Raw genomic sequence first — 44674 nt, 5'->3', positions numbered from 1 at the left:
ATCAAACTCTTCAGTTCAATACCTGTGTGGTGCCGAAGCACCTCGCTCTTTCGAGCGGTCGCTCACTCTCAGAAAACTGACTGACCAGATCCGAAAATCCAGTCACGTTTTGCTGTGCGAGCACTGTATAACTTTTGAGCTAAAAGACCGAAGCCTTTCGCATCCGCTATCAAGCGCCCACACTTATCGGTTGTTTGGTTGTTAAAGAACTTCGCAATCGGCTTTGCCGTTTTGCGTCGCTGCTTTTGCGTCAGCAGCGAAGAAGCGAGACTATAAAGAGTTTTCAGCGATTATGCAACCATTTCTGAGAAATTCTTTATCCGGAAAGCGCACTCGTTGGAGTTACTGCCGGAAAGTCTTTCCCCGCTGTGCGGTGTTTTGCGAGCGGGGAGCGAATACTAATGCCGCTGCGGCTAACTTGCAAGTCTTTTTCAAGAGAATCCCGGCGAGACTCTTATGTCACTTGACCGCTCGAGCTCGCCATCCGGGCGAGCTCGGCCCGTGCATGCAGCGACGCGAAGAGCAAATGCCCAGCTAAGAGCTTTCGGACCCGGCGTTGGCCGTGCGTGACATGTATGTGCAGCTTGAGTGCCAGACATTCCACTTTGTGACAGCAGTATGTCGGGAGGCTCACTATCAGGTAGTCGCATAGCATCAACCGTAATTGAATGTATCGGACGTTGATGCCCGCTACCTGCAGGTCGAGAGTTGTGTCTTCGCCGTTGGCTATGCGGCCCTCATGCACCCCCTAATCCCCTTTGCAGGAGACGAAGATGCTGAGCCCACATGAACTCGCCGCCCTGTTGATCCTGAATAGCGCAAGCGTCCCCTGTCAACTGGATCCCGCCGATCTGGGAGCGCTCATCGACAACCAGCTGGTCCGGCAAGTCCATATCCACAACCGGGAACACCTGCAGTTGACCGGTCGCGGCCGCCAGGTTCTCGAGTCCATCACCCGCGCGGACTGAAGACGAACGAAGTGAAGGCCCTGCTCCACCAGAGGGGCCTCTCGTGTCGCCGATTACCACTCAGGGCCGTGAATCAAACGCATCAACAGGGCTGTCGCCCGCGGGAATATCGCACGCTCACCCAGCCGCGCCCGACCGAAAAGGGCTGACCGCGACAAATGCCGGGCGTCGCGCTCACCTGCCTAACTGACCGCGACGGCCTCGGCTGGCCAGTCGCCGATATAGGACTTGAGCATCTGATTCTCGAACGCCTGCTCCTCGTGCATGGCTTTGGCAACATCGTGGAACGAGATGATGCCGAGGAAGCTCCCGTTGCGGATCACTGGCACGTACCGCAGATAGCGTTCGACCATCAGCCCGCGCAATTCCGCAATGCCCATTTCCGGATCGACGACGATGGGCGCCGGGTTCATGACGTTGCGCGCCCGGATATCGAGCACCTCCGCCGCATGCCCCGTCCGGCGCTGCCGTTGATGCTGCGCCATCGCCGAGAAGATCTCGCGAAACGTCAGCAGTCCCACCAGCGTCCGCCGCTCGATGACTGCCAGCGACCCGAGATCGTTGTCAGCCATCAGGCCCAGGCAATCCGAAAGGCACGTATCTGGCGAGATGGAATAGATCGGGCCCGCCTTGATCTGCAGAATATCGGTCACGCGCATGGTCGCCTCCAGTCATTTTCGGTGGATCGAGCCGAGGGTTGCCCTCGTATGGACAGCACTGAATGGCCACCTTCCATTCATACCATCTTACTATTTATAGTACCTTAAGATATGAAAAGATCAAGAGGCGGGGGTGTCCGCTCCTGCAGGTCGCGGCTCCCCGCCCTATCCGCGAACCTATGCCGCAGCCTTGAGCATGTCCTCGACCACCTTCTTGGCGTCGCCGAACACCATCATGGTCTTGTCCATGTAGAACAGCTCGTTGTCCAGCCCGGCATAACCGGACGCCATCGAGCGCTTGTTGACGATGATGGACTTGGCCTTGTACGCCTCCAGGATCGGCATGCCGGCGATGGGCGAGTTTGGATCGGTCTTGGCCGCCGGGTTCACCACGTCGTTGGCGCCGAGCACCAGCACCACATCGGCCTGGCCGAACTCGCTGTTGATGTCCTCCATCTCGAAGACCTGGTCGTAGGGCACCTCGGCCTCGGCCAGCAGCACGTTCATGTGGCCCGGCATGCGGCCCGCCACCGGGTGGATCGCATACTTCACGGTCACGCCCTTTTCGTGCAGCTTTTCGGTCAGTTCCTTCAGGGCATGCTGGGCGCGCGCCACCGCGAGGCCATAGCCTGGCACGATGATGACCGTCTCCGCATTACCCATCAGGAAGGAAGCATCATCCGCCGACCCCGACTTCACGTTGCGCTGGATCTGCGTGCTACCGGCACTAGCGGCGGCAGCGTCGCCGCCGAAGCCGCCCAGGATCACGTTGAAGAACGAGCGGTTCATCGCCTTGCACATGATGTACGAGAGGATGGCACCGGACGAACCCACCAGCGAGCCGGCGATGATCAGCATGGGGTTGTTCAGCGAGAAGCCGATGCCGGCCGCCGCCCAGCCCGAGTACGAGTTCAGCATCGACACCACCACCGGCATGTCGGCGCCGCCGATCGGGATGATGATCAGCACGCCGAGCACGAAGGCGATGGCCAGCATCACCAGGAACGGCAGCCAGTCCTGCGTCATGAAAAACGCGATGCCGAAGCCGAGCATGGCGACTGCCAGCGCCAGGTTCAGCATGTGCTGGCCGGGGAACACCACCGGCGCCCCCTGGAACAGCCGGAACTTGAAGCGCCCAGCGAGCTTGCCGAAGGCAATCACCGAACCGGAGAAGGTGATGGCGCCGACGAAGCAGCCGATGAACAACTCGATGCGGTTGCCCGTCGGGATCTCATGCGAACCCGCCGGCGCGATGCCAAAGGCCGACGGCTCGGCCACGGCCGCCACCGCGATGCAGACCGCCGCCAGACCGATCAGCGAATGCATCGCCGCCACCAGTTCCGGCATCTTGGTCATCTCGACCTTCTTCGCCACGTAGGCGCCGATGCCGCCGCCTACCACCAGCGCGCCGAAGATCAGCGCCAGGCCCGAAGCGACCGAGGACTGCGCCGTGCCGGCCGCGAGGAACTCGTTCCTGAGCTTGACGATCAGCACCAGCGTGGTGACCACCGCAATGGCCATGCCGATCATGCCGAAGGCATTGCCCTTGCGGGCCGAAGCCGGGTGCGAGAGCCCCTTGAGCGCCTGGATGAAGCAGACCGAGGCACTCAGGTAGAGCAGCGTGACGGCATTCATCGAGAGCGCAATCATCGCGTGGCTCCCGTCAGCGTCCCGCCGATCGCGGCATCGGTCGTGGCCTTGGCGGATCCCTTGTCCGCCTTGGCCCCCTTCTTCCTGAACATCTCGAGCATGCGTTGCGTGACGAGGAAGCCGCCGAACACGTTCACGGCGGCCAGTGCCACGGCTACCGTGCCCATGATGCGGCCGGTCGCGCCTTCGGTCAGACCCGCCGCCAGCATGGCGCCGACGATGATGATGGCCGAGATCGCGTTGGTCACGGCCATCAGCGGGGTATGCAGTGCCGGCGTGACGGTCCAGACCACGTGGTAGCCCACGTAGATCGCCAGCACGAAGATGATCAGGTTGATCACCGTGTGATTGATCATTTCCATCAGGGTCTCCTTAACTTGCCAGTGCGCCTTCGCGGCGGCCGGTGATGCGGCAGGCCGCGACGATGTCGTCCTGCAGGTCGATGGCGACCTTGCCATCCTTGCCGACGATGAGCTTGAGGAAGTCGAGCACGTTGCGGGCGTACAGGGCCGAGGCGTCGGCGGCGACCATCGAGGCCAGGTTGGTGTGACCCACGAGCGTGACGCCGTGGCGCTCGACCACCTCGTCGGCCACCGTCAGCGGGCAGTTGCCGCCCTGTGCGGCGGCCAGGTCGACCACCACCGAGCCGGGCTTCATCTGCTGCACGGTCGCTTCCTGCAGCAGCGTCGGGGCCTTGCGGCCCGGGATCAGCGCGGTGGTGATGACGATATCGGCCTGAATGGCGCGCTGGTGCACCAGTTCGGCCTGGCGCTTGATCCAGTCGGGCGGCATCGGACGGGCATAGCCGCCCACGCCCTGGGCGATTTCGCGCTCCTCGTCGGTGAGCAAGGGCACGTCCAGGAACCTCGCGCCGAGGGACTCGATCTGTTCCTTTACTGCGGGACGCACGTCCGAGGCCTCGATCACCGCGCCCAGGCGCTTGGCGGTGGCAATGGCCTGCAGCCCCGCCACACCGGCGCCGAGGATCAGCACGCGGGCGGCTTTCACGGTGCCCGCGGCGGTCATCAGCATCGGCATGAAGCGCTGGTAGTGGTGCGCGGCCACCAGCACCGCCTTGTAGCCGGCGATGTTGGCCTGGGAGGAGAGCACGTCCATGCTCTGCGCACGCGTAGTGCGCGGCGCGGCTTCGAGCGCGAAGGCGGTGATGCCGGAGGCCGCCATGCGGGCGTTGTTCTCGGCATCGAAGGGATTGAGCATGCCCACCAGCACGGCGCCCGGCTTCATCTGGGCCAGCTCTGCGGCTTCCGGCGCGCGCACCTTCAGCACCAGTTGCGCGCCGAGCGCCTCGACGGCGCTGGCGATGCGTGCACCCGCGGCCTCATAGGCGGCATCCGGCTGGCTGGCCCGTACCCCAGCGCCGGCCTGCACGATGACCTGATGGCCTTGCGCGACATACTTCTTTACCGTCTCCGGGGTGGCGGCCACACGGCTCTCCCCCGGCCGGCTTTCTCTCGGTACTCCAATATGCATGGTTGCTTATCCTGATTCCGTTAATCCGTTCGACACGCCGATGCCCGCGACGCAAGAAGGTCCGCCCAAGAGAGGCGCAACGCGCCTCAGGCCAATTCCATGATGACTGCGTCCGCGGCAAGGGAGTCGCCTTTGGCCACATGGATCTTTGCCACGATCCCCGGGCGCTCCGCTCGCAATGCGATCTCCATCTTCATGGCTTCGATCACGCACAGCGGATCGCCGACAGCGATCGCCTGCCCAGCTTGCACCGCAATCGCAAGCACCACGCCCGGCATCGGGCTGCGCAGGTGTGCGGCACTATTTCCCTCCTGCCTGACAGGCATCCACGCCAGCAAGTCGGCCACGCGTGGTGGCACGACCCGGGCCTCGACTGCCACGCCGGCGTGGCTCAGAAGTACGCCATTCAACGTTGGACGGACCTGTACGGCCACGGCCTTGCCGTCGATCAGGCCTCGCCACACCGGCTGACCCGGCTTCCAATCTGAACGGACATCGGCCTGGGTGCCTCCATCGGATCCGACACCTACCGTCCAGCCGGGATGCGACCCGGCAATCGAGACATCAAAGCGTTCCGCCCCAAGCAGGACTGCGCAGTGCCGGCATGAGGCTCCCAAGTCGCCACCCAAGTCGCCCGCGCCACGCCGCGCAGCAAGCAGTCCTTCGATGACGGCGGCGACCGCCACCAGGGTTCGTGCGGTGTCTGCAGCGGGCTGCGCCAGTGTGAAGCCGCCCGGGAACTCCTCCGCGATGAATCCCGTGGAGAGCCTTCCCTCGCGCCAGCGGGGGTGGTGCATCAGAGCACTGAGAAACGGGATGTTGTGGCGTATGCCGTCGATGGCGAATGCGTCCAGCGCCCGCGCCTGCGCCGCAATCGCCTGCGCACGCGTGGGGGCATGCGTGACGAGCTTGGCGATCATGGGGTCATAGTGAATCGACACCTCGCCGCCTTCGGACACGCCGGTGTCGTTGCGCACCGTCACGCCATCCCAGGTCCCTTCATCGGGAGGACGATAGGTCAGCAGGCGCCCGGTCGACGGCATGAAGTTTCGCAGGGGGTCCTCCGCGTAGACCCGGCTTTCCACCGCCCAACCATTCAGGACGATATCTTCCTGCCGCAATGAGAGCCGTTCACCGGCGGCAACACGGATCATCTGCTCCACCAGGTCGATGCCGGTGACCAGTTCGGTGACCGGGTGCTCGACCTGCAAGCGCGTATTCATTTCCAGGAAGTAGAAGGAGCGGTCCTGCCCCGCCACAAACTCGACGGTACCCGCAGAGTCGTATCCCACCGCCCGCGCCAGGGCAACGGCCTGCTCGCCCATCGCCCGTCGCGTGGCCGCATCGAGCAAGGGCGACGGCGCTTCTTCCAGCACCTTCTGGTTGCGCCGCTGAATCGAGCATTCGCGCTCGCCCAGATAGATCAGGTTGCCGTGCTTGTCGCCCAGCACCTGGATTTCGATATGGCGCGGATTGACGATGAACTTCTCGACAAAGACACGATCGTCTCCGAATGACGAGGCCGCCTCCGATTTCGCCCGCGCGAATCCGTCCTCCACCTCGGCAGCGCTGTGCGCGATGCGCATGCCCTTGCCGCCGCCTCCGGCCGATGCCTTGATCATGACAGGGTAGCCGATCTCCCCGGCAATCCGAACCGCATGCGCCGGATCATCAATAACGCCGAGATACCCAGGCACGGTCGAAACCCCGGCCGCGCTCGCGCACTTCTTTGACTCGATCTTGTCGCCCATCGCCTCCATCGCGTGGGGATTCGGACCGATGAAGACGATGCCGGCGGCGTCCAGCGCACGCGCGAAGGCGGCGCGCTCGGAAAGGAAGCCATAACCCGGGTGTACCGCTTGTGCACCCGTCCGGAGACAGGCGTCGATGATCTTCTCGATGACGAGGTAGGACTCTGTCGCCGGTGCCGGCCCGATGCAAACCGCCTCATCGGCGAGCTGCACATGCAAGGCCTGGCGGTCAGCCTCCGAGTAGACAGCGACTGTCCGGACGCCCATGCGGCGGGCAGTCCTGATGATCCGGCAGGCAATTTCGCCTCGATTGGCAATCAGTATCTTTGAGAACATCGCCGTGGTCCTGCCGCAATGGGCATGAGGTTAAGGGAGGCAACTGGCGTGCTTGCGCGATGGGGACTCGCCGGCCTTGCTCGCCAGGGTTTCCAGCGCCCGCACGATGAAGGCCCGCGTCTCTTCAGGGACAATCGCCGCGTCGACGTCGCCGCGAGCGAGGGCCGCGTCCACGGTCAGTTCCGAGGCATCGCCTGCCGCGGTCATGCCGAGGCTCGCCGCGGGCCAGGCGCCAACCATGTCCGCCCCGAGCGAGCGAGCGCCCATCAGGATGCCCGCCGCGCCATAGGCCTTGCGCAAGACGACTGTGACGCGCGGCACCGTCGCCTGCGCATAGGCAAGCATCAGCATCGCACCGTGCCTGATCGTCCCGCCATGCTCTTCCGCGGTACCAGGCAGGAAGCCGGCGGCATCGACCAGGCTGACGACGGGAATGCCGAAGGCATCGCAAAAGCGGATGAAGCGGACCGCCTTGCGCGCGGCGGCGCCATCCAGCACGCCGGCGAGCACGGTCGGCTGGTTGGCCACCACTCCCACCGTGGCACCGTCGAAGCGGCCGAAGCCGATGACGATGTTGCCGGCGAAGCTGGACTGCAGTTCGAGGAAGTCGCCTTCATCGACCACCCTGGCGACGAGTTCCCTGACGTCATAGGCCGCTGCCGGATCCGGCGGAATCAACGAATTGAGCGATACCTCGCTGCGATGCGCCTCGTCGAACGTGCGCCAGCGCCGCTGACCATCCCGGCTGCACGCCGGCAGGAAGTCGATCAGGCGCCTGACCTGCAGGATCGCGACAATATCGTTCTCGAACACGCCATCGGCAACCGAGGACTTCGATGCATGCACCGCAGCGCCCCCGAGGTCTTGCGCCGACACCACCTCGCCGGTGATGGCCTGAACCAGGTCCGGGTCCCCCAGGCAGGCCACGCTGTCATCGCCGGCCATGAACACGAAGTCGGCTGCAGCGGCCAGCAGCGCGTCAGCGCCAATACAGGTGCCGAGTACCAGCGATATCTGCGGGACCACACCCGAGGCGGTCGCCGCGTGCCGGAATTGCTCCCCGTACGCCGGCCAGGCGGCACTGGCCTCATCGGCGCGCGTCCCGTCAGAATCGAACACGCCGACAACCGGCGCGCGGCTCTTCAATGCAAGCGCCTGGAGTCGCGCGATCTTTCTGCCATGCATGGCGGACATGGTGCCGCGCAGCACCGTCATGTCCTTGGCAAAAGCGAAGACACGCCTGCCGTTGACGTCACCGTAACCGGTGACGACGCCGTCGCCACCGGCGGTGCCTGTGTCAGATCGAGTATCGGTCGACCCTAGCTCGCGCCCCAGCTCGACAAAGGAGCCGGCATCGAAAAGGATCTCCACGCGCTCGCGCGCGGTAAGCCTGCCACGCCTGTGCTGCGTCTCGGCGTTCGAGAGCGGGGCGCTGCCGGGAGAGTCGTCTGCTTGCCGCAAGATCTGCCTGTGCTTGGCTGTCATCCCTGGTCCTTCGACAGGAGAGGTGAAACATCCGGGGTGCGGGAAGGCGCATGCCCATCCGGCGCCCCGATCCAGCTCAATACGCGCTGCTCACTTCATGGCCTTGCGCAAGCGCGGAATGATCTCCCTGGCGATGATCTCGATCTGGCTCATCTCGTACTTGTACGGCACGAAGACGATCTTCTGCACGCCGACCTTGATATGCTCCAGCAGTTGCTCGACGCATTCGTCAACCGTCCCCATGATGGCGCTGTCCATGGTCGACTTGCTTCCCTGGGCGATATCGAAATCGACGTTGAGCCACTTCATCATCTTTTCCTCGACCGCGGCCCGCGACTCGCCCACCATGATGGGAAGCTGATTGCCGTTCATGAGGGTCGACGGGTCCTTGCCGGCTTCCTCCGCGTAGGCGCACACCTTGGCCCAGGATTCGGCGAAGCTTTCCGGCTTGTAGAAGTAGGTGAGCCAGCCGTCGCCGTCCACCGCGGCACGCTTGAGCACGCGGTCGGCGTAGCCGCCGATCAGGATCGGACACGGCTGCTGCACTGGCTTGGGATACATCACGCCGGCGGGAATCTTGTGATTCGGCCACTCGCCCTTGACCACGTCCTCGGTCCACAGACGCTTCATGATCTCCAGGTTGTCGTCCATGATCCTGCCGCGCTGCTCGTACGGCACGCCCACTGCGTCGAACTCGCGCTTGTACCAGCCCGCTGCCATGGCCATCAACAGGCGGCCGTCCGAGATGCGGTCCATGCTCGATAGCTGCTTGGCCAGCACCACCGGATTGCGCAGGGGCAGCACCAGGATGCCCGTCGACAGCTTGATCTTCTTCGTGCGCGCCGCAATCGCCGTCAGCAACGTCAGCGAATCGATGATCGGGAAGTTCGGATCAACGCCGAGGAGAATGTGATCCCACACCCAAAGCGAATCGAAGCCGAGTTCTTCCATGCGCACGCCGTAGTCCACCAACGCCTTCGCGTCGGGAATTTCCGGGTACGCGGTGAAATTGCGCGCGGCAATGCCAAAGGTTCCATGCAAGCCAGCCATCTGTGTTCTCCTGAGATATTTGATTGAGTCTTGTTTGTCGCGTTGCCGGTGGCAGCCGGCGTCAGGCGGTATAGAGCTTTTCCGGGTCCAGCTCCCGCACCACTCCCAGTTCACGGGCGGTCGGCGGTTCGGTCACCGAAATCTCGTGGTCGTGCGCCACATGGAAGCCGGTGCTGTCCTGCACCTGTTCGATCGTCACGCCGGGATGCAGCGCGATAACCTTCATGGCCTTGGTGTCGGGCGCGAAGCCGAACAGGCCGAGATCCGTCACCACGCGATACATGCCGCCGGCCAGCAGGCCGCTGTCATGGCGGCTCGTTGCGCCTTGCAGGAAGCCGGGGCTGGTAATGAAGTCCACCTTGTCGACAAAGCGGCGGCGTTCGTGCTTCATGGCGACGATCATCTGCGTGAGACTGGAGATATCATTGCCGCCCCCCGTTCCCGGCAGACGGGTCTTCGGCCGGGCCGGGTCGCCAATGAAGGAGGAGTTCAGGTTGCCGAAGCGGTCGATCTGGGCCCCGCCCATGAAGCCCACGTCGACATAGCCGCGCTGCAGCAGCAACAGGACATCGGTCGCACTGAGCACCATGTTGGCGCGCTTGGTGCAGCGCTGCTCGTTGGTCGATGGCGGCAGCGCGCCGGGCTCGATCATGGGGCCGATCACGCCGCCTTCGAACAGGATGGTCAGGCCCGGACAGCGCAGCCGCTGCGCAAGCGTGGCGGACAGCAGGGGAACGCCCACGCCGGCGAATACGATCTGACCGTTCCGCAGCAGACGGGAACTCATGACGGTCAGCAGCTCACCAGCGGTAAAGTTGGTGGTATCAGTCATTGGAGAGGCTCCTGCCGCGACGTGCGGCGTCAAGCAGTTCATCAAGCCCGAGCAGGCTCAGGTACTCATTCCAGCTGGCGGGAGCCATCACGTAGCGGTCGATGTACTGCCGCATGCCTTCGACCGGATCGCCGTTGACCAGGTCCGTGTAGCCGTCCATGTGTTTGAACAGTGGCTCGTAGACGCCGGTGCATTCGTGCGGCGCGCACCCGAAGGGCACTTCCACGACGGCATCCACCGTGAAGAAGGGAATCCGGGTCTGGTCGGGCGAACGACGGATCTGGTCGTTGGAAACGATCCGCTCGGTCGTCAGAATGACCTTGTCCGCGGCCATGGCGAGGTCCAGATCCATGAACTGCAGGCCGTCGAGCTGGGCATTGCCATAGGCATCGCAACGCTGCACATGGATGATGGCCACGCTCGGATTCAGCGCCGGCACGAGCAGCACCGGTTCGCCAGTGAACGGGCAATCGATCTTGCGCGTCTCCGGGCGATGGTGCGCGACATCCGAGCCGAGCATCGAGCGCATCGGCAGGAACGGCACGCCCATCGCTCCCGCGCGAAAGCGCATGCCCATGGCCATGTGGCTCCACTCTTCATAACGGGCCAGTCCGGTCTCGACATGGTGTCGCATGACCTTCGAGACGCCCCACACGATGCCCTGGCTGAACCAGCTCGTCATGATGTGGTCACAGATGCCGGAAGCGAACAGCAGGTCCCCCTCGCTGGACACGATGCTGCGCGATACGGAGAGCTTCTTCTTGCGGGCACGCACCAGTTCCCAGATCATGGCCATTGGCGTGCGCGACAGCGTGCTGCCACCGATGCCCACCGTGTCACCGTCCTTGACGAGCTTCGCCGCGTCTTCCAGTGACATGACCTTCTCGCGCAAGCTGCGGTCCCTTTCGGCGAGTCTCGTGCGCAGCTCCAGATAGGGTGTTCCTTCCATATTGCCTCCTAGTTGATTTGCCCGACACCTTCGATGGGCGTCTACCCGAGTACCACTCCGGTCCGTTCGTTGAATGCTTCGATAAGGCGGTCCCACGCGGGGATGGATGCCTGCAGGCCATGCCAGAACGCCTGGTCGCGGCGCTGGTCGAAGTCCTCGATCGAGATGCCCTGCTGCTCGACCCACGTGTAGTAGCCAAGATTGAAGAGGCGCGTGCGGTCCGCGTGGGAAAGCTCGATCAGGTGATCGTCGGCAATGCCCTGCAGATGACACCCGAAGACTTCCCCGGCATGGATTTCGTCGAAGCCTTGCGGGAAGCGGTGCCGTGCGCACCGCTCTCGCTCGCTGGCGTACATCGCGGCGCTGTCGGTCGCGACGGTAAGGACGACGTCATCGGCTCCCAGCCCGAAATGCCGCGCCAGCTTGATGGCGCCGATCACGTTCGCCCAGCCGGAGATCCCCAGCCCCGCCATTGCCGTCAGCAATCCGGTATCGAGCTTTTGTCGCCGGGCCAGGTAGTCCAGCCCGAGCGGCGAGTTGAAGAGCAGATTGAGCGCATCGCAGCTGCGGTCGGAGACACCTATCACGACATCGGTGTTCATGACGTTGTGGATCAGCGGCACATGCTTGTCGCCGATACCCTGGATGTTGTGCTCGCCGTAGCCATTGCGCAGCATGGTCGGGCATTCGACCGCTTCGACAGCGGCGATGCGCGAGCCGTGGCGCGCCTTCAGGTAGTCGCCTGCCGCAATGGTGCCGGCCGAGCCCGTGGCCGAGACAAACCCGGCAAGCCGCAGCCCGGGCGCGGCCGCCTGCAGGTCGGCGAAGATCCGGCTCATGGCCGTGCCGGTGCAGGAGAAGTGGGCGAGATAATTGCCGAACTCAGCGAACTGGTTCAGGACCACCGTATTGGGCTCGCCGGCCAGCACCGCACATTCGTCGTAGATTTCCTTGACGTTGCTCTCGGTGCCCGGCGTCCTGACGATATCCGTGCTGTCGGCAACCCATCGGTCCAGCCAGTCGAACCGTTCCCGGCTCATGCCTTCCGGCAGCACGGCAATGCCACGGCAACCAAGGATGCGGGAGATGGCCACGCCGCCCCGGCAGTAGTTCCCGGTGGAAGGCCACACCGCCCGCTGGCGGCGCGGGTCGAAACGCCCGGTCACCAGACGGGGCACCAGGCACCCGTAGGCGGCCAGCACCTTGTGTGCACCGATCATCGGGAAACGCAGGCCCAATGCCACCACGATCCGGGCCTTCACTCCGGTGATCGCTTCCGGCACTTCAATGTAGGCGGGCACAGCCGCCAGTCCGCGACGCGACGCATCGTTATGCCAGTGCACCCGCCAGAGGTTGGCGGCATCGGCGCGGTCAGGGTCGACGTCGGCGAGCGCGGCCAGCCGCGCCGCGGGAATGCTGGCCGGATTGGCCAGTTGGCTCAGCGTCGGCAAGCCGATGCTTCGCTCCCGCAGATGATCAATTGCGCTCTGCAGTACGGCGGGATTCGCCACCTCGGGCGCCATTGTCAGTTGGGTCATGGATCTCTCGCATCGTGTCGGCTGGTTCCACCTAACAGCCTGTTTGCTGGTCGTACTATTGTTAGTACCATAGCGTCTGTGAGCTTTTGACGCAAGCGGTTTGGCGAAAAATCCGTGATTACCATGAGACAGCGGGAAACATATTGAAAAGCAGTCGTTCTATGATTAGTCTCATAGACAAAGCACGCCGACATGTCGTCGGCTGACAGCGCCAAGGAGGAGACGATGAAACAGAAGTGGATGAAGGTGACGGTGGTGGCAGTCGCGGCACACTTTGCGGCCGCCGCCCACGCTCAGCCCGGCGGCACCGTCCGTATCGGGGTCAACCAGCCGCTGACGGGCGCGGTGGCGGCATCGGGGAATTTCGTCACGAACGGGGCAAAGATTGCCGCGGACGAGATCAACGCCAAGGGCGGCATCAAGGGCGCGAAGATTGAACTCTTCATCGAGGACAACAAGAGCAATCCGACGGAAGCCGCGTCGGCCGCCGAGAAACTGATCGTGCGCGACAAGGTGCCGGTGCTGCTCGGCGCGTGGAGTTCGACCTACACCCTGGCCGTGATGCCCAAGCTCATGGAATACAAGGTGCCGATGCTGGTCGAGACCTCCAGCGCCGACAAGATCACAACGGCCGGCAACCCCTATGTATTCCGCATCAGCCCGACCAATGGCATGGAGGCCGCCAACTTCGTCCGTCACGTGGCGCCACTGAAGATCCGCAAGGCCGATTTCCTGGTGGTCAACAACGACTGGGGCCGCGGTTCCGCCGATGCCTTCCAGGCCATGCTGAAGAAGAACGCCGTCGGGATCGGCATCACGCAGACCATCGATGCGTCGGCGCAGGACATGACGGCCCAGCTCGCCACGATCAAGGCCAGCGACAGCGATACGCTCTTTGTCACCACCGCCGTCGAGCAACTCACGCTGATTCTCAAGCAGGCGCAGGCGCTCGGCATCAAGCGGCAGATCATTACGCTAGGGGGCTCGCAAAGCCCCGATCAGCTGATCGCCCACGCCGGCACGGCCGCCAACGGCACGCTGCATGACGTGATGTTCATGCCCTGGTTCCCCGAAGCGGGGGCGGATCCGGACGCCGCGAAGGCGTTCATTGCCGAGTGGTCCAGGCGCGGGCTGGACCCGAACGGCCTCACCGAAGGCGCGCGCGGCTATGACGGCATCCGCGCCATCGCTGCGGCGGTCACTGCCGCGGGCGGCGCCGGGGCGGACTCGGAGAAGATCCGCGATGCGCTCTGGAAGGTGCAGCTGACCGGGCTGACCGGCAAGATCAACTTCAACAAGATCGGACCGGCCGGGCGGGAGAGCGGCCAGAGCACGCCTGCGACGTATGTCGTGAAGATCGACGGCGGCAAGGTCACGCTGCTGCAGAACTAGCGCGCGGACGGCCCCGGGGGCGACCCGCAGGTCCTGCGCGCCCCCACCGCACAGCACGCCACCGGCCCGCGCCGCCGGTGGCAGCCTCATCCACGGCGCATGCGAGAACTCAAGTGGACTACATACTTCAGCACATGGCCAATGCGCTGATACTGGGGGGGACCTATGCCCTCCTGGGTATCGGCCTGACCCTGATCCTCGGGATCATGAAGGTCGTCAACTTCACCCACGGCGAGCTGTACGCATTCGGCGGCTTCATGGCGTACTTCTTCGTTTCCGTGCTGCACTGGAATTTCTTCCTGGGCCTGGCGGCGGCAATCGTGCTCGGCATCGTCCTCGGCGGATGCATCGAGCGCGTGCTGCTGCGCCGGATGCGCGACGCGGATATCGATTCGACCATGATCGTGATGATCGGCTGCTGGATCGCGATCCAGAATCTGGAGCTTCTAATCTGGGGCGGCGTCGGCAAGGCGATCGACACGCCGTTCCCCGCCGAGCCATTGGTCATCGGCGGTGTCTCGGTGTCCTGGCTGCGTGTATTCGTACTGGGTGCGGCGACCCTGCTGATCCTGGCGACCTGGCTCCTGATTCACAAGAGCCGCCTCGGCAAGGCCATGCGGGCCACGTTCCAGGACCGCGATACCGCGGCGCTGATGGGCATCAGCACCAACAGCATCTATACCGCGACCTTCGCGCTTGGGTCCGGCCTCGCGGCCGCGGCCGGCGCGCTGCTCGGCCCGGTCTTCGTGGTGACGCCGACCATGGGCAACCTCGCCTCGCTGAAGGCTTTCGCCATCGTGATCCTGGGCGGGCTCGGCAGCATCCAGGGTGCCGCACTCGGCGGCTTCATCCTGGCCTGCGCCGAAGAGCTTGGCGCGGGCTATATCTCGTCCGGCTACCGGGATGCAATGGGCTTCGTGATCATTATCCTGGTCCTGATGTTCAAGCCGACCGGACTGTTCGTACGTGGGGAGCGAATCGGATGAAAAACCTCTGGACCTGTCTGCTGGTCGGCGCATTGCTGACCCTTCCGCTCTGGCTGCGTGATCAGTATTTCCTGCATATCGTGATCACCACCGGCATCTTCATCATCGGGGCAATGAGCCTGAACCTGCTGCTCGGCTTCACCGGGCAACTGAGCCTGGGCCATATTGCCTTCTTCGGCATCGGTGCCTATGCCAGTGCGCTGACCACGCTGGGCTTCGACCTTCCGCTCTTTGGCGATGTCCGGATCGTGCACGAGCCCTGGCATCCGGCAGCCGGCATTCTGGTCGGCACCGCGCTGGCGGGGCTGTGCGGTTACGTCGTGGGCAAGCTGTCCTTCAAGATCCGGGGCGCCTACTTCGTCATCGTAACGGTCAGCTTCGCCGAGGTGGTGCGCCTGGTGGCCCTGAACTGGGTCGATCTGACGCAGGGACCGCTGGCGCTGAGCAATATACCGCCGATGCGCATCGACATCCCGGGCCTGCGCGAGATCGTGATGTGGCAGAAAGAGCCCAACTACTACCTGGTGCTCGGCCTCGGCCTGCTTTCATGGCTGCTGATCCGCCGCATCGTTCAGTCACGCATGGGGCGGGCGATGATTGCCCTGCGCGAGAACGAGTCACTCGCCACCTCGGTCGGCATCGATGTGACGCGCTACCTCGTGTTCGCCGCCGTCGTCGCCGCCGCCCTGGCGGGCGCTGCAGGCGGCCTGTACGCGCATTACATCCGCATCATCGATCCCGATATCTTCCTGTTCATCTACACCGTCACGATGGTGATCATGGTTGTCACCGGGGGCAAGGGGACGCTGGCCGGGCCTGTCGTCGGCGGCGTGATCTTCGGGCTGCTGCCGGTCGGTCTGCGTGCCGTCGCCGGGCCGGAAGTGCAGTGGATCGTCTACGGCGTCTTCATCATCCTGATCGTGTTCTTCCTGCCACGCGGCATCGTACCCGCAGTGCACGGCTGGTGGCGCCGCAGGACCGGGACCCGGCCTCTCCACGTGCGCCCGGCCAGCGCCACCGGCATCCCCGGCGGCCACGGCGATTCGCAGCGCCGGAAACTGCAGACCCTGTCGGCGCGGGAAACGTTGCAGGCTGGCAAGGCAATCTCGAGGAAGTGACACCATGAACCAGGCAAAGCAAGGCAGCGCTCCGCTACTTTCCGTCGAGCACGTCGCCGTTCATTTCGGCGGCCTGGTCGCGATCTCCGACATGAGCTTCGGCGTGCACGAGGGCGAGGTGGTCAGCCTGATCGGGCCGAACGGCGCCGGCAAGACCACCGCCTTCAACATCATTACCGGCTTTCTGCGGCCGACCAAAGGGCAAGTGCATTTCCGCGGCGCGGCGCTGCATCAGTTGAAGCCGCACCAGGTCGCCAGCGTGGGACTGGTGCGCACCTTCCAGAAGACCAGTCTCTTCCTGACCAACACGGTGTTCGACAACGTGCTGACCGGCCTGCACCGCCATGGCTCGGCATCGGCCTGGGGAACGTTGCTCGGACTTGCCAGCGTGCGGCGGGAGGAGGAGCGGTTGCGCCAGACCGTCTGGGAGATTCTCGACTTTGTCGGCATCGCCCACCGTGCGAACGAACTCGGCGGGGCACTGGCCTACGGTGAGCAGCGCCTGCTCGGCGTGGCCACCGCGCTGGCTGCCGACCCGGTCCTGCTGCTGCTCGATGAACCCGCTTCCGGCATGAACCCGTCGGAAACCGCGGACTTCATGGACCTGCTCGGCAAGATCAAGGCGCGCGGCATCACCGTCCTGCTGGTCGAGCACGACATGCCGCTGGTGATGGGCGTCTCGGACCGCATCGTCGTGCTGAACTACGGCAAGATCATTGCAGACGGCCCGCCGCAGGCAATCCAGCAGAACCCCGACGTGATTCAGGCCTATCTGGGGCAGGGAGTCAAGCATGCTTGAGATCGAGAACATTGTCTGCCGCTACGGCAAGGTCGAGGCCATCAAGGGTATATCGCTGCAAGTCAGGAAATCGGAACTGGTCACGCTGATCGGTGCCAACGGTGCCGGCAAGACCTCCACCCTGAAGGCCATCTCGGGCCTGCTGCCCCCGGTCAGCGGGCGTATCCGTTTCAACGGCGAGGACATCACGCGGGCCACGCCGCAGCGCATCCTGTCGATGGGGCTCGCGCACTGCCCCGAGGGGCGCCGCGTGTTCGCACAGATGACCATCCAGGAGAACCTGGAGATGGGCTGCTACCGGCGGCGCGACAAGGCCGGCATTGCCGCGGACATGGGGAAGATGTTCGACAACTTCCCCAAACTGGCGGAGCGGCGGCATCAGATGGCCGGCACCCTGTCGGGCGGGGAACAGCAGATGCTGGCGATCGGACGCGCGCTGATGTCGCGGCCCAAACTGGTGCTGTTCGATGAGCCCTCGCTGGGACTGGCGCCCAATATCGTCGAACGGACCTTCGAGATCATCAAGCGGGTTCAGCACGACGGCACCACGGTGCTGATGGTCGAGCAAAACGCCTATGCGGCGCTGGACATGTGCGATCGGGCCTATCTGTTCGAATCGGGGTCGCTGGCGCTGGAGGGCAGCGGCAAGGACATGATCGACGACCCGCACGTGCGCAAGGCCTATCTCGGGGGATGAAGCCTTGCTTCCAGCGCTGCCTGGCGGCACGTGGTCCGGGACTCGCCGCACTGGCGGCGGGCGGCGAGTCCTGCGGCGAGTCCCGGGCGTGTTCCTGTCTCCACGGCGGCCTCAGCGGTTGACCACCCGCGCCGGCATCGACAGCGCGATCGCGCAGGCGAGCAACTGGAAGGCGCCGAACAGCACCAGGCCGGCGTTCGGGCTGTGGGTGAGGTCCTTGAGCCAACCCACCACGAAAGTCGCGGCAAACCCGCCAAGGTTGGCCACGGAGCATGCCAGCGCTATGCCGCCGGCCGCCGCCCTGCCCTGGAGAAATGTGGCGGGCAGGCACCAGAACACGGGGAAGCCGGCCGAGATCCCCGCGGCGGCGACGGTCATCAGCGCCACGGTGGCCGCGGTATCGTGCGTGAACCACGTACTGGCGACCATGCCAGCCGCGCCAAGCAGGACCGGCACGACGATATGCCAGCGGCGCTCGCGCTCCCGGTCGGAATGCGCACCGTTGAACAGCATCGCCACGACCGCCACCGCATTCGGAATGGCGGTGAGCAGGCCGATGTCGAGCGGGCTTTGCACGCCCGAATCGCGGATGATGGTTGGCAGCCAGAAACTGATGGTGTAGGTCCCCATCAGCAGGCACATGTCGATCAGGCCGAGCATCCAGATCCGGTGGTCGGTAAAGACCGCGCGCAGTGAATGCCGGGGTTCGGCGAGCGTGTCGGCTTCGAGGTTCCGGGTCAGTTGCTGCTTCTCGGCAGGCGTCAGCCAGGCGGCCTTCTGAATGCTGTTGGGCAGGCAGCACAGCACGATCACGCCGAGCACCACCGATGGCACCGCCTCGATCACGAACATCCACTGCCACCCAGCCCAGCCGTGCCAACCCGCGAACGCCGTCATGATCCAGCCCGACAGCGGCGCGCCGGTCATGCTGGCGAGCGGGATGCCCAGCATGAACCATGCAATCACCTTGCCCCGCCGGTAGGTGGGGAACCAGCAGGTCAGGTAGAGCAGGATGCCGGGCACGAAGCCCGCTTCGGCGGCGCCAAGCAGGAACCGCAGCACATAGAACTGCGTGGGCGTCCTGACGAAAGCAGTGGCGGCCGACAGCAGCCCCCAGGTGATCATGATGCGGGCGATCCAGAACCTTGCGCCAACGCGCTGCAGCACCAGGTTGCTCGGCACTTCAAAGATGATGTAGCCGACGAAGAACAGGCCGGCGCCAAGTCCGTAGACCGTTTCGGAGAAGCTCAGCGCATCGAGCATCTGCAGCCTGGCCAGGCCGACGTTGATGCGGTCCAGGTAGGCTGCGATGTAGCACAGGCAGAACAGGGGAATCAGTCGCCACGCGACCTTGCCGTAGACGTCGGACTGCGTGGCGAGGTCAGCGACGCCGGAGACGACTTGCCGCGGGAAGGAAGAAGACATCGGGGGCTCCTCGTGCCTGTGACCCGCCATCTGGGGCGTTGCCGTGTACAGGCAGTAATGTTCGCGTTGCACGCAGTGCTCACGAAGGATGCCGAGCTTACTTCAGGAATGCGGGCGCGACGAGAAGGGGTTTACCTGGCAAGAGAATCCGGCGAGGGACGTTGGGCGCGAGCGGCCCGGCTCCCTCTCCCGTGGTGGGAGACGGAACCGGGCCAGCGCGTACGAGGCGTCGGCGGCTTGCCTGCCCTACCCCCGCCGCCCACCGAACAAGGACCGGAACAACGCCGCAATCCGGTCCCGCAGCACCGAAAATACCAGGGCACCGGCGTTCAGCTCCGACACCTGCGGCACCGGCGCCGGTGTACCGTCCGACGGCGTGCCGGTGCGCGCCTGGCTCAGGCGGGCACGCAGGTTTTCCGCGAACGCATCGGTCATGCGCTTGGCAATGTCCTTGACGATGCTAGAGCGACTGAATTGCGCCAGCGACCCGGTCAGCGCAAAGCCCACCTGCACATCCACGCGGGTTGCGCCGCCACCCTTCTCCTCGACCAGGTCGTAGCGAATCTCGCCCCGCGTGGCCGAACTCGAGCGCGTATCGCGTGCACTGCCGAAGATCGTGCCGGTATAGTTGGCCGGATCCCGCTCCACGTCCGCCGCCCCCTCGAACTCCGCGACGATCGGCCCGACCTTGATGCGCAGCTTCGGCTCCACATGCGTCTCGGTGGCCGGGGCCAGCAGTGACGCCCCGGGAAGACAGGTCGTGACTTCGCCGAGCCGGCCGAAGAACTCCCATACCTCGTCACGCGGGAAATCCACCGTGAACGTCTGGTTCAGCGTCGTCATCGGCTTGCCCGCATCGGCGGGTGACTGCCGAACGGCCGGCGGCGCGGCAGGAGCCTGCGCGGCGCCGGCAGTGCCTGCCGCCTTCACGGTGCTCACGGCTTGCGGCCGCGAAGCGATGGACGCGCCTGCATGGCCTGCCGCACTGCATCGCGCATGCCCCGACCCGACCGGCCCCAGTTCCGTGCGCGGATTCTGCACCACGCCCAGGCCCGCTGCCTTGCGTTCGGCAATCACGCTCTGGATCGCCTTGATGATGCCCACATAGCCGGTGCAGCGGCACAGGTTCCCGCTCATCGCAAAGCGGATGTCCTGCTCGCTCGCATCGGGCATGCGCAACACCACGTCGCGCGCCGACGCCAGCATGCCCGGCGTGCAATAGCCGCATTGCAGCGCATGCTCGCGCGAAAACGCCGCACGCAATGCACGCATGCAGTCATCGTCGTCCATCCCTTCGATGGTCGTGACGCTGGCGCCATCGCAGGCCACGGCCAGCGTGATGCAGGAACGCGCGGGCACACCGTCGATCAGCAAGGTGCAGGCACCGCAGACGCCGTGCTCGCAACCAAGATGGGTACCCGTCAGATCGAGGGAGTCACGCAGGAAGTCGGCGAGTTGCGTGCGCGGTTCGACAGGCGCGCCGGCAAACTCGCGGCCGTTTACAGTGAGATTGATCGTTTTCATGGCTGTTCGGCGCGGGCAACGGCACGCTTGAGGGCGGTCACGTGGAGCTGGTTATCCAGGGGGTCGTCCAGACCGGCGGCAACGAGGCAATGCTTCGCCACCGATGGATCGAACTGGCTCGACAGGCCTGCGCGCGGCTCGCCGTGGAACAGCGGGCGCGCATCCGCAAGGACGATGGGCTTCGCTTCGGTCGCGCCGATCACGGCCCGGCACACCGAGCGCTCGGGGTCGTGCAGCACGGCGCCGATGGCATGGGCAAACTCGCCGGTCTTGCGGCAGAGCTTGTAGTAGCCCCAGCGCGCATGGCGCGACAACTTGGGAATCCACACGGCCTCCAGGATCTCGCCCGGTTCCAGCGCGGTCTCGAAGACACCGGTCATGAACGCGTCGACCGGCACGCGCCGCTGCCCCGATGGCCCGCGCAGGATGACCTGCGCACCGATCGCGGACAGGCTCGACACCCAGTCCGCCGACGGATCGGCATGCACCAGGCTGCCGCCGATGGTCCCGCGATTGCGCACCGCCCGGTAAGCGATCGCCCGCGCCACGCGTGCAAGCGCCCCGCCTGTCAGTTGCGGCACGCGGCCGTCCTCGAAGTCCGCATGGGTCACGCAGGCACCGACCACGATGGCGTCGTCGCTCTCCTCCACGCGCTTCAGCTCGGGGATGCCCGTGATATCCACCAGCAGGTCGGGCTGCACGAGGCGCAGGTTCAGCATCGGTCCGAGCGACTGCCCGCCGGCCAGCACCTTGACGACAATGTCGTCGCGCTGCACCAGCGCGATCGCGGCGGCCAGGTCGGCCGGCCGCTCGTAGTCAAACTTGGCCGGCTTCATACCAGTTCCCCTGCTGCAAGTTGCACCGCTTCCCGGGCTTCCGTCCGGCTTGCCGCGCCGGCGGCGATGGCCTCCAGCACGCGGCGCGGCGTGATCGGCGACACCAGCAATTCGGCGCCGAGCGAATGCAGCGCATCGTTGACCGCGTTGCAGATGGCCGCCGGCGGCGGAATCGCACCGCTCTCGCCAATCCCCTTGACGCCGAACTCGGTATAGGGCGACACGGTCTCCATATGGATGATGCGCGGCTCCGGCACTTCGGTCGGACCGGGCAGCAGGTAGTCGGCAAACGTCGATGCCAGGGGCTGGCCCGAGCCATCGAAGGCCATCTCCTCGTACAGCGCGGTGCCGATGCCCTGCGCCGTCCCGCCATAGATCTGGCCGTCGACCACCATCGGATTGACCAGCTTGCCGCCGTCCTCGACGATCACATAGTCGAGCAGCTCGACATCGCCGGTTTCCGGGTCCACCGCCACCGTGACCGCATGCGCGCCATAGCCGAAGGTGCCGGAATCGCGCAGCGGCTTGTAGCCCTCGGTCACCTCCAGCCCTCCGGGGTTGACGGTCGCCGGCAGATCCTGCGGGCGCAGATACCAGGTCTTCGCGACTTCGGCCAGCGTGAGGCTGCCCGACGGCGCCACGACACGGGCATCCTTCACGGTCACCGTGGCCGGGTCCGCCTTCAGCATCCACGCCCCGATCTGCGCCAGCCGCCCCGCCAGCGTCTCGCAGGCCCGCTTGACGGCGCCGCCCGACATGACCATGCAGCGCGAGCCCCAGGTGCCGGTGGAATACGGCGTGAAGGCGGTATCGCCATGCACGACTTTCACGCGGGCGATATCGATGCCGAGCACCTCGTTGGCGACCTGCGCCAATGTCGTCTCCAGGCTCTGCCCGTGGGAATGGGCACCGATGCGCAGTTCCAGCGCACCATCCGGCGTCAGCCTGGCGGTAGCCTGCTCGTAGCCGGGCACCATCGGAATGCCCCAGCCCGCATAGACCGAGGTGCCGTGCGCGGCCTGCTCGCAGTAGATCGACACGCCCAGGCCGATCAGCCGGCCATCGGCTTCGCCTCGGCGCTGGCGCTCGCGCACGGCCGGAATGTCGATGGCCTCGATTGCCAGGCGGAGCGCCTGCGGATAATCGCCGCTGTCGAAGTGCTTCTTCGTGATGTTGTCGAACGGCATCTGCTCGGGCCGCACGAGGCTCTTCAGCCTGACCTCGTAGGGTTCGACGCCGGCTTCGCGCGCGATCGCGTCGAGCATGAGTTCAAGGGCGAAGCAGACCCCGGTGCGTGCCACGCCGCGATAGGGCAGGATCGGGCTCTTGTTGGTGGCAACGGAAAAGGTCTTGCAGCGGTAGGACGGGAAATCGTAAGGGCCAGGCAGGATGCTGGCGACCTGCGCCGCCTCCAGGCAGGCGGAGAACGGATAGGCCGAGTAGGCGCCGGAGTCCACCGTGGCCTCGCAGTCGATGCCGAGCAGGCGGCCGTCGCGACTGGCATACCCGGTGATGCGGTAGTAGTGTTCGCGGCAGTTGGCGCCCGCGGTCAGATGCTCGCGGCGGTCCTCGATCCACCGCACCGGCGTGCCGGTGCGCATGGCCAGCCAGCCGAGCGCCACTTCCTCCGGCAGCAGGATGCCCTTGTAGCCGAAGCCCCCGCCCACATCCGGCGAGATCACGCGGATCTGGCCCTGGTCCAGCCCGAGGCATTCGGACAAGCCGGTACGCACGATGTGGGGCATCTGCGTCGCGGTGTAGACCGTCAGTTGTTCGAGGCGATGGTCCCAGTAGGCCACCACGCCACGCCCTTCCATCGGCGCCATCGACTGGCGCGCGGTGCGGATCTCGCGCGTGACCCGGATCGGCGCATCGCGCACGGCGTCGATATTGACCTCGACGTTGGTTTCGAGGAACACATTGTCCGGCCACGCCTCGTGCAAACGGGGGGCATCCGGGTGGCGCCCTGCCAGCATGTCCGAGACCGCCGGCAGTTCCTCGAACTCAAGCCGCACCATCGCGGCAATATCCTCGGCCTCGGCGCGGGTTGCTGCCACGCACATGGCGACCAGCTCGCCAACCTGCCGTACCTTGCCGGTCGCCAGCACCGGCTGGTCCGACACCTTGAAGCCCGCCAGCCCGGACACCGCGCGAATCGGCTTGACGTCCGTCAGGTCCCCTGCCATGAACACCGAGCCACGGCAGGATTGCGGCACTTCCGCACCCAGCACGCGCGCATGGGCCAGCGGACTGCGCACGAAGGCAACGTCCTGCATGCCCGGCAGGCGCACATCCGCCACGAACTGCCCGCGACCGCGCATCAGGCGGTCGTCCTCCTTGCGCTGCACGCGCGCACCAACTCCCTGCTCCGCCATCAACCGTCTCCTTGTCTGTCACTCTGGAGCGGAGGGCTCGCGCCCCGGCCCGCCGGTGATCGAATCATTTCCGCGCCGGTCGACGTGGAACCCACCGTCCCGGCGCGCGAATCAGGCGACCTGGAACCGCCCTCATGTCATCCTAACATACCATTTATAGGATGATATGAGGTTATGCGCAAGGGCAGATGGAACCTTGCAGCGCTCAGGCGGCTTTTTGCCGGGTCCGGCGCCCGTCCTTCTGCTGGCGCTTGAGGCCTTCGAGCAGGTCGATGGTCAGCTTCACGCAATCGCTGCGGTAAGTGATGTCGGCGACGTAGACGGCCACGCCGTCCGCGTCGATGACCACGCAGCGGCACTCCGCGGTCGGCGCGCTCAACGACACCTGGAGCAGTTCGGCAGTTTCGCGGTCAGCGGTGCCGATCACCATGGTCTGCGTTGCGTCCCGGATTTCCAGACCCTCCACCATGGCCAGCACTGGCAACACGGTGTGCTTCGTGAACTCCTCGCGCGCCTTCTCGAAGATATCGCGCGCCAGATGCACGTTGACCACACCAAATGGCGTGCCATCCTTCATCTGGACGCTGCGCAGGAACACGTAGCTGGAGGCGGGCTTGCCCTCGCCCTCCGCCAGGCGCGGAAACGCCGGCGGGTTCGGTACCCGGATATACCTCGGCACGTTGTCCCGAATGGATGCAAGCAGGCCGTCCCACGTGGTCGCAAGCTGAAGCCAGCGCTTGTCGTTGACGTGCTCGTTGACGAAGGTCCCGCGGCCCTGCTTGCGCGTGACTAGGCCTTCGTTCTCCAGCAGGTCCACCGCCTGGCGCACCGTCACGCGCGCGACCTGGAACTCCTGCTCCAGTTCCTCCAGTGTCGAGATCTGCTGCAGAGGCTGCCAGTCGCCCGATTCGATGCGGCGGCGCAATGCGGATGCCACCTGGATGTAAGCCGGGATCTTTCCGCGCCGCTCGGTCACGCGTCCTTTTGCCATGCCTATGCTCCTATCATTCCAATAATAGGATTCTATATCGACGGCGCTGTCCGTTTGGCCAGAATCGTGGATTTCCTTACTCTGTGCAATAGTCATCTGGAACTCCTTCAATCGAGCCAACGTGAAAGACGCGGCTTGCGTCGGACCTAGCGCACGCGCACCACCCCGGCGGTCAGGTTCGCGCGCGCCAGTGCGGCGACGTTGATGGCGGCGACCGCCGCGACTTCCCGGATGCCCTCCACCATGGCGGCGATCTCTGCCTCCTGGGTCCGCCGCAGCGCTTGCGCCTCTTCCAGCGACACGGCGGCGAAGCGCACCGTGCTGCCCGGCTTGCGCCGGGCGAGCAGCGGGATATCGGCGGAAATAACGGTCGCGATCTTGGGATAGCCGCCGGTCGTCTGCGCGTCGGCCATCAGCACGATGGGCTGCCCCACGCCAGGCACCTGGATGGCACCGGTGACGATCCCGTCCGAGACGATGTCATGGCCCCTGGCATGGGCGATCGCCGGACCCTCCAGCCGGAAGCCCATGCGGTCCGACTGCAGCGAGACGCAATATTCGCCTGCGAGGAATTCCTGGATGGCGATGTCATCGAAATAGTCGGCTTGCGGCCCGAGCACGACGCGAATGGCAGATGAAAGGCCGGCGTCACATGGGTGCGCCAGCATGCGCTCGGCCCGGTCCGGCACCGACGCCGCATGCAGCGCGATCTCGTCACCGGGTGCAAGCGCCCGCCCATGCCAGCCCCCGAAGGCGCCGCGAACATAGGTGGAGGCGCTGCCAAGCACGGCATCGACCGCTATCCCGCTCTCGATCGCGAGGTACGCACAAGCCGACTCGCCCAGACTCCCGATGCGGAACGTATCGCCACGCACCAGGCGCACGCTGCGCCCCGCAGCGACGATGCGCCGGCCACCACCGCTGGCGCCGTTGATCTCGATTTCGCCGTTGCAGCCGGCCAGTGCGATACGGACCGAATCCGCCCGCACTTCGCATGCCGGGCCCTGCATCATCAGTTCCAGGGCCGGCGTGCCGGCAGCATTGCCCACCAGTGCGTTGGCCACACGCAGGCCGATGCGGTCCAGCGGCCCCGATACCGGCACGCCGGCATCCTGGAAGCCGCGGCGGCCCGGGTCCTGCACCGTAGTGTGCAGGCCGGGGTGGATGACTTTGATATGGGATGTCATGCCTGTATCACCTCGCAGGGAACCTCATAGCCACCGGCCTGGCAGGCCGCACGGATCTTCTCGAACTCGCCGCCGCTGACCGGCTCGAAACACACCTTGTCGCCCGGACCGAGCAAGGCCGGGCGAGCACTGCCGGCGTCGAACAGCCGCACCGGGGTAGCCCCGATCAGGTGCCAGCCGCCAGGGCTCTCGAGCGGATAGATCGCCGTCATCGTGGCGGCGATCGCAATCGATCCCGCCGCTACACGAATGCGCGGGTTGGCGCGGCGCGGCAACACAAGCTGGTCCGGCAGGTCACCCATATAGGGATAACCCGGCACGAAGCCGATCATGTAGACATGGAAGCGCGTACCGGCATGCAACCGGACCACCTCGTCCGGCGTCAGGCCCGTCTGCCGCGCCACGTCCTCCAGATCGGGCGCATGCGTCGGCTCATAGCAGGCGGGAATCCGCCATAGCCTTGCCTCGCCGGTGGCGGCCGCCCCGCCGTCGAGCAAGTCTTTCAACTGCCCGGTCAGCGCCGCGCCGCCGGTGGCAAGCGGGTTGTAGTGAACCATCAGCGAGCGAAAGGTCGGCACCACCTCCACCACGCCAGGCAAGGCCTGCTCGCGCACCAGCGCGCCGAGGCGCAGCACCCGCTCGCTCAGCAAGCGGTCGATCCCGTCGCCGAACTCGACGACCAGGGCGGTATCGCCAGCGGAAAGAAACCGTACGTCCATGCGCTTTCTCCTTCATGTCCACGTCAATCTATCTGCTCATCTTATTGTCTTTCTATCTTTAGTATCTTACACTAAATCGGAAGGCTCGCAGAACGGATGCTTACCCCGGCGGGCACCAGGCAAACGACAAACACTCTGAGGAGGGACACCATGACGATTTCCGTCAACCTGAACGCCGATATGGGGGAAGGCTTCGGCGCCTATGACATTGGCGACGATGACGCGATCCTGAAGATCATTCGCTCGGCCAACATCGCCTGCGGGTTCCATGCGGGCGATCCGCTCACGATGCGGCGCGTGGTGCAGCGGGCCAGGGAAGAGGGCGTGAGCATCGGCGCCCATCCGGGCTTCAACGATCTCTGGGGCTTCGGCCGGCGTCGTATCGACATGCACCCCGACCACCTGGAAAACCTGATCGCCTACCAGATCGGCGCGCTGCAGGCGATGGCCGCCTGTGTCGGCGAGAAGGTCACGCACGTCAAGCCGCACGGTGCGCTCAACAACATGGCGGCGGAGAACGCCGAGTACGCCATGGCGATTGGCCGCGCGATCAAGGCCGTCGACCGGAACCTGATCTACGTGGCGCTCTCCGGCTCGGAGATGGAAGCCGCCGCCGTGCGGCTGGAACTGCCGCTCGCCCGCGAGGGATTCTGCGACCGCCTCTATGAGGACGATGGCAACCTGACTTCGCGCAAGGTGCCTGGCTCCGTGATCAAGGATGCCGATGCCGCGGCCCGCCAGGTCGTGCACATGGTGGTGGAAGGCGAAATCATCTCGCGGAACGGCAAGCGCATTCCCCGCCGCGTCGACAGTCTCTGCGTCCACGGCGACGAGCCGACCGCCATTGAGCTGGCCCGCACGGTGCGCCAGGCGCTGGAGGCAGCCGGCGTCAAGGTGGTTCCGCTTACCGAGATGTCGCTTGGGTAAGGGTCCGAGACGGACACCGTAGCCCTTGAGTCCCCCTCCTTCCACCGCTTGCGGGTTGAGGGGAAAACCTTTCGCTTCGTGCTGACAAGCATTCCAAAGGAGCAGTCCATGATCGACCGTCCCACTCTCGCCATCATCGGTGGCACCGGCGCCCTTGGCTCGGGCCTTGCCCGGCGCTGGGCCGCCGCCGGCTATCCCGTCATCATCGGGTCGCGCACGGCCGACAAGGCCAGGGCCGCCGCGCGCGAAATCCTTCCGGGCAACGGCGCGCCAGCCGTCCGCGGCGAAGACAATGTCGCCGCGGCCACGCTCGCGCACATTGTCATCCTCGCCGTTCCCTTCTCGCATCACGACATCACGCTGGACGAGATCCGGCCGGTGGTGCCTGGCAAGATCGTTGTCGATGCCGTCGTGCCGCTGGTGCCGCCCAAGGTGGCAAGCGTCCAGTTGCCGCCCCAGGGCTCGGCCGGCCAGATCGCGCAGGAGCGGCTCGGCCCCGCGACGCGGGTCGTCTCCGCATTTCACAACGTCGGGGCGGCCAAGCTCCACAGCGGCGGGGACATCGGCTGCGACGTGCTGGTCTGCGGCAATGACAAGGAGGCGCGCGATGCCGTGATCGGCCTGACCGCGGCGATCGGCATGCGCGGCATCGATGCGGGTCCCATTGCCAACTCCGCCGCCGCGGAGGCGATGACATCGATCCTGATCGGCATCAACCGCCGCTACAAGGTCGATTGCGCCGGCATTCGCATTACCGGTATTGCCGACGTTGCCGACGTTGCCGACGTTGCCGACAATGCCGGCACTGCAGGCATCGCTGCCACCGCAGCTTGCGCAAACGCGTAAGGACTGGACGATGACTGGCGCGAAACTTCAGCTCACCGCCCTGCCCGACATCCCCATGATCGAGCCCGGCGACGATTTGGCTGGCGTGCTGATCGACGGCCTGCGGCGCGCGGATATTGTGCCGCGCGACCGCGACGTGCTGGTCATCGCCCAGAAAGTCGTCTCCAAGGCCGAGGGGCGCTATGTCCCGCTTGCCGGAATCGTGCCATCAACGCGCGCGCAACAACTGGCCGCCGAGGTCGGCAAGGACGCACGGATGGTCGAACTGATCCTGTCCGAAAGCACCGAAGTCGTACGCTACCGGCCGGGCGTCCTGGTGGTCGAGCATCGCCTTGGCTTCGTGATGGCGAACGCGGGCATCGACCAGTCGAACATCACGCACCCGGATGGTCAGGAGCGTGCGTTGCTGCTTCCCCGCAACCCCGACGCGAGTTGCGCGCAGCTCAAGGCCCGACTGGACGACGCCTTCGGCGTCGACCTGGGTGTCGTCATCAACGACAGCTTCGGCCGGCCCTGGCGCAACGGCGTGGTCGGCGTGGCGCTTGGCGCCGCCGGGTTGCCATCGCTCGTCAATCTGATCGGCCAGCCAGACCTGTACGGGCGCGACATGCGCGTGACGGAAATCGCCCTTGCCGACGAAATTGCCGCCGCCGCCTCGCTGCTGATGGGGCAGACCGATGCGGGCAGGCCGGCCATCCATCTGCGCGGCCTGGCGTGGCAAGCCCCCGCATGCAGCGCCTCGGCGCTGCTGCGCCCCAGGCAGATCGACATGTTTCGCTGAACCCGGAGCCACCATGCATGCACCACAGCAATCCACGGCAGGCAGCCAGCGCAGGCCGAACATCGTCGCGCTGTCCGGCGGTGTGGGCGGGGCAAAGCTCGCCGCCGGCCTCGACGCCATCACCCGGGCCGATGGCGGCAAGCTGACTGTCGCCGTCAATACCGGTGACGATTTCGAGCACCTCGGCCTGAAGATCTGCCCCGACCTTGACTCGGTGCTCTATGCGCTCGCGCGCCTGAACGACCCGGCGCGCGGCTGGGGCCGGGCGAATGAGACCTGGCATTTCATGCGGGCCCTGCAGGAGATCGGCGGCGAAGACTGGTTCTCGCTCGGCGATCGCGACCTGGCCATGCATGTCGAGCGCACCCACCAGCTGCGCAAGGGCATCGCGCTCAGCCGGTTCACCGCGGACGTGGCCGCCCGGCTCGGCATTCACGCAACCATCCTGCCGGCGACCGACGACGTTGTCCGGACCCTGGTGCATACGGAAGAAGGCGCGCTGCCGTTCCAGGACTACTTCGTCAAGCGGCGCTGCGAACCCACCGTACGGCACATCGACTTTCCCGGCGCGGCCGAGGCCCGCCCGCATCCGGCACTACTGCAGACGCTCGCAGACCCTGCGCTCGACGCCATCGTCATCTGCCCGTCGAACCCGTATCTCAGCATCGATCCGATCCTCGCGCTGCCAGGCCTGCGGGCGGCGCTTCGGCACGCCAGTGCGCCGGTAATCGCCGTATCGCCGATCGTCGGTGGCGATGCGCTCAAGGGACCGGCTGCAAAGATCATGCGCGAACTGGGCGCCGAGATCACGCCAGCGGCGATTGCCAGCCACTACCAGGGCGTGATCGATGCCCTCGTGATCGACGAACGGGATTCTCCGCAAGCGGCCCGCCTCGACCTGCCCGTGTTGGCGACACGGACCCTGATGCATTGCCTGCAGGACAAGGAATTCCTGGCGCGCGAGGTGCTGGTGTTTGCCCGCGAGATCGCCCGGCGGCCGGCAACCCTGGAGGCCGTGCAATGAACGCGTCCGGACTCTGGGCGGTAGTCCCCGTCAAGCGCTTTGGCAACGCCAAGCAGCGACTCGATCCCGTGCTCTCGCCCGGCGAACGCGCGTCGCTCGCGTGCTGCATGTACGCCGATGTGCTGCAGGCGTTGGCCGACAGTCCATGCCTGGCCGGCATCCTGGTGGTGACCGATGACCCGCTCGCCGCAGATCTGGCGCGGCGTGCCGGCGCCGGCGTGCTGCGTGATGCCAGTCCCGGCCTGGTGCCGGCACTGGAGCATGCGGCATGCCGTCTTGCCAGTGCGGGCGCGGCTGGCATGCTCGTGGTGCCGGCCGACGTCCCCTGGATTACCCCGGCCGACATCGAGATCATCGCGCTGGCGCACCGCCATCGGCCCGCCGTCACGCTGGTGGCCGCGAGCGATGACGGCGGCACGAACGCCCTCGCCTGCTCGCCGCCGGGAGCAATCCCCTTGTCCTACGGGACCGACAGTTTCGCGCGGCACCGCCAGGCGGCGCTCGATGCAGGGCTGACGCCCAAGGTGCTGAACCTGCCGCGTTTCGGCCGGGACATCGATCGCCCCTCCGATCTGCTCGCCTTTCTCGCGCGCCCGTCTGCTACGCAGACTCACGCCTGGCTGCTCGCCAGCGGTGTCTCGCGCCGGCTGCTGGAGAGCCAGACGCCTGCTCCCCTGCCGGAACCTGCCGACGCCCTTTCCCTGCTTCCCAAGGACTGACCGAAATGAGCACCTCATACTCGCGCCTGGCTGACCAGGCACGGCTGTCGAACGACGAGGCATACGCGCTGGCCGGCGCAGATTTGTCCACGCTTATGCTGGCCGCGGCGCAGCGCCGCGACGCCGCGCACGGGCATGTGGTCTCCTACTCGCGCAAGGTATTCATTCCGCTGACCCAGCTATGCCGCGACGTCTGCCACTATTGCACCTTCGCGCACCCGCCGCGCAAGGGGCAGAGCCCATACCTTTCCCTTGAGCAGGTCCTGAAGATCGCCACCGACGGCGTAGCCGCCGGCTGCAAGGAAGCGCTCTTCACGCTGGGCGACAAGCCGGAGTTGCGCTATGCCGCCGCGCGCGACGCGCTGGCGGCACTCGGGCACGAGACCACACTGTCGTACCTGGCGCAGGCCGCCGACCTTGTCTTTCGCGAAACCGGACTGCTTCCGCACGTCAATCCCGGCTTGCTCGAACCCGGCGATATCGCTGCGCTGCGCAGCGTGTCGATCTCGCAGGGCATCATGCTCGAAAGCGCCTCGGACCGCCTGTGCGAACGCGGCGGCCCGCATTTCGGCTCGCCAGACAAGCAGCCGGCCGCGCGACTGCGCACCATCGCGCTCGCGGGGGAAGCGGGGGTACCTTTCACCACCGGCATTCTGATCGGCATCGGGGAAACGCGCGCGGAGCGCATTGACGCGCTGCTGGCGCTGCGTGACCTGCACGAGAAGCATGGGCATATCCAGGAGATCATCGTGCAGAACTTCCGGCCGAAGCCGGGCACGCTGATGTCCCGCGCGAGTGCCCCCGCGCTTGACGACCACCTGTGGACCATCGCGGCAGCGCGCCTGATCTTCGGGCCGGAGATGAATCTCCAGGCGCCGCCAAACCTGAGCCCGGGCGCGCTGAAGCCCCTGATCGACGCCGGTATCAACGACTGGGGCGGCGTGTCGCCGGTAACGCCCGACCACGTCAACCCCGAAGCGCCCTGGCCGCATCTCGAGAAGCTGGCTCAGGCCACCCGGGCCGCCGGCAAGGAGTTGACCGAACGGCTGGCGATCTATCCCTCCCACGTGCGCGACGTGGCGCGCTGGACGGATCCCGTCTTTCACACCCCGCTGCTGCAACTGATCGACAGCGACGGTTATCCGCGCGTGGACCCATGGTCGCCGGGCTCGCAGGAAGCTCCGCCGGCCCGGGACCTGGCATGGATCAGCGCGAGCCAGGACAGCCTCGGCGCGGGCGAGATCGGGGAGATCCTTGCGCGGGCCAGGGCTGGCGAGACGCTGACCGAGGCGCAGATCGTGCGCCTGTTCCGAGCCCGCGGCGCCGAGTTTTCCGCCGTCTGCGCCGCGGCCGACGACCTGCGGCGCCAGGTGAACGGCGACGTGGTGAGCTATGTGGTCAACCGGAACATCAACTACACCAACATCTGTTCGTACCGCTGCCAGTTCTGCGCGTTTGCCAAGGGCAAGGGCAGCGAGGACCTGCGCGGCAAGCCCTACGACCTGCCGATCGACGAGATCCAGCGGCGCGTGCGCGAAGCGTGGGACCGCGGCGCAACCGAGGTCTGCATGCAGGGCGGCATCCATCCCGCCTATACCGGCGACACCTATCTCGAAATCTGCCGCGCCGTGAAGTCCGTCGCGCCGGACATGCACGTGCACGCCTTCTCGCCCCTCGAGGTATGGCAGGGGGCGCGCACGAAGGGCATATCGCTGCCTGCGTTCCTTGCCGAACTGCAGGCAGCCGGCCTCGGCACGCTGCCTGGCACCGCCGCAGAAATCCTGGACGACGAGGTCCGTCAGGTCATCTGCCATGACAAGGTCACGACCGGGGAATGGCTGGAAGTCATGCGCACGGCACACGGCCTGGGCCTGCGCAGCACCTCCACGATCATGTTCGGCCATGTCGAGCGGCTTGAACATTGGGCACGGCACCTCTTGCGGCTGCGCGCGCTGCAGCAGGAGACCGGCGGCTTTACCGAGTTCGTGCCGCTGCCCTTCGTCCACATGGAGTCGCCGATCTATCGCAAGGGCAAGGCCCGTCCCGGACCAACCTTCCGCGAAGCGGTGCTGATGCATGCCATTGCGCGGCTGGCCCTGCATCCGCTGATCCCGAATATCCAGGCGTCGTGGGTAAAGATGGGTCCGCTGGGCGTCAAGGCCTGCCTCGAAGCCGGCGCCAACGATCTGGGAGGCACGCTGATGAACGAAACCATCTCGCGCGCCGCCGGGGCCTCGCATGGCCAGGAAATGACAGCCACGACCATGGAAGAGATGCTGCGCGCAATGGGCCGCACGCCCCGCTTGCGCAATACGCTGTACGGCACGCCGCCGGAAAGCAGGGGAGCGTTGGCGCGTTCGGTCACGACACCGCCCGAGCCGGTGCGTATCGCGCTGGTGTCACGCAAGCCGGCTCCCGCCCCGTCGACCGTTCCCGCCTGTGCGGCGTAACGCGCGCCGCGCAAAAGAGAGAGGATTGGGATGGACCAGCCGAACGAGCTTTTGCAGAACAACCGCGCATGGGCGGCCGAGGTCCGCTCGCGCGATCCCGCCTTTTTCCAGAGACTGGCCCGGCAACAGACGCCGGAGTATTTCTGGATTGGCTGTTCGGACAGCCGGGTGCCCGCCAATACCATTGTCGACCTGCCTCCGGGCGAGGTGTTCGTGCATCGCAACGTCGCCAATATGGTCAAGCACGCGGACATGAATTGCCTGTCGGCCATGCAGTTCGCGGTCGACATTCTGCAGGTCAGGCACATCATTGTCTGCGGGCATTACGGCTGCGGTGGCGTGCGTGCGGCGCTGTCGCGTCAGCGGCTCGGCCTGACCGACAACTGGCTGCGCCAGATGCGCGACATCTGCGACAAGTACCACGACGAGTTGCAGGACTGCGCGGACCCGCTCACGCGCCAGCATCGACTGTGCGAACTCAACGTGATCGAGCAGGCCGCCAATGTCTGCAGCACGACCGTGGTACAGGATGCCTGGGCGCGCGGCCAGCCACTGGCCGTGCACGGCTGGATCTATGGCATCGACGACGGGCTGTTGCGCGACCTCGATGTCTCCATGGCCAATGGTGCGCCGGTACGCGCCGCGCCAATCCCCGGAGCCGCATGATGGGACTGGAATTCGCCGAAGCCGTGATCGAACGCCAGCCCGAGGCAAGCGGCGCACCATTGCTGCAGCACCGCCGCTCCATTCGCCGCTATCTGGATTGCCCCATCCCCGAGCAGACGCTGGATCGGCTGCTCGAGGCCGCCATCAACGCCCCTTCCGCCCATAACCGACAGCCCTGGCGCTTCGTCGTGTTACGCGCCGCTGCCGACAAGGCCAGCCTGGCACGGGCAATGGGGCGGAAATTGCGCATGGACCGGCTGGCCGACAACGACCCCGAGGATATTGTGGAAGCGGATGTGGCACGCTCCTACGCCAGGCTGACCGGCGCGCCCGCCCTGGTGCTGGTCTGCCTCACGATGGCCGACATGGATCGCTACGACGACGAGCGCCGCAACCGGTTCGAGCACCAGATGGCCGTGCAGAGCACCGCGATGGCCGGCCAGAACCTGCTGCTGGCAGCCAGCGCCGCCGGGCTTGGTGCCTGTTGGCTATGCGCGCCGATGTTCTGCCCGGATACGGTGCGACAGGCGCTCGATCTTCCACAGGACTGGGAGCCGCAGGGAATCATCACGCTGGGGTATCCGGCCGATACCGGCAAGCCGTTCCGTCGCCGGCCCGTTGCGGAAGTGACATGGCAGCCGTAACGCGGCGAACCGTCGATTTGCGATCCGTCCCCAAACAGTCCTCTCCCGAATTCCTTTTCATTACCGAGGTAAAATCATGCTAGTGGAAAACGCAGCAGCACGTCGCACGCCCTATGACGAATCGCTTCGCCAGATCATGAGCGTGGCCAAAGCCCGGGAATCCCGACATTGGCTGTCCTCGTGGTCCGCCCTTAGCGCGGAGCCCACACCGCTCTACCGGCTGGATGGCCTGGCAAGCTGGCTGGGGGTCGGCCAGGTGCATTTGAAGGACGAATCCAGACGTGCGACGGTTGGCAGTTTCAAGGCCCTGGGTGCGCCGGTTGCGCTGGCCCGGCTGATCCTCAGGCAATGGCCTGAACGGGGCTGGCAGGCGCGCGAACTGTTCCAGGGCCTGCACGCCGACGCGCTGCGCGATTTCACCGTGATCAGCGCCACGGACGGCAACCACGGGCGGTCTCTCGCGGCCGCGGCAAAAAGCATCGGATGCCGCTGCGTCATCGTGTTGCATGCCAATGTCAGCGAGGAGCGCGAGACCCCTATCGCGGCGCTCGGCGCGCAAGTGGTCCGCATCAGCGGCAACTATGACGCATCCGTGCAGGAAGCCGCCAGGCTGGCCGACGAAAACGGCTGGTACGTGGTATCCGACACGTCATACGAGGGCTATGAGGAGATCCCCCGCGACGTCATGCAAGGCTATGGCGTGATCGCCGCGGAAATCATCGAGCAGCTTGATCACACCTCGGCAGACAGCGATTGTCCTTACACCCACGTTTTCCTGCAGGGCGGGGTGGGTGGCCTTGCGGCGGGAATCGTCAGCTATTTCTGCGAAGTGTTCGGCGTGAAGCGGCCGATCTTCGTCGTCGTGGAGCCGGAGCAGGCGGATTGCCTGTACCAGAGCGCGATCCACGGCCGGGCTGACCGCGCGACAGGATCGGTCGACTCCGTCATGGCCGGCCTGGCATGCGGCGAAACATCGCCACTGGCATGGCGATTCCTGGCGCCCGCCGTGGATTACTTCATCACGATCTCCGATCGGGAAGCGGTTGGTGCCATGCGCTTGCTGGCCGAGGGAACTACGCAGGACATCCCGATCGTCAGCGGGGAGTCCGGTGCGGCGGGGCTCGCCGGGCTGATCCACTTGACCGAGCTGCCCGAGTTGCGGGCAAAGACTGCCCTCGACGCCAATGCCCGGATCTTGCTGATCAGCACCGAAGGTGCCACGGCGCCCGCAGTCTATGCGGATCTGGTAGGCATGCCAGCCGAGGCGGTACTGGCGTCGCAATCCATCTGGATTGACCGGATCCAGGCCAATGCGTCACTCGCATGCGCTCAGCCGACGACATCGGGCGCGGATCTTTGAACGTTGCAGGCCTGCGTGCGCGAGACTTGCGGACGCAGGCGCGGCTGTGATGCCATCGCGCCCCGGAAACGCCCACAAGAGCCTATGCCATGCAGACGTCAACGGTGCCCCGACACTTGCGCTTGGACTGCCAGACTGCAAGGCAGTATCGCGTCAGACCGAAAGCAATGCGCCAGGCCTTGCTCATCATCGACATTCAACCCTCCTTTTCACCGCCCTCCTGGCTTGTCGAAGGCGCGCGATCACTTCTTGGCCTCATGCCATCCGTTGCGACCGTCGAGCGGCACGACGAAAGCCGGACACCATTTGCCCGTCAATTGGGGTGGCATCCAGGCCCGTCGGACGACAGCCTGGTAGCGGCCGATATTGTATTTATCAAGCATGGCTACTGCCCTTCGGCGGAAACCATTGCCTGCCTCAAGAGCCTGGAGCCGGACCGCACGCTCGTCTGCGGCCTTCAGACCGAAACCTGCGTACTGGCAGCCGGCTTTGCCTTGTTCGATGCGGGCCTCCGGCCAACCCTGATTGCGGACCTGACAGTCGGCTCTTCGCTGGATCGATCGGGACAGCTCGGCATTGGCCTCTGGAGACATCACTTCAGGCACGTTACGTCTTCAAGGGAGATCCGGTGTTGTCCGACAATAAAGGCGACACTCGCCGGATAACGGTGAGGAGCAACGTGCCAAGACCGGTTCTGTCCATGGCGCGCGCCCTTCAGTCTGGCTGAGTCCCAACGGGGCAGTTCCAGACGTCCGGGCGAAGCCTGCCTGACCTGTGCGTTCAACTGGGCGTTCAAGGTGTCGACGGGCAGCACGCCTGGCTCTTACCGGCGACGGTGATCGACACGGTTGGCACGCGCCGTTGCTCTGCCCTGCCCTGCTCAGGACCGGCACTCCCCGCCGTCGCGCGCATCGCTGCGCGCGCCGTCGGTGAAGCCATCGCGAGAGCCGACGCGGCCGCCATCGGTGTAAGGATCAGGTTTGCGCATGCCGTCGCGGTACGGATCAAAGCCACGGACCACGCACACGGACCGGCCCTGCTGCGCGACCACGGGCAACATGGTGGCCTCGGTGGCCGGACGGTGCGCGCCATCGGTAAAGGCGTCGCGCGGGCCGTTGTGTCCCGGCGCGGCAACGATCAGCGCATCTGCATAGGCACCGGCGTGGGCGGTCTGGCTGAGCCCGGCGGCAAATGCGGCAAGCGCGGCAGCGGCAAGCAGGGTCTTGGCAAGAGTCTTGTGCATTGCTATCTCCAACAGGGGTGTCGGCGGCGTTGCCGCGACGGCACTCCTCGTGCAGGCGATCAGCTAGGAAATGCGATGGCCTGCACGGGATCGCCTCTGCCGTGCAAGCCGTTGCCAGGCGCGGGCCGGCTGCCATTCCATCGTGGCAGCGGCTTCGCGCCGGACTTCTGGTACAGGGCGCAACCGGTAGCTGCGCCCATGTCGCAAGCGTGTTGCGTCAGGCGGGCCTGATGTTCTGGTTCACGCGGAACAGGTTGGCCGGATCGTATTTGCGCTTGATCTCCGCCAGCCGCGCATAGTTGTCGCGATAGGACGCCTTCACGTTGTCATTGCCCTCGTCCATCATCATGTTGAGGTAGCCACCGCCGGCAGAGTGCGGATGCAGGGCCAGCCAGTAGTCCTTCGCCCACTGCACGATGCGATCGTTGTTGGCCGGGTCGGGATCGACGCCGACAATCACGCTGGCAAAGCTGGCATCGCGGTAGCTGAAGGCCGTTTCGTCGCATCCGGCGCGATGCGCCGCGCCATTGATCGGATACAGGTGCATGGTCGAGTGCATCGACGGCAACTGCTGCGCGTACTTGATGTGCAGATCGATGGCCTTTTCGCTCAGGTCGCTGACGAAGTCGGCTTTCCAGTACCACTGCAGGCCCGCCGGATACAGTCCATCGAACAGGCTCTGCAGGACCGGCCAGGGGATGGGTCCGGCAAAGTCCACCGCTGGCGGCATGGCCTCGCGAATCGGACGGAAATGCGCTTCGGCCTGATCGAGCGGCCCGGTGTAGCACCACACCACGGCACACATCTTCTGCAGGTGGACTTCCTCCGGGAAAGGCGGTGCGGGCGGCACCGTGACGAAGCCGAACCAGCCATTGATGTCCTGCGGCGCGTCCAGGATGAAGTCGCGCCACCATTTCATCAGCTCGCGCGCCTGCTCCATCGGCCACAGCATCGGGCCGCCATAGACCGTGGCAACGGGATGGGCCTTGAACTCGAACGACGTCACCACGCCGAAGTTGCCACCGCCGCCGCGCAATGCCCAGAACAGGTCGGCGTTCTCGCTGTCGCTTGCGGTGACGATGCGCCCGTCGGCCAGCACGACCTCGGCGCTGAGCAGATTGTCGATCGTCAGGCCGTAGGCGCGGCTGAGGTAGCCGATGCCGCCGCCGAGCGTCAGTCCGCCCACGCCGGTGCTCGAGATGAAGCCGCTCGGCGTCGCCAGCCCATAGGCACTGGAGGCGTGATCCACATCGCCCCAGGTGCAGCCGCCGCCCACCCGCAGCGTCTTGCGTGCGGCGTCGACAAACACGCCCTTCATTGGCGACAGGTCGATCACCAGTCCGCCATCGCATGTGCCGAGCCCCGCGCCATTGTGCGCGCCGCCACGCACGGCCAGCAGCATCCCGCCGTCGCGCGCGGCGTTCACCGCCGCGACCACGTCCGCGACATCGACGCAGCGCGCGATGAGCGCAGGGCGCTTGTCGATCATGCCGTTGTACACGGCACGCGCCTGCTCGTAAGCCGCGTCGCCCGGCTGAATCAGTTGTCCCCGAAAATGCGCCTTGAGTGCGCTTGCGACGGGTTCGCTCAACGAAGCTTCCATGGTTGCCTCCTGTTCGGCTGGTATGCGGCTGGTATGCAGGAGTTGTAGCAACCTCGGCGTTTCGAAAGCGTTAGGTGAGCCGTTACATGGGGGATTCCGCCGCCCGACGGCGCGCGGTGGCCGGGCCGGAACTAACGCGCGAGTAACGTCCGTGCCCTGACGATGTCGGGCTGATCGAAGCCCTCGGTGAATCGCGCGAGCGGCGCTTCGACCACCTTGTGCGAAGCTTGCCCCTGCGAAGTGCGCAGCGTTGCCCATGACAGGGCGGCACGCAGTTCAAGCGGGAGCGCGCGTTGGTCTGCGGCGATCTCGATCGCCTTGAGCAACGATGACTCGGCTTCGGCAAGGTTGGCGCTGCTGCGTAGCAGCAATTCACCGCGCAGCCTGTACAGTTCGGCGTCCACCCAGTGCTCGCCAGTGCGCGCGGCGCATTCGAACGCCTGGTCCAAAGCCGCCAGTGCAGCCTCGGTCTCTCCCGCGTCGCCCAGGCATTCAGCCAGCATGGCCAGATAGAGCGGCATGCGCAGGCGTGCGCCGGTCGCGTGAAAGCCTTCGATCGCCGCCCGCATCGCCGCCACGGCGTCGGCGCCGGGCGACTGTTTCGCGTTCGCCCAGGCGAGCAGCATGTCTGCCCAGGCGAGGTAGTAGCCTACGTGGTATTGCTCGGCGATCTCGCGTGCCTGGCGGGCATAGTGCAGCGTGAAGCCGTGCTCGTGCCGCAGCGCGTGCTGCGTCGCGAGATATGACAGCGCGAGCGCCTGGGAGAACGGGTGTGCGACCCGGTTCGCCACCTCCAGCGCTTCCTCTCCGCGCTGGAGGGCTTGATCGGCAAGCCCCCGGAACCACAATGCGTGCGCCGACCACGCGGCGGCCAGCACGCCAAAGTTGCCGCCCATGAGGGACGCATGCTCGGCGTGCTGGGCCTCGTCATAAGCGCCGCGCGCGTGTTGATACGCGGGCTCGGCAGCCATCCAGTCGCCCTGCTGGACCAGACTACCCATGACGCTGGTCCATGCCATCACCGAGTAAGTACCGGCGCCCAGCGGCCCCAGTCCCGCAATCAGTTCCTCGCTCAGGCTGCGTGCCTGCGCAAGCTCCGCCCTCACTACCAGGAAAAATGAAAGGCTGACCTGGGCGCGTGCCTGCTGACTGGTGTCGCCCGCCAGCCGGCTCAGTTCCACCGCGCGTCGCAGCGGCGCCTCCAGTTCCGGGGCGGCCCAGCCTCGGGCGATGCGAATCGGCGGCGCAAGGTCGAGTTGCAGGGCCAGCGATTGACTGGCGCGCTCCTGCGCATCGGCAATCCGGTCCGCCTGCACCAGCCCGCGCGTCAGCAACGCGATGGCATCGTCATAGGCATACACACGCTGCGCAACGCCGGCCGCGCGCCGGTAGAATGCCGCCGCCTGGGCTGGCAGGCCCGCCTGCTCATAGTGCGAGGCGATCTGCGCGCTTGCCGCGTCGGGCCCATCGCCCGAGGCCTGCTCGAGCGCCCGCGCCACGCGCAGATGCAGGCGGCGGCGCTGCTGCGGACTCACTTCGGCGTATGCCACGTCGCGGATCTTGTCATGGCTGAAGTCAAACGCCAGGCCGCCACCGTCGGTCTGGCGCACGATGCGCCGCTGCCACAGTTCGTCCAGCGCGCCTGCCAGGGCAGCTTCGCCGAGGTCGCTTGCCTGGGCGAGCATGTCGGTCGTGAAGGCCCGGCCAATGATCGCGGCAACCCCGACGATCTCGCGGGCGCCCGGAGCCAGCTGTGCGAGCCGGTTCGAAATGATGGTGTAAACCTTGGGCGGCAACTTCGAGGCCACGCCGCCCTGTGCGTCCCCGACCGGCGTGGTGTCGGAGCGGGCCCGCATCATTTCGACCGCAAACAGCGGGTTGCCCTCGCTCTCTTCGAACAGCCGGGTTGCCTCCGTGTCGGCCAGCGGCCGGTTCAGGATCTGAGCCGCTATCTTTGCCGTTTCGGCGGCATCGAGTGTCCCCAATGAAATCTCGATGAACTGGTCGTCGCGGCGCAGTGCGTCCAGCAGCCGGTTCGCCGCGTGGCGCGGCATGATTTCCTCGGGGCGCGCCGTTGCGACCAGCATCAGCCTTGCCGTCGCGTCGGAACGCATCAGGAAGCGCAGCCATTCGAGCGTCTCGCCGTCGCACCATTGCAGGTCGTCGAGCAGCAACAGCAGCGGCCCGCCGTGCGCAAGCACCGCTCGCGCAAGCGCCTCGAAGAACCGTTGGCGTTGCCAGTATTCGGTCAGTGGCGACGGCGGCGACAATCCGGATTGCTGCGTGAGGAGTTCGGGCAACAGGCGCGTGACCTCGGTCAGCCACAGTCTGTCGAGCTTGCCGATGGCGCCGCTCAGGGCAGGGCTGCGCAGCCAGCCGGTCACCGGCGCAAACGCGAGCTGTCCCTCGGCCGCATAGGCGCGCGCATGCGCCACGGTGATCCCTTGCTCGGCCAGATGGACGAGCAGTTCCTCCGCCAGGCGCGATTTGCCGATGCCGGCTTCGCCCAGGATCAGGACAAACTGCTTGTCTCCCAGCTGGGTACGCTGCCAGACTTCAAGCAGCCGGCGCCATTCGCCATGCCGGCCAATCATTGGCAGCATCGCATCCCGCGGGCGTTGGCGCTGCATTGACCCGGCCTGCGCAGCCAGCCGCGCATAGGCCTCGCGCATGGCTTCGCCGGGCATGACGCCCAGTTCGCGGGCGAGCGTTTCCACACAGCTGCGATAGGCGCGCATGGCCGATGCGTGATCGTGGTTCAGCGCATGCAGGCGCATCAGCGCCAGGCAGGTGGGTTCCCGGCACGGGTCGAGCCGCTGCAACTGCTGTGTGTACTTCAGCGCCTTGGCATAGTCGCGCCGGTCCTCGCTCAGTTGAGCGAGGCGCGCGAGCGCCGCGATGCACTGTTCGCGCAGCCTTTCGCGCTCGGGGTGGATCCACTCGTCATAGCAGTTGGCCAGCAGGTCGCCGCGATAGAGATCCGCGGCATGCGTCAGCAGCTCTTCTTCAGCGCCTGCGTCGCCGTGCCTCGCGGCCCTGGCCGCAGCCGCAAGCGCGGACTGGAACTGCGCTACATCGAGGTCGAGCACCGAATCGGGCAGCCATCGCACCGTTTGCGCATCGGCCTGCACAAACTGATCCGCCTCCGGCCAGGTCTTGCGCAGCTGAAACAGCAACTGGCGCAGGGCATTGCGCGCCTGTGCCTGCGAGGAATCGGGCCAGAACAGTACGGCGAGCTGCTGCCGCGTCTGCGGTGCGTCGCGATGCAGGACCAGGCAGGCAAGCAGCGCCAGCAAGCGGGGGGAGTTTGCGTTGAACAGGGGCGCGTCAGCGCCGTCGAGCTGGAACTCGCCAAACAGACGGACGGAGAAGCGGGCCTGGGAAGTCATGCTGGGACGCAATGCGGCACAAAGCGAAGGGGAACTCCTGTAGGCAGCGCTCGGTGCGCACTGCGTCAGCGCTTGCGCGGGAACTCTCCTGCACCCGAGCCCGCGCGAGCGCCATTCGTGACTATACTCGCGTGGGCGCGTCCGTATGGCCAGGGCCCTGACGTTAGTACTGTCTCGCACAACGGCAGCATACCGGTCACCGGTCACTCACATGCGTCGCATCCCTACCCAGCCGCCGCCGCGGCTCGCCGGAGGAGACTCATTGGACCAAGCCTCTCAATGATCCGCATCTGCGCCACGTCCCGCACAAATAACGAGCCTGCGAACCCCAGAGCATTCACCGGGATGCCTTCGACGAATTCGCTGGATCTTGGCACCAGCAGTAGCCCTGCCGGCATCACCAGCAGGTTGTATGGCGCTGACTGGCACAGGCTGCCATCCACATCGATCGCCCGGATGCCAACCGCATCGAGCAGTGCGCGGTAGCGTTCGCATACGATGCATGCCCTGTCGCGCTGCGGCGCAGCAAAGATGTCGAGCGGCGCGAAGGCATTGGCAAAGGCCAGACCGGGGACGATGCCGATGGTGCCGGTGACTCGCGCCGCGTCCAGCAAGGGGCCGACTGGCAACGACGGGCCCGACTCGGCGAGCGGCAGCGGTACGGCCTGCAGATGTTTATGGGCCTGGCTCGCTCCGGCGGCGGCCCCACCGTTGTAGAAGCCCAGGCTCCCGAACTCCGCCATGCAGGCCAGCAGCGCGGCAAAGTCCGCCACGGTCAACAATGATTCCTGCGGTTCGAAGCGGCGCGTGACGATGAGCAGGTGATGCTCGATGACGTTGAACTTGTTAAGCAACGCCACATGGGTATCGGAGATATCCGCAACCAGCAGATCAGGGTCGTAGGGAAGGAAGGGATTCCCCCCGGCAGTACCCGTTCCGCGCATTTTGTCCTTGCGGGCCAGGCTCGACACCTGGCGGACCAGGAACCGCACGCCGCCGTCCTCGATCGACGATTGGACCGTTTCGATCGGACACAACGCCCCACTCTGCAGGGCGTGCGCCGTTCGTTGCACGATGGCCGGCCACAGTGTGCCGGGCTGGAGTTCCGAATGGTGCATGGTCCGCTCGCGTTCCCCCCTGCAGCATAGGATCTCCCGAGCGAGCGCTCAAGTGAAGGGGCCGCAGCCGGCCACAAACCATTCGTTCAGACCATAGGCAGGCAGTTCAGCGGTCGGCTCCGCTGCGCAAGCAGCCGCCTGGCAACGTCAACCCGGGTCCAGTTCGAGTGCGCCAGGGTGACAACGCCGGTTGGCAGATTCGCTTTAGCCCCGCCGCCCGTCAGGGCGGCAGGGAAGCCCGCCAGATGAGCTTGACAGTCCCCGACACTACGCGGCTGTCTTCCCACCATTCACGTGCAGGATCTGGCCCGTGATGTATGCGGACTGTTCGGATGCCATGAAGATAATCGCATCGGCGACTTCTTCCGGCGTGCCAACACGTCCGGCGGGGATGGTTGCGGCGACGGCCGCGACCCGGTCCGCGCCGCCGGCAATGCGCCCGAGCATTTCCGTTTCAATCGGGCCCGGCGCCACGGCGTTGACGCGGACATTCGACTTGATGACGTCGAGCGCCGCCGATTTGGTGAGGCCTTCGATCGCGTGCTTGCTTGCCACGTACATCGGATTTCGCGGGTTGCCGCGGCTGCCCATGGTGGAGGAGAGATTGACAATCGCCCCACGCTTTTGCGAATTCATCACGCGCAGCTCGTGCTTCATGCAGAGGAATGTCCCAAGGACATTCGCATCGAAAACCGTCGTGTACGTCTCGACGGTCTGCTCGACGATCGATCCCGGCGTTCCTTCCGTTCCGGCACTGTTCACGGCAATATCGAGACCTCCAAAGCGCTCGACGGCATGATCGACAAGACGGATGACATCGTCTTCACGGGCGATATCGGCCGCCACGAAGTCCGCTTCCGCGCCCATCTGCCGCAGTTCCGCGATGAGGGCTTCTCCGGCAGCAGCGTTCCGCCCCGAACAGACCAGTCGCGCGCCTTTGGCCGCAAAGGCAAGCGCCGTCGCGCGGCCGATGCCAGCCGTCGCACCGGTAATCAGGACAACAGGATGAGACATGAGGATTTCCTTCGGAGGAGTTAAGGCAACGCTGAACAAGCCTCTGAATTGACGCTTGGCCGGTTGATCAAAGGGTATTTCGCTGGGGAAGCGACTGTTATTCGCGTCTTCCTGCCCTTGCGGGCTATAAAA

Annotated in this window: 38 protein-coding genes; 16 read left to right on the top strand and 22 right to left on the bottom strand. The window is 65.6% G+C overall.

Features of this window, described 5'->3' with window-relative positions; all coding sequences use genetic code 11:
• Window positions 1-773: 773 nt before the first annotated feature.
• Window positions 774-968 (top strand): hypothetical protein, encoded by a 195-nt coding sequence (locus KHO22_RS30615; RefSeq protein ID WP_211950939.1) that lies wholly within the window; start codon window positions 774-776, stop codon window positions 966-968.
• A gap of 182 nt (window positions 969-1150) precedes the next feature.
• Here the strand turns inward: KHO22_RS30615 and KHO22_RS30610 are convergent, their stop codons facing one another.
• From KHO22_RS30610 to KHO22_RS30565, 10 genes are all read right to left on the bottom strand, one after another.
• Window positions 1151-1627: a CBS domain-containing protein gene (locus KHO22_RS30610; protein WP_211950938.1), complete on the bottom strand. Its 477-nt coding sequence runs from the start codon at window positions 1625-1627 to the stop codon at window positions 1151-1153.
• A gap of 177 nt (window positions 1628-1804) precedes the next feature.
• Window positions 1805-3277 carry an NAD(P)(+) transhydrogenase (Re/Si-specific) subunit beta gene (locus KHO22_RS30605; RefSeq protein ID WP_211950937.1) on the bottom strand — a complete coding sequence of 491 codons (1473 nt, stop codon included), beginning with the start codon at window positions 3275-3277 and terminating at the stop codon, window positions 1805-1807.
• Window positions 3274-3639, bottom strand: coding sequence for an NAD(P) transhydrogenase subunit alpha part 2 (locus tag KHO22_RS30600; RefSeq protein ID WP_211950936.1), 366 nt, complete (start codon window positions 3637-3639; stop codon window positions 3274-3276). The genes KHO22_RS30605 and KHO22_RS30600 overlap by 4 nt, the downstream gene beginning before the upstream one ends.
• Before the next feature lie 10 nt (window positions 3640-3649).
• On the bottom strand, window positions 3650-4768 hold the full coding sequence (locus KHO22_RS30595) for a Re/Si-specific NAD(P)(+) transhydrogenase subunit alpha (protein ID WP_211950935.1): 1119 nt from the start codon (window positions 4766-4768) through the stop codon (window positions 3650-3652).
• 86 nt (window positions 4769-4854) lie between these two features.
• A complete protein-coding gene (locus KHO22_RS30590; RefSeq protein WP_211950934.1) occupies window positions 4855-6855 on the bottom strand; it encodes an acetyl-CoA carboxylase biotin carboxylase subunit in 2001 nt (666 codons plus the stop codon).
• 30 nt (window positions 6856-6885) lie between these two features.
• Complete coding sequence (locus KHO22_RS30585) at window positions 6886-8340, bottom strand: acyl-CoA carboxylase subunit beta (RefSeq protein ID WP_211950933.1); 1455 nt, start codon at window positions 8338-8340, stop codon at window positions 6886-6888.
• Window positions 8341-8430: 90 nt separating this feature from the next.
• Window positions 8431-9390, bottom strand: a complete 960-nt coding sequence (locus KHO22_RS30580) for an LLM class flavin-dependent oxidoreductase (RefSeq protein WP_211950932.1) — start codon at window positions 9388-9390, stop codon at window positions 8431-8433.
• Window positions 9391-9451: 61 nt separating this feature from the next.
• Complete coding sequence (locus tag KHO22_RS30575) at window positions 9452-10222, bottom strand: CoA-transferase subunit beta (protein WP_211950931.1); 771 nt, start codon at window positions 10220-10222, stop codon at window positions 9452-9454.
• Window positions 10215-11171 (bottom strand): CoA transferase subunit A, encoded by a 957-nt coding sequence (locus KHO22_RS30570; protein ID WP_211950930.1) that lies wholly within the window; start codon window positions 11169-11171, stop codon window positions 10215-10217. Before KHO22_RS30570 ends, KHO22_RS30575 begins: the two co-directional genes overlap by 8 nt.
• Window positions 11172-11212: 41 nt before the next feature.
• On the bottom strand, window positions 11213-12709 hold the full coding sequence (locus KHO22_RS30565; RefSeq protein ID WP_211950929.1) for a pyridoxal-phosphate dependent enzyme: 1497 nt from the start codon (window positions 12707-12709) through the stop codon (window positions 11213-11215).
• A gap of 225 nt (window positions 12710-12934) precedes the next feature.
• Between KHO22_RS30565 and KHO22_RS30560 the strand changes: the two genes are divergently transcribed.
• From KHO22_RS30560 to KHO22_RS30540, 5 genes are all read left to right on the top strand, one after another.
• Entirely contained in the window at window positions 12935-14101 is a 1167-nt protein-coding gene (locus KHO22_RS30560; RefSeq protein WP_211950928.1) for an ABC transporter substrate-binding protein, read from the top strand.
• A gap of 113 nt (window positions 14102-14214) precedes the next feature.
• A complete protein-coding gene (locus tag KHO22_RS30555) occupies window positions 14215-15087 on the top strand; it encodes a branched-chain amino acid ABC transporter permease (protein ID WP_211950927.1) in 873 nt (290 codons plus the stop codon).
• The gene (locus KHO22_RS30550) at window positions 15084-16205 is read left to right on the top strand and encodes a branched-chain amino acid ABC transporter permease (RefSeq protein ID WP_211950926.1); all 1122 of its coding nucleotides are present in this window, start codon (window positions 15084-15086) and stop codon (window positions 16203-16205) included. The genes KHO22_RS30555 and KHO22_RS30550 overlap by 4 nt, the downstream gene beginning before the upstream one ends.
• A 4-nt stretch (window positions 16206-16209) precedes the next feature.
• Window positions 16210-17004 carry an ABC transporter ATP-binding protein gene (locus KHO22_RS30545; protein WP_211950925.1) on the top strand — a complete coding sequence of 265 codons (795 nt, stop codon included), beginning with the start codon at window positions 16210-16212 and terminating at the stop codon, window positions 17002-17004.
• Window positions 16997-17701: an ABC transporter ATP-binding protein gene (locus KHO22_RS30540; protein WP_211950924.1), complete on the top strand. Its 705-nt coding sequence runs from the start codon at window positions 16997-16999 to the stop codon at window positions 17699-17701. Before KHO22_RS30545 ends, KHO22_RS30540 begins: the two co-directional genes overlap by 8 nt.
• 111 nt (window positions 17702-17812) lie before the next feature.
• Here KHO22_RS30540 and KHO22_RS30535 read toward each other — a convergent pair whose 3' ends face one another.
• The 7 genes from KHO22_RS30535 to pxpB form a co-directional block, all read right to left on the bottom strand.
• Window positions 17813-19126 (bottom strand): MFS transporter, encoded by a 1314-nt coding sequence (locus KHO22_RS30535; protein WP_211950923.1) that lies wholly within the window; start codon window positions 19124-19126, stop codon window positions 17813-17815.
• A gap of 246 nt (window positions 19127-19372) precedes the next feature.
• Window positions 19373-20650: a xanthine dehydrogenase family Fe-S subunit gene (locus KHO22_RS30530; RefSeq protein ID WP_211950922.1), complete on the bottom strand. Its 1278-nt coding sequence runs from the start codon at window positions 20648-20650 to the stop codon at window positions 19373-19375.
• On the bottom strand, window positions 20647-21486 hold the full coding sequence (locus KHO22_RS30525) for an FAD binding domain-containing protein (RefSeq protein ID WP_211950921.1): 840 nt from the start codon (window positions 21484-21486) through the stop codon (window positions 20647-20649). The genes KHO22_RS30530 and KHO22_RS30525 overlap by 4 nt, the downstream gene beginning before the upstream one ends.
• Entirely contained in the window at window positions 21483-23861 is a 2379-nt protein-coding gene (locus KHO22_RS30520; RefSeq protein WP_211950920.1) for a xanthine dehydrogenase family protein molybdopterin-binding subunit, read from the bottom strand. Before KHO22_RS30520 ends, KHO22_RS30525 begins: the two co-directional genes overlap by 4 nt.
• A gap of 205 nt (window positions 23862-24066) precedes the next feature.
• Window positions 24067-24852 carry a GntR family transcriptional regulator gene (locus KHO22_RS30515; RefSeq protein ID WP_211950919.1) on the bottom strand — a complete coding sequence of 262 codons (786 nt, stop codon included), beginning with the start codon at window positions 24850-24852 and terminating at the stop codon, window positions 24067-24069.
• Window positions 24853-24998: 146 nt separating this feature from the next.
• Window positions 24999-26039, bottom strand: coding sequence for a 5-oxoprolinase subunit C family protein (locus KHO22_RS30510; protein WP_211950918.1), 1041 nt, complete (start codon window positions 26037-26039; stop codon window positions 24999-25001).
• Window positions 26036-26758: a 5-oxoprolinase subunit PxpB gene (gene pxpB, locus KHO22_RS30505; protein ID WP_211950917.1), complete on the bottom strand. Its 723-nt coding sequence runs from the start codon at window positions 26756-26758 to the stop codon at window positions 26036-26038. Before pxpB ends, KHO22_RS30510 begins: the two co-directional genes overlap by 4 nt.
• Window positions 26759-26908: 150 nt before the next feature.
• Here pxpB and KHO22_RS30500 point away from each other — a divergent pair, with 150 nt between their 5' ends.
• From KHO22_RS30500 to KHO22_RS30455, 10 genes are all read left to right on the top strand, one after another.
• Window positions 26909-27685, top strand: a complete 777-nt coding sequence (locus tag KHO22_RS30500; RefSeq protein WP_211950916.1) for a LamB/YcsF family protein — start codon at window positions 26909-26911, stop codon at window positions 27683-27685.
• Between the two features lie 108 nt (window positions 27686-27793).
• Window positions 27794-28531, top strand: coding sequence for an NADPH-dependent F420 reductase (gene npdG, locus KHO22_RS30495; RefSeq protein WP_211950915.1), 738 nt, complete (start codon window positions 27794-27796; stop codon window positions 28529-28531).
• A 10-nt stretch (window positions 28532-28541) separates the two neighbouring features.
• Window positions 28542-29312 (top strand): coenzyme F420-0:L-glutamate ligase, encoded by a 771-nt coding sequence (cofE, locus tag KHO22_RS30490; protein ID WP_211950914.1) that lies wholly within the window; start codon window positions 28542-28544, stop codon window positions 29310-29312.
• Between the two features lie 13 nt (window positions 29313-29325).
• Window positions 29326-30336: a 2-phospho-L-lactate transferase gene (cofD, locus tag KHO22_RS30485; RefSeq protein WP_211950913.1), complete on the top strand. Its 1011-nt coding sequence runs from the start codon at window positions 29326-29328 to the stop codon at window positions 30334-30336.
• Entirely contained in the window at window positions 30333-31055 is a 723-nt protein-coding gene (cofC, locus tag KHO22_RS30480) for a 2-phospho-L-lactate guanylyltransferase (protein WP_211950912.1), read from the top strand. Before cofD ends, cofC begins: the two co-directional genes overlap by 4 nt.
• A 5-nt stretch (window positions 31056-31060) precedes the next feature.
• Complete coding sequence (gene cofH / locus KHO22_RS30475; protein WP_211950911.1) at window positions 31061-33505, top strand: 5-amino-6-(D-ribitylamino)uracil--L-tyrosine 4-hydroxyphenyl transferase CofH; 2445 nt, start codon at window positions 31061-31063, stop codon at window positions 33503-33505.
• A 30-nt stretch (window positions 33506-33535) separates the two neighbouring features.
• Window positions 33536-34171: a carbonate dehydratase gene (can, locus tag KHO22_RS30470; protein WP_211950910.1), complete on the top strand. Its 636-nt coding sequence runs from the start codon at window positions 33536-33538 to the stop codon at window positions 34169-34171.
• A 23-nt stretch (window positions 34172-34194) separates the two neighbouring features.
• Window positions 34195-34815, top strand: a complete 621-nt coding sequence (locus KHO22_RS30465; RefSeq protein ID WP_230427094.1) for a nitroreductase family protein — start codon at window positions 34195-34197, stop codon at window positions 34813-34815.
• Window positions 34816-34891: 76 nt separating this feature from the next.
• On the top strand, window positions 34892-36175 hold the full coding sequence (locus KHO22_RS30460) for a diaminopropionate ammonia-lyase (protein WP_211950908.1): 1284 nt from the start codon (window positions 34892-34894) through the stop codon (window positions 36173-36175).
• A gap of 89 nt (window positions 36176-36264) precedes the next feature.
• A complete protein-coding gene (locus KHO22_RS30455; protein WP_338031377.1) occupies window positions 36265-36840 on the top strand; it encodes an isochorismatase family protein in 576 nt (191 codons plus the stop codon).
• 215 nt (window positions 36841-37055) lie between these two features.
• Here the strand turns inward: KHO22_RS30455 and KHO22_RS30450 are convergent, their stop codons facing one another.
• From KHO22_RS30450 to KHO22_RS30430, 5 genes are all read right to left on the bottom strand, one after another.
• Window positions 37056-37418 (bottom strand): hypothetical protein, encoded by a 363-nt coding sequence (locus KHO22_RS30450; protein WP_211950906.1) that lies wholly within the window; start codon window positions 37416-37418, stop codon window positions 37056-37058.
• Window positions 37419-37635: 217 nt separating this feature from the next.
• Entirely contained in the window at window positions 37636-39021 is a 1386-nt protein-coding gene (locus KHO22_RS30445; RefSeq protein ID WP_211950905.1) for an FAD-binding oxidoreductase, read from the bottom strand.
• Window positions 39022-39152: 131 nt separating this feature from the next.
• The gene (locus KHO22_RS30440; protein WP_211950904.1) at window positions 39153-42410 is read right to left on the bottom strand and encodes an AfsR/SARP family transcriptional regulator; all 3258 of its coding nucleotides are present in this window, start codon (window positions 42408-42410) and stop codon (window positions 39153-39155) included.
• A gap of 224 nt (window positions 42411-42634) precedes the next feature.
• On the bottom strand, window positions 42635-43528 hold the full coding sequence (locus KHO22_RS30435; protein ID WP_211950903.1) for an ATP adenylyltransferase family protein: 894 nt from the start codon (window positions 43526-43528) through the stop codon (window positions 42635-42637).
• A 267-nt stretch (window positions 43529-43795) separates the two neighbouring features.
• On the bottom strand, window positions 43796-44542 hold the full coding sequence (locus KHO22_RS30430; protein ID WP_211950940.1) for an SDR family NAD(P)-dependent oxidoreductase: 747 nt from the start codon (window positions 44540-44542) through the stop codon (window positions 43796-43798).
• Between the last annotated feature and the right edge of the window lie 132 nt (window positions 44543-44674).

Origin of the sequence: Cupriavidus yeoncheonensis (assembly GCF_905397275.1) — a bacterium.
GTDB classification, from domain to species: domain Bacteria; phylum Pseudomonadota; class Gammaproteobacteria; order Burkholderiales; family Burkholderiaceae; genus Cupriavidus; species Cupriavidus yeoncheonensis.
The sequence above is the reverse complement of the archived record's forward strand: the minus strand, read 5'-3'. Positions and strand labels throughout refer to the sequence as shown.

Bases quoted from the DNA above. Each gene is read 5' to 3' on its own strand.
- KHO22_RS30605 (WP_211950937.1), bottom strand. From the start codon at position 3,277: ATGATTGCGCTCTCGATGAATGCCGTCACGCTGCTCTACCTGAGTGCC.
- KHO22_RS30430 (WP_211950940.1), bottom strand. From the start codon at position 44,542: ATGTCTCATCCTGTTGTCCTGATTACCGGTGCGACGGCTGGCATCGGC.
- KHO22_RS30540 (WP_211950924.1), top strand. From the start codon at position 16,997: ATGCTTGAGATCGAGAACATTGTCTGCCGCTACGGCAAGGTCGAGGCC.
- KHO22_RS30560 (WP_211950928.1), top strand. From the start codon at position 12,935: ATGAAACAGAAGTGGATGAAGGTGACGGTGGTGGCAGTCGCGGCACAC.
- can (WP_211950910.1), top strand. From the start codon at position 33,536: ATGGACCAGCCGAACGAGCTTTTGCAGAACAACCGCGCATGGGCGGCC.
- KHO22_RS30515 (WP_211950919.1), bottom strand. From the start codon at position 24,852: ATGGCAAAAGGACGCGTGACCGAGCGGCGCGGAAAGATCCCGGCTTAC.
- KHO22_RS30580 (WP_211950932.1), bottom strand. From the start codon at position 9,390: ATGGCTGGCTTGCATGGAACCTTTGGCATTGCCGCGCGCAATTTCACC.
- KHO22_RS30565 (WP_211950929.1), bottom strand. From the start codon at position 12,709: ATGACCCAACTGACAATGGCGCCCGAGGTGGCGAATCCCGCCGTACTG.
- KHO22_RS30500 (WP_211950916.1), top strand. From the start codon at position 26,909: ATGACGATTTCCGTCAACCTGAACGCCGATATGGGGGAAGGCTTCGGC.
- KHO22_RS30615 (WP_211950939.1), top strand. From the start codon at position 774: ATGCTGAGCCCACATGAACTCGCCGCCCTGTTGATCCTGAATAGCGCA.
- KHO22_RS30610 (WP_211950938.1), bottom strand. From the start codon at position 1,627: ATGCGCGTGACCGATATTCTGCAGATCAAGGCGGGCCCGATCTATTCC.
- cofE (WP_211950914.1), top strand. From the start codon at position 28,542: ATGACTGGCGCGAAACTTCAGCTCACCGCCCTGCCCGACATCCCCATG.
- KHO22_RS30435 (WP_211950903.1), bottom strand. From the start codon at position 43,528: ATGCACCATTCGGAACTCCAGCCCGGCACACTGTGGCCGGCCATCGTG.
- KHO22_RS30590 (WP_211950934.1), bottom strand. From the start codon at position 6,855: ATGTTCTCAAAGATACTGATTGCCAATCGAGGCGAAATTGCCTGCCGG.
- cofH (WP_211950911.1), top strand. From the start codon at position 31,061: ATGAGCACCTCATACTCGCGCCTGGCTGACCAGGCACGGCTGTCGAAC.
- cofC (WP_211950912.1), top strand. From the start codon at position 30,333: ATGAACGCGTCCGGACTCTGGGCGGTAGTCCCCGTCAAGCGCTTTGGC.
- KHO22_RS30550 (WP_211950926.1), top strand. From the start codon at position 15,084: ATGAAAAACCTCTGGACCTGTCTGCTGGTCGGCGCATTGCTGACCCTT.
- KHO22_RS30575 (WP_211950931.1), bottom strand. From the start codon at position 10,222: ATGACTGATACCACCAACTTTACCGCTGGTGAGCTGCTGACCGTCATG.
- cofD (WP_211950913.1), top strand. From the start codon at position 29,326: ATGCATGCACCACAGCAATCCACGGCAGGCAGCCAGCGCAGGCCGAAC.
- KHO22_RS30455 (WP_338031377.1), top strand. From the start codon at position 36,265: ATGCAGACGTCAACGGTGCCCCGACACTTGCGCTTGGACTGCCAGACT.
- KHO22_RS30585 (WP_211950933.1), bottom strand. From the start codon at position 8,340: ATGACAGCCAAGCACAGGCAGATCTTGCGGCAAGCAGACGACTCTCCC.
- KHO22_RS30450 (WP_211950906.1), bottom strand. From the start codon at position 37,418: ATGCACAAGACTCTTGCCAAGACCCTGCTTGCCGCTGCCGCGCTTGCC.
- npdG (WP_211950915.1), top strand. From the start codon at position 27,794: ATGATCGACCGTCCCACTCTCGCCATCATCGGTGGCACCGGCGCCCTT.
- KHO22_RS30545 (WP_211950925.1), top strand. From the start codon at position 16,210: ATGAACCAGGCAAAGCAAGGCAGCGCTCCGCTACTTTCCGTCGAGCAC.
- KHO22_RS30440 (WP_211950904.1), bottom strand. From the start codon at position 42,410: ATGACTTCCCAGGCCCGCTTCTCCGTCCGTCTGTTTGGCGAGTTCCAG.
- KHO22_RS30510 (WP_211950918.1), bottom strand. From the start codon at position 26,039: ATGACATCCCATATCAAAGTCATCCACCCCGGCCTGCACACTACGGTG.
- KHO22_RS30460 (WP_211950908.1), top strand. From the start codon at position 34,892: ATGCTAGTGGAAAACGCAGCAGCACGTCGCACGCCCTATGACGAATCG.
- KHO22_RS30535 (WP_211950923.1), bottom strand. From the start codon at position 19,126: ATGTCTTCTTCCTTCCCGCGGCAAGTCGTCTCCGGCGTCGCTGACCTC.
- pxpB (WP_211950917.1), bottom strand. From the start codon at position 26,758: ATGGACGTACGGTTTCTTTCCGCTGGCGATACCGCCCTGGTCGTCGAG.
- KHO22_RS30445 (WP_211950905.1), bottom strand. From the start codon at position 39,021: ATGGAAGCTTCGTTGAGCGAACCCGTCGCAAGCGCACTCAAGGCGCAT.
- KHO22_RS30595 (WP_211950935.1), bottom strand. From the start codon at position 4,768: ATGCATATTGGAGTACCGAGAGAAAGCCGGCCGGGGGAGAGCCGTGTG.
- KHO22_RS30600 (WP_211950936.1), bottom strand. From the start codon at position 3,639: ATGGAAATGATCAATCACACGGTGATCAACCTGATCATCTTCGTGCTG.
- KHO22_RS30520 (WP_211950920.1), bottom strand. From the start codon at position 23,861: ATGGCGGAGCAGGGAGTTGGTGCGCGCGTGCAGCGCAAGGAGGACGAC.
- KHO22_RS30530 (WP_211950922.1), bottom strand. From the start codon at position 20,650: ATGAAAACGATCAATCTCACTGTAAACGGCCGCGAGTTTGCCGGCGCG.
- KHO22_RS30525 (WP_211950921.1), bottom strand. From the start codon at position 21,486: ATGAAGCCGGCCAAGTTTGACTACGAGCGGCCGGCCGACCTGGCCGCC.
- KHO22_RS30570 (WP_211950930.1), bottom strand. From the start codon at position 11,171: ATGGAAGGAACACCCTATCTGGAGCTGCGCACGAGACTCGCCGAAAGG.